Origin of the sequence: Hymenobacter terricola, from assembly GCF_017921975.2 — a bacterium.
In the GTDB taxonomy this organism is placed as follows: domain Bacteria; phylum Bacteroidota; class Bacteroidia; order Cytophagales; family Hymenobacteraceae; genus Hymenobacter; species Hymenobacter terricola.
The window spans coordinates 57,672-115,342 of sequence record NZ_JAGEMO020000023.1 but is presented as its reverse complement, the minus strand read 5'-3'; the positions used below and the strand labels follow the sequence as shown (position 1 = coordinate 115,342).

Here is a 57,671-nt window from a genome sequence, read left to right as displayed (position 1 = left end):
TTTCGCAGAGCCCGAATTCCTGGTCATGGCCGAGCACAACGCCCGCTTCATTGAAGCCAACTTGCGTGACGGCTCGCGGCTGTACCGCACCTGCAAAGACGGCCGCGCCAGCATCAGCGGCTTTTTGGAAGATTACGCGCTGGTCATTCAGGCGTACATCAGCCTCTACGAAGTGACTTTTACCGAAAAGTGGCTGCACGAAGCGGAAGTGCTGACGGCATACGTGCTCAGCAACTTCTTCGACCCCGCCGAAACGCTGTTCTTTTACACCGATAGCAGCGCCGAGCCGCTCATCGCCCGCAAAAAAGAACTATTTGACAACGTCATTCCCGGCTCCAACTCCGTGATGGCGCACAACCTGCGCCGCCTGGGCCGCCACCTCGAAAACAGCCGCTACACCGACTTGGCCGTGGCCATGCTGGCCCAGGTGCGCCACCTCGTGGTGAAAGAGCCGCAGCACCTCACCAACTGGGCTTCGCTGTACGCGGCGCTGTTGCGGCCGGGCGCGGAAGTGGCCATTATCGGCCCCAAGGCTGAAATTTTTCGCGCAGAAATCAGCCGCCAGTTTTTGTTTGATACGGTGCTGGCCGGCACCAGAACCACCGCCCAGCTTCCGCTGCTGCAACTGCTGAAAGCCGACGCGAACGGGCGCACCGCCGTGCACGTTTGCCGGAATCAGGCCTGCTTGGCCCCGTTTTATGCAGTGGCCGAGGTCCTGGCGGCACTGGTCGCTGTGTAGCGCTTGGCGGCATCTGGAGCCTGTTATCTTTACTATCCGCCCCTACGCCATACCTGTTTTGAGTCTCACGCTTGATTTTATTTCCCCCGCCGCCGCTCCGTCGGCCGACCGGGTAACCCTGTTTGCCGACGTTATTCTGCCGCTGCCGCTGCCCCGGCTCTACACTTACCGGGTGCCGTATGAGCTGAACGACAACGTGGTGATTGGCGGGCGCGTCATCGTGCAGTTTGGGGCCAAAAAGACGCTCAGCTGCATTGTGGCGGCCGTGCACGAGAACGCGCCCAAGGAATATCAGGCCAAGTACATCCTCGAATTTATCGACGATGCGCCCGTGGTGACGCAGCCGCAACTCAAGCTCTTCCGCTGGATGGCCGACTACTACATGTGCACCATCGGCGAGGTGATAAACGCGGCGCTGCCCTCGGCGCTGAAGCTCAGCTCGGAGTCGCGTATTCAATTGCACCCCGGCTTTTCGCGGGAGGAAAACGAGTACCCGCTCTCCACGCAGGAAGAGTTGATTGTGGACGCGCTGGGCGTGGTGGAAGACGGCAAAGCCCTGACTTTTACCGAAGTGGGCGACCTGCTGGGCATTACCTCCTTCCACAAGGTGATAAAGTCTTTGATGCACAAAGATGTCATCTTCCTCTTCGAGCACACGGCCGATAAATACTCGCCCAAAGTGGTGAAAAAAGTGCGGCTGGCGCACCATTTCGTAGCCGAAGCTTCGCTGGAGCAGCTCTTTGAAAATCTGGCTACCAAGCCCAAGCAGCTGGACGTGCTGCTGAAATATCTCCAGCGCGTGCCGGTGCATCAGAACGAGCACGCCAACCAGAACGGCATCGAGAAACCCTACCTAACCAGTAGCCCGCACCTCTCGGCTTCGGCCGTGAACACACTCATTAAAAACGGCGTGCTGGAGCAGTTCGACGTAATCGTGTCACGCTTTCCGCTCGAAAACGAGCCCACCGCGCAGCTGCATTTTAGCCTTACCGAGGCCCAGACCACGGCACGGAATGAAATCATGGCGCACTTCGGGGAGAAGGAAATTGTGCTTCTGCACGGCGTGACCGGCGCGGGCAAAACCGAAATTTATATCGACCTCATTCGCAAGGCCATGGAGGGCGGCGGGCAGGTACTGTACCTGCTGCCCGAAATTGCCCTTACGGCCCAGATTGTGACACGATTGCTGCGCGTATTCGGCTCGCGGCTGGGCGTGTACCACTCCAAATTCTCGGATAATGAGCGGGTGGAAGTGTGGAACGGCGTGCTCTCGGGCCGGTTTCAGGTGGTGGTGGGCGTGCGCTCGGCGGTGTTTCTGCCCTTCGACAACCTCGCGCTCATCATCGTGGACGAGGAACACGAGTCGAGCTACAAGCAGTACGAGCCCGCTCCGCGCTACAACGCCCGCGAAGTAGCCCTGATGATGGCCAACTTCCAGGGGGCCAAAACCCTGCTCGGCTCGGCCACGCCGGCCGTGGAAACCTACTACCAGGCCAAGCAGGGCCGCTACGGGCTGGTGAGCCTCACCAAGCGCTTCGGCGAAGCCGGGATGCCCGATATTGAGCTGGTGGACACCCGCAAGGCCCGCGAGAAGAAGACCATGCACAACCACTTTACGGCCGATTTGCTGGGTGAAGTGGAGCGCACGCTGGGCCGCCAGGAGCAGGTAATTCTGTTCCAGAACCGGCGCGGCTACGCGCCCGTGGTGGCCTGCCAGGACTGCGGCTGGATTCCCAAGTGCACCAACTGCGCCGTGAGCCTGAGCTACCACAAGCATAGCCACGAGCTGCGCTGCCACTACTGCGGCTACCACGACCCGATGGTGACCAAATGCCCCGCCTGCGGCTCCCGCGCCGTGAAAACCCAGGGCTTCGGCACCGAGAAGATTGAGGACGACCTCAAAATCATGCTCCCCCAGGCCAACATCCAGCGGATGGATTTGGACACGACCCGCGCCAAAAACAGCTACCAGCAAATCATCGGTGACTTCGAGAAGCAGGCCACCAACGTGCTGGTGGGCACCCAGATGGTAACCAAAGGCCTCGATTTCGCCAATGTGAGCCTCGTGGGCATCATCAACGCCGACAGCATTATTCACTACCCCGATTTCCGGGCCCACGAGCGCGCCTACCAGATGTTTGTGCAGGTGAGCGGCCGGGCCGGGCGCAAGGGCAAGAAGGGCAAGGTCATCATCCAGACGGCCGACCCGACGCAGGTGATTTTCGACAAGGTGATTCGCAACGATTACGTGGAGTTCTACAACTACGAAATCATGCAGCGGCACGAGCACGGCTACCCGCCCTTCATGCGCATCATCAAGATGACGGTGAAGCACGTGGAACAGGGCCTGGGCGAGCAGGCCGCTATTTTATTGACCGAAGAGCTGGTAAACCGGCTGGGCCGGGCGGCCGTGCTGGGGCCCGAAGCACCCTACATTTTCCGCATTCGCAATTTTTATCTGCAGGAAATCACCATCAAGCTCGACCGCGCCCACACCGTGCTCAAGCACGCCAAGCAGATGATTTGCGAGGCCATGGACGTGGTGAAGGACCAGAAGGAATTCAAACAGGCCCGTCTGGTGGCCGATGTCGACCCAATGTAAAATCAGATTTGTTGAGGCATAATAAAGCCCCGGCCGCACGAGCGGCCGGGGCTTTATTATGCCTCAACAAGGTTGAAATGCCGGGGCTACATCTGGTCCAGAAGGTACAGCAGCAACAGCACGAGGCCCACAATAATAAGAATGCCGCCAATGATGCCGAAAATGTTGCTGACGCCCGAAAAGGCCGCGATAATTACCCCAATCAGCAATACGAGCAGCGCCGTGCGCAGGCTGCCGTCGAGGCGGGAAGTAGAAGCGGTATTGGAATGCTGCTTGAGCTTGGGCGCCTGAGCCATCAGCTTGTCAACCTTCTTCATGGTTTTGTTGAGGAGCAGGCGCTGAGCAAAATTCGGCTTAGCGGCCGGCCGGGCAGAGCCCGAAGCGGCCAGGGCGGCAACCTGAGCAGCTGCGGGCTGCGGCGCAGTAGCTTTAACAGATGGGGCATCGGCTTTAACCTCGGCTGGGGCTACTTCGGGGGCGGCGGCTACCGTTTCGGGCGCGGTGGCCGCAACTGGTGCGGTGGCTGCCAATTGCGGAGCAGCGGCGGGAACTGGGGTAGCCACGCGCGTCACGCCGTGGTACGAGCTGCCTTTTGGCAGCATGGCGTATTCGGCCCGGCTGCAGCTACCCAGCGTGAGGGCGCAGGCGGCAACGGCAACAAGTTTAGCGAACGGAGGAAACAAGTTTTTCATAAGTCGGCAAGGTGTTAGGTGAGCGGAAATGCCAGTTCTACGGCCAAAATTACAAACGGGTGCTCGTTTAAAGGTATTTTTTATGGTCGCGCTTTTCCGGGTTCGGTTATTGGTCTGAACAATACGATTCCAGCGGCCGAGTTGAAGGCAGCGTACCGGCTGAACGTGCCGCCCCGGATTGCTGTTGACAAGACCAAATGTGCTTACTTGCGAATCGTATGAGGTACTGTTTTTCAACCTGGCAACAGGCACTAAGTGTATTGGGTGCAGGCAGTGGGGCTGGTTTGCTGATGCTGAGCTGCACCCAGCTACCCGCCGAAACGCGTCCTTCGGCCAGCACCGAGCGCCGGATGCAGGCCGTGGTGCTGGCCGACACCAGTGGCTACGAAATGGCTCCGCCGCGCGACCCTAACGGCATTGGCACCTATTACCTGGGCCGCCAGATTGCCCACGTCATGGGCCACGAAGGCGCCAACTGGCTGGAACGCAGCGGCCGGCGCCAGGAAGAAGGCACCGACCTCCTGCTGAAGGAGCTGAAGCTGAAACCCACCGACGTAGTGGCCGATATTGGAGCCGGCACAGGGTTCTTCTCGTTCCAGTTGGCCAAAAAAGTGCCGAAAGGCGAAGTACTGGCCGTCGATATCCAGCCCGAAATGATTGCTGCGCTTCAGGAAAACAAGCGCAAGCTGAAGATGCCCAACGTGCGGCCCGTGCTGGGCACCACCACCAACCCAGCCCTGCCCGCCGATAGCGTGGATGTGGTCCTCATCGTGGATGCTTACCACGAGTTTGACCATCCGCGCGAGATGGGCCGGGCCATTCGACGCGCTTTGCGCCCCAGCACTGGCCGCCTGGCCCTGGTCGAGTACCGGGCCGAAGACGCCTCCGTGCCCATCAAGCGCATTCATAAGATGAGTGTGGCGCAGGCCCGGAAGGAAATGGCGGCCGTCGGCCTCGTGCTCACGGACTCGATTGAGACGCTGCCGCAGCAACACCTGCTGTTGTTTAAACGGAAGTAGCGGACCTTTGCGGGCATGAACCCCGACCCGCGCCAGCTTTCCATCCACGACTTCACCTATCCCCTGCCTGCCGAGCGCATTGCGCCCGAACCCCTCCCCGACCGCGCCGCCAGCCGGCTGCTGGTTAGCCGCCACGGCCAGCTTTCGGATAAAACCTTCCGCGACCTGCCCGGCGAATTGCCGGCGGACTCGCTGCTTATTTTCAACGATACCCGCGTGGTGCGGGCGCGGCTGCTGGCCAAACGGCCCACGGGCGCGCAGGTCGAGCTGTTTTGCCTGGAGCCCGTGGCCCCGCACCGCAGCCTGGAGCTGGCCCTGCAGCAAACCGGCCACTGCACCTGGCGCTGCCTGGTGGGCAATGGCCGCCGCTGGAAAGAAGGCCCCGTAACGCTGGAGTTTGAAACCAGCGCCGGCCAGGCCGCCACCTTGTGGGCCGAGCGCCGCACGCAGGAAGCCGGCACCGCGCTCATTGATTTCCGCTGGGACCCAGCTGCCTTGCCTTTCGCTGAGGTACTGCGGGCGGCGGGCCACCTGCCTCTGCCGCCCTATCTCGGCCGGCCCGACACTGCTGCCGATGCCGTGCGCTACCAAACCGTGTACGCCGCCGCCGAAGGGGCCGTGGCCGCCCCTACCGCCGGTCTGCACTTTACCCCCGAGCTGCTGGCCGAACTGGCGCAGCAGGGCGTGGAAACCGGCCATGTGACGCTGCACGTCGGAGCCGGCACGTTTCAGCCGGTGAAGGCTGAGCGCATGGCCGACCATCCCATGCACACCGAGCCCATTCTGGTGACGGCCACGCTGCTGCGGCAACTGCTGACGCACCGGCCCCGTCCCGTGCTGGCCGTGGGCACCACCAGCCTGCGCACCCTCGAAACCCTATATTGGCTGGGAGTGGGACTGTTGCAACACTCCGGTACGCACACGCCAACCCAGGGCCGCGTTCAGGAGCTACTCGTGACGCAGTGGCAACCCTATGAAATGGCGGCGGCGGCCGCCCACATCCCCCCGGAAGCGGCCCTTACCGCCCTGCTCAACTACCTCGATGCCACGCAGACCGACACCCTGCAAGCCAGTACGCGGCTGCTCATCGCGCCGGGGTATCGGTTTCGGCTGGTTGATGGCCTCATCACCAATTTTCATCAGCCCGAGAGCACGCTGCTCCTGCTGGTAGCGGCTTTGCTGGGGCCAAGCTGGCGGGCTGTGTATGAGCATGCGCTAGCCCACGGGTACCGCTTTTTGAGTTATGGCGACAGTTCGCTGCTGCTCCCCAACCAGCCGGCTTCGGGCCAGGCCGGCGCCTAAGCAAAACTCCGGCACGCTACTTGTAAGAACCTTTGCTGATGGGCCGCGTACAACCCCACATAACCCTTTTTCTTTCCCTCAGACCATGAAAAAAGTAACCCTGTTGCTCGCCCTTTCTGCTTTCGCTACCGCCGCTTTCGCGCAAACTACTCCCTCGACGGACGTGAAAGTGCGCGACAATGGCACCACCAAAGTGGTAACTAAAACCGGCAAAACCAACGTTGGCCAAGCCCTCGAAAACACTAAAGATGCCGCTGACAACGTCGCCCACAAAACGGGTACTGCCATCAAGCACGGTGCCAAGAAAACCGGCCATGCCGTGAAGCACGGCGCCAATAAAGTAAGTGCCAAGACCAAAGAAGGCACCGAAAAAATGGAAGCCAAAACCGAATAAGCTCCTTTCCGAAGCTAGTTCCTTTCTGCATTTCCTGAAAAGCCCCGGCCTTGGTCGGGGCTTTTTTATTGCAATCCGGTTAGGCTGGCCAGACGGGCGAATACTTTCTACTGCTGAATGGGCTTCTCGCGCACCTCGTGCAGCACTTTTTCCACCACGCCGCGGCCGAAGAGGCTCAGGCCGGCGTTGAATACGACCAGAGCCGCCGTGCCGGCTGCCAGCCACTTGGTGGCGGGGGCTTTCTGGTCTTTGAGGCTGCCGGCCCAGTGCACCATGCTGGCGCCCGCGCCGATGGTGGCCAGGCCCAGTGGGGCAAACAGGAGCCATTTGGCTTTGTGTGTCATCGACAGAAGGAAATAAAGAAATGGGTGTAACGAATGAGCCGAAGCGGCGATTAACGACATGGCGTTGGTTCCACGCGTACCTTTCGGCTTTCCGCTTACGCACCAAACCCGGCCGTGTTTCGGGTGCCAGGCCGCCCCCCATTCCCTATGTCGCCTTACGAACAGCTCCTGCACCTTGCCTTCACCGCGCCCAACGACGTGAAGTATTACCTCACCCCCGCTACGCTGCAGGCCTACGACCAGCTACGGGCCGCCCCGCCCGCGCAGCTGCCCTTCCGCTTCGAGCAAGTACGGCTGGGCCTGGCCATGAGCCTGCTCAAGCTGGTGTCGGAGCTTGGCGACCACGACGAGAGCCGCCAGGTGCTCGACGTGCTGCACCGCGCCCTGAGCGAAGCCCGCACGCCGGAGGACATTGACCGCATTGTGGGCCGCGAAGCCCGCTTGTTTGACCGGCTCTACGAAAACCTGTATGTGAACGAGGAAGGCGAAGAGTTGCTCAACCTCTTCGGCCGCACCCTCGATGCCGACGCGCCCGCCCTGCTTGAAGCCGTGGCCCAGGAAGCCGTGGACCTGGCCCGCACCCTCGATTTCAGCGCCGACGAAAACGAAGATTAATGTGAGAATGTGCTGATATGATGGATGTGAAAATGGGAAAAACGGGTAATCCTGAATTTCACCTTTTCATATCAGCCCATCAACATCTTTTCCATTCCAGCACATCTACACATTTTCACATCATTAATTTTCTTCTCCATGGGCCTCGTCATTTTCGGTTTTATTATTCTGGTGGTTGGGCTGAACGCATCCCGGTTTTCGGAGCGGCTGGAGCGGCTGCGCGGCGGCCTTATTTTCCTGGGTGGCGCGTTGCTGCTGCTGGGCATCGCCCTGAGCACGGTGGTGCAGGTGGGTGTGGGCCAGGTAGGCGTCCAGACGCTGTTTGGGCAGGTGCAGAGCCGCGTGCTGCCGCCCGGCCTGAGCGTGGTGAACCCGCTGGTGGACGTGACCCGCTTCGATACCCGGACGCAGAACTACACCATGTCGGCGGTGCGCGGCGAGGGCCAGCAGGCCGGCGACGACGCCATCCGCGTGCTCTCGGCCGATGGACTGGAAGTGGTGATTGACCTCACCGTGCTCTACCACGTGGTGCCGGCCCAGGCACCGCACATTCTGGCCACCATTGGCGAGGACTACCAGGACAAAATCGTGCGCTCAATCTCCCGCACCCGCATTCGTGACAACGCTGTTTATTACGATGCTGTGGCGCTGTACTCCACGCGCCGCGAGGAGTTTCAGGCCCGTATTCTGGCCGCGATTGAGAAGGACTTTCGCACCAATGGCCTGCAGCTCGACCAGCTCCTTATCCGCAACATCCAGCTGCCGCAATCGGTGAAAGCCAGCATCGAAAGCAAGATTTCGGCCGAGCAGGACGCCCAGAAAATGCAGTTTGTGCTGCAAAAGGAAAAGCAGGAAGCCGAGCGCAAGCGCGTGGAGGCCCAGGGCATTGCCGACTACCAGCGCATCGTAAACACCGAGTTGAGCGACAAGCTGCTGCAATACGAAACCATCAAGGCCAACCAAGCCATTGCCACCTCGCCCAATGCCAAGGTCATCATCATGGGTGGCGGGCGCGGCGCCACGCCGCAGCTGCTGATTGGGGATAAGTAGGCTCTCCCATCTGGCGAACTACCTGTTCCGCAAAAAATAAGTATTCAAGCAAAAGCAACCGTCATGCAGAGCGCAGCGAAGCATCTCGCTCACATCGCTAAACGATTGATTTACTACCACAAGCGAGATGCTTCGCTGCGCTCTGCATGACGGTCTGTTATTCGTTTACTTTTGCACGAGTACTTAAAAAGGCCCCTCGTAGCTGCGAGGGGCCTTTTTATCATCAACCAAAGCGCTGATGCGCAGCGGCGAAGCTTAGTATCCCGCGTTCTGGGTCAGCTTGGGGTTGACGCTGATTTCGCGGAGCGGAATCGGGAATATCAGACGGGGCGAATTCCACGGCAGTACCACACCAGCGGGGTCGTGCACCGACTCACGGTTGCGCTTCACATCGCCCAGCCGGAAGCCTTCAAAAGCCAGCTCCAGCTTGCGCTCTTTCAGAATATCGGCCAGCGTGACGGCGGCCAACGGAGCCAGATTCACGCGGGTTCGGATGCGGTTCAGGTCGGCCAATGGGGTAGCGCCGACGGCGGTACCGGCGCGGAAATTGCCTTCGGCGCGCGTGAGGTACATCTCGGCCAGGCGAATTAGCTTGATGTTGCCGTACTGCGAGTCGTATTTGTCGCTGTACGACTGCTGGCCGCCCGTGCCGATAGTGAACAGGTTGAGCCGGTCGTCGGCCGGCTCGTACAAACTCAGGTGCTTGTCTTCGATGAAGATATCACCGCGCTGGTCGGGCGAGTAGAAGGTATTCAGCTGGTTGCTGCCGCTCTGGGCCGAATTCTGGATGGCGAAGATGTCTTCGTTGGAATTCGGCAGCAGGTCAGCCCCAGAAAAGAATTCGTCGACATAGCTGGCGTTGAGGCTGTAGCGGGGAGCCCCCGTAGACGTGACCGCCGTAATGACCCGGTTGGCGGCCGCAGCGGCATCAGCAAAACGGCCTTGTTGCAGGTATACGCGCGAAAGCATTGCGGCGGCAGCAGAGTTGTTGGCGAAGATGTTGCCCGCCGCCGAGGTGGCCAGCATCTTCGTTTCGGCCGTTGTGAGGTCGGAAATGACGGATGCGTATACTTCCGCAACCGAGTTCCGGGCCACTTGGGACGAGGCGTCAATCATCTTGGTGGGGGTGAGCACCAGCGGCACGCCGGGGTTCGAGCCGGGGGTGCCGTCGGCCCAGTCCCTGGCGTAGAGGCGCACCAGCTCGAAATACATGGCGGCGCGAATGAAGCGCGCTTCGCCTTCGACCCGGGCCTTCTTGGCGGGCGTATCGAGCTTGTCGAGATTGGCCAGCACGTTGTTGGTGCGGTTAATCGCGTTGTAGGCATTCGTCCAGATAACCGATACAAAGCCGTTGTCCTTGAGGATGGATTTGCGGTTGATTTGGTTCGGCGGAATGAACGTGCCGACGAAGGTCGCTTCGCCGTCGTCGCCGAGCAGGTCCGACATGAGCTGGATGTAGCCGCCGTAGGCCTCCGCGTTCTGGATGCCGGTGTAGCAGCCTACCAGGGCCGCTTCTACGTCCGACGACGTGAGCAGGGCTTGGTCGGCCGCCACGCTGTCAACGGGTTTAATGTCGAGCTTGCTGTCGCAGCTGGCAAGCGGGCCGCCCAACAGCAGAGCGGTGGCCAGTACATATACTATTTTTTTCATAAGAAAAGGAAATCAAAGGGAGGGAAAGACCGGGCGCGTACGCCCCGCGCTAGAAGCCGACGTTGACACCAAATGTGATGGTGCGCGGCTGGGGCGCCGAGTAGAAGTCGATGCCCTGATTGATGTTGCCCTGGGTAGCCGTCACGCTGCCCAAAGTGCCGCTGGAGGCAAGGTAGTCCGCATTCACCTCGGGGTCCCAGCCTTTGTAGTTGGTGAAGGTGAGCAGGTTCAGGGCCTGGGCGTACACGCGCACCGATTGCAGGTAGCCTTTTTTGACCAAACCAGCCGGCAGGTTGTAGCCCAGCGTGACGGTGCGCAGACGGCCGTAGGAACCGTCGCGTACGAAGCGCGAGGAGTTGGCCGTGCCGTTGCCGCTCAGGTAGTTGGCCTTGGGCACGTCGGTGATGTCGCCGGGCTTGCGCCAGCGGTTGAGTTGGTCGCGGGTCTGGTTGTCGGGGCCGTTGTTGAAGGCCACGGAATAGAACTGCGCGCCGCCATCGAAAATCTTGTTGCCAAACACCCCGGTGAGCGTGGCGCTCAGGTCAAACCCTTTGTAGGTAATGGTGTTGGTGAGGCCCAGCGTCCAGCGCGGGTTGGGGTCGCCCACGGGCACCAACTGCGCCGAGTCGACCACGGTGGTCGTGCCGGCACCGTGGTCGATGAAGCCGGTGTTGGTGCCATCGCCGCTGGCTTTGTTGCGGTAGTACAGCGCGTTGCCATTGGCGGGGTCCACGCCCGCGTATTCGGCCCCAAAGAACGTGCCCAGCGGGAAGCCTTCCTGCGCCCGGCTCAGGAAGCTGCCCAGCACGGGCTGCCCTTGCAGGAACGTTACTTTGTTGAGGTTGCGTGAGGCATTTACGGTGGTACTCCAAGTAAAATCGCCCACGAAGTTGCGCGTCGTCAGGGCAAACTCAACTCCTTTGTTTTCCAGGTTGCCGACGTTCTGAAACTGGGTAACGAAACCCGACGTGCCGGGCACCGGCGCATTCAGCGCCAGGTCGGTGGTGCGCTTCAGGTACACGTCCACTTCGCCGCTGATGCGGTTATTGAAAAGGCCGAATTCAATGCCCGCATCCGACTGAGTGGTCGATTCCCACTTCAGGTCGGGGTTGGGGAGCTGAAGTGGGCGCTGGCCCGGTACGCCCACGTAGCCCGAGGTGCCCGAAAACAGGCCCAGCGACGCGAAATCGGGAAAGCCCTGGTTGCCGGTGCGGCCAATGCTGACACGGGGCTTGAGGAAGCTCAGTATCTTCTGCTCTTTCAGGAAAGCCTCTTCCGTGACAATCCAGCCCAACGAAGCGGCCGGGAAAAAGCCGTAGCGCTGGTTGCTGCCAAAGCGCGAAGAGCCGTCGATGCGGGCGCTCAGGCCCAGCAGATACTTGTTGGCGTAACCGTAGTTAACCCGGGCGAAGTACGAAAGCAGCGCGTTGCTGGTGCTGTTTGAAGTGCCGGCCGTGAACGTGGCCGCGTTGACGATGGTACGGTACGCGTCGCTGGGGAACTGCGTGCCCGTTACGCTGGTTCCCGTGCTCCGCCGCTGCTCGTATGCTGTTCCCAGCGTGGCCTCGATGGTGTGCACGTCAGCCAGCGTTTTGCGGTAGGAGAAATAGTTGTTGGTGGTGAAGCGGCCGCTGGTGGTGTGCGCGCTGAACCCGTAGCCGTTGGTGGGGTTGGAGTTGCGCGAGGTCACGCGGGCCAGGTACTGGTCTTCGTCCTGGTTCAACAAATCTAGGCCTATTTCGCTGCGCAACGAAAGGCCGGGCAGAAACTCGTATTGGCCGTACACATTGCCCAGCGCCCGGTAGTTGTAGGTGACGTAGGTAGCCGCGTTGTTTTGAATGCCCAGCAGCGGGTTGTAGTAGAAGGGGAAATTGGTATTGGGGTTGCCGGTGGCGGGGTCGAAGGCACCGCTGGTCAGGCCCGTGCGCGGGTCAATCAGGGGCGTGATGGGTGCCAGGGCCACAATCTGCACCGGGTTGCTGAAGGCGTTGTCGTTGGGCAAACGGTTATTTTGGGTACGCGAGAGCGACACGTTGGCCCCCAGGGTCAGCTTGTCGGTGGCCTGGTGGTCCACGTTGAAGCGCGACGCAATGCGCTGCAGCTTATTGCCCACCAGAATGCCCTCCTGCGTGCTGTACTGCCCCGAGATGAAGAACTTGGTTTTCTCGTTGCCGCCGCTGGCATTCAAATCGTACTGGCTGAAGCTGCCCTTGTGAAACACCTGGTCCTGCCAGTTGGTATCCACGCTGTAGTTGGCATCCACGGTTACGCCCGCGGCATAACCCCGGAAGCGGGTGGCATTGCTGGCATCCGAGCGCCCGGAGTTTTTCAATGCTTCCGTGAACAGCTCCACGTATTCTTTGCCGTTGAGGAACTCGCGCAGGTGCGTGGCTTTGCTGGTACCCGTTTGGTAGCCAATGTTAAAGCGAGTGGCGCCGGCCTTGCCGCGCTTGGTGGTGATGAGGACTACGCCGTTGGTGCCGCGCGAGCCGTAGATGGCCGCCGCCGCCGCATCTTTCAGCACGGTCACGTTCTCGATGTCGTTCGGGTTGATATCGGCAATGGGATTGGTCGGGGCGCTGGTCGACGAAAAGTTGTCGGTCTGCACCGGAATGCCGTCAATCACGTACAGCGGCTGCGTGTCGCCACTCACCGATGAGGTGCCGCGCACCCGCACCTTGATGGCTTGCCCCAGCTTTCCGCTGGAGTTTTCAATCACCACACCCGCCGCTTTGCCCTGAATGGCCTGCTCGAAGGTTTGCACCGGTGCGTTGGTGATGTCTTTGTTGGTGAGCGTCACGATGGAACCCGTCACGTCGGCCTTGGTTTGCGTCCCATAGCCCACCACAATGGCCTCGTTCAGCTCGGTAGCCGCGGCGGCCAGGGTCACGTTGATAACACTTTGACTGCCCACGGCAACGGTCTGGGCAGTGTAGCCCACCGAACTGATAACCAGCGAAGCATCCGGCTGTACGTTCAGCGAAAATGCTCCATCAGCATTGGTGCTGACGCCGTTGGTGGTGCCGCGCTCCAACACGGTTGCACCCGGCAAGGCCCCGCCATCGAAACCAAGTACCCGGCCGCTGATGGCCCTGCTTTGGGCCCCCACCGATGCCGAATACAGGCACGCCGCCAGAAGCAGGAATAGCCGTAAATGAGTAAAAAGTTTGTGATGCATAAGAAGTGGGTTTGGTGAAAAATAAAAGTGTGATGCACTGAAAACCCAGAGCAATCCTCCGGTTACTGAAATCGCAATATTAACCCAGAAATGATTTGTTGGTTATACCTTCTTACCGCACGATGCCTAAGTAAATATAATTACACAAGCCATTTCTTGCGTTTTTAATAATTGTAACCGGGCGCCTGCTGTACGTGCCTACCTTTACCGCGCCAACAATGCCGCACTCAGAGCCCACCCGCTGATTCCCTTTTTGCCTCAATGCCAACGATTCATTACCTCACTACGGCCGACGCTATTGCCGCCGCCGCCGCGCATTTTTCCGCCTTGCCCCGCATTGGCATCGACCTGGAATTTGATGACATGCGCCACCGCTACGGCCGGCACCTGGCCCTGATTCAGGTTTTCGACGGGCAGGAAGTGTACCTGATTGACCCACTGCCCCTGCCCGATATGGCGGCCGACCTCGAGCCCTTGTTCGTGGTGCTGCGCGACCCCGCCGTGGCCAAGGTATTCCACTCCTGCAAATCGGACATCCTGCTGCTTGACGAGGTGTTCAGCGTGAATTGCCGCAATATTGTGGACACCAGCGTGCAGTTTACTCTGTTGGCGGCGGAGGACAACAATATTTCGCTGGGCCGGCTCATTCAGAGCGAGTTGGGACTGGAAGTTGATAAGGGCGAGCAAAAGTCCAACTGGCTGAAGCGCCCCCTGACCGAGGGGCAGAAAGAATACGCCGCCAACGACGTGCTGTACCTTTTCGAGCTCACCGACCGCCTCAGCATCCGCCTTGCCGAGCTGGGCCGCGGCGACTGGGCCGCTCAGGAGAACCTGGCTCTGGAAGCCGTTCGCTACGGCCGCGACGACCCGCGGCCGTGGTCGCGCAACGCCGCCAAATATAAAATCACGGCCCAGGAAATGCCCATTTTCCGCGAGCTGTACATGCTGCGCGACGCCGTGGCCCGGCAGCTCGACCGGCCGCCATACCACGTCCTCAGCAACGACCGGCTGGCTGAGCTGGCCCGCAACCCGCTCGAAACCGCCCTCCAATTGCGCGGCGCCAACGGCCTGCATCCCGAGCTGAAACGCTCGCCCTACGCCGAGCAGCTGCTGGCCATCGGCACCACCGACCTGGAACCCGATGCTCCATTGGCTCCCGACCAACGCAAGTTTCCGTTCCGCCGCCGCCTCAGCGGCCCCGCCGCCAGCCGTGCCGAAGCCCGCGAAACCCTGCTCAACGTCCTCAAAACGCACCTTATAGCCGACCACGGTGGCACCATGGCCAATATGGTGCTTAGCAACCGGCTCATCGCCGAAATCATTGAGCAAGGCGCGACTGCGGCCCTGCGGCCCTGGCAGCAGCAATTGCTGCGCGAGTCCGCCGAGAAGCACGGCGAGTCCTATGACCTGATTGCGGAGCCTTTCTAGACCACCGCTTTTCACAGATTTGACGGATAAGAACGGATTTGGCTGACACGTTATGGTAGCTAGCCATAACCATACGCTATAAATCACAAAGCAAAAAGGGCCGCTGCTTAACAAGCACCGGCCCTTTTCATTGAATTGAATGCGGCTATCTGAATCCGTTCTTATCCGTCAAATCTGCGAAAATCCGTGGTTTAGAACTGGGCTTCCTCGGTGCTGCCTACCAGGGCGGCGGTGCTGGTCTGGTTGCTGGTCACCACGTTCTGCACGGCGTCGAAATAGCCGGTGCCCACGAAGGACTGGTGCTTCACGGCCTGGTAGCCGTCTTTGGCCAGGGCAAACTCCCGCTCCTGCAATTCGGAGTAGCCGGCCATGCCGCGCTGGCGGTAGGCCTGCGCCAGCTCGAACATGCTGGTGTTAAGAGCGTGAAAGCCGGCCAGGGTGATGAACTGAAACTTGTAGCCCATGGCGGCCAGCTCTTCGCGAAAGGTTTCCATCTGCTCCATGCTCAGCTTGGCGGCCCAGTTGAACGACGGGGAGCAGTTGTAGGCCAGCAGCTTGCCGGGAAACTTGGCGTGAACGGCTTCGGCAAACTGCCGGGCCTGGCCCAGGTCGGGGTTGGAAGTTTCCATCCAGATAAGGTCGGCATACGGGGCGTAGGCCAGGCCGCGGGCAATGCCGGCCTCCACGCCGCAGCGGATGCGGTAGAAGCCTTCATTCGTGCGCTCGGCTTCCTGCAAAATGAAGGGCTGGTCGCGCGGGTCCACGTCGGCGGTGAGCAGGTCGGCGGCATCGGCATCGGTACGGGCCACAACAAGGGTGGGCACGCCCAGCACGTCGGCGGCCAGGCGGGCAGCTACCAACTTATTGATGGCTTCCTGGGTAGGCACCAGCACTTTGCCACCGAGGTGGCCGCATTTTTTGGCCGATGACAGCTGGTCTTCGAAGTGCACGCCGGCGGCCCCGGCCTCAATCATCATCTTCATCAGCTCAAACGCATTCAGGTTGCCGCCAAACCCGGCCTCCGCATCGGCCACAATGGGCGCGAGGTAATGAATGTCGCTCCGGCCGTCGAGGTGCTGAATCTGGTCGGCGCGCAGCAGGGCGTTGTTGATGCGGCGCACCACGGCCGGCACGCTGTCCACGGGGTACAGGCTTTGGTCGGGGTACATGTGGCCGGCGCCGTTGGCATCGGCCGCTACCTGCCAGCCGCTGAGGTAGATGGCCAGCAAGCCGGCCTGCACTTCCTGCACGGCCTGGTTGCCGGTGAGGGCGCCCAGCCCGGCCACGTATTCGCGGGTGTGCAGCAGTTCCCAGAGCCGCTCGGCGCCCTGCCGGGCCAGCGAGTACTCGATGTGAACCGAGCCCTGCAATTTCACCACATCCTCGGGCGAGTAAGGCCGCTCAATTCCAATCCAGCGGGGGTTGTGGGCCCAGTCCAGGGCTATTTCGGCGGCGCGTTGGGTTTGCGGTTTCATGGGATTGGGTTGGGGGTTGAAATGGTGGGATGAAATGAGTGTGGTGGGGGCAAAGCGAGGCCGGGCTGCTGGGTGGGCGGCGGTTGGCATTTCATATTTTGAAGATGTAGGAACGTGCCACGGCGCGTTCAATCGTTGAACGATGCGTGCGGCAGAACGTGCCGTGGCACGTTCCTACGCCAGCTGGTCGTAGGCCGGCACGGTCAGGAATTCGATGAACTGCTCGCTCATCACCAGCTTGTCGAAAAGCCGGGCGGCGGCGATGAAATGGCCTTTTTCGTAGGCTTGCTCCCCTACCAGGGCCTTGATTTTTTCCAGCTGGCCGGGCACCAGCGAGCGGTACAGCTCGGTGGTTACGGGGCGGCCGTCGGCCAGCGTAGTGCCGGGCGTGTGCAGCCACTGCCACACCTGAGCCCGGCTGATTTCGGCGGTGGCGGCATCCTCCATCAGGTTGTAGATGGGCACGCAGCCGTTGCCGCCCAGCCAGGAAGCCAGGTATTGAATGGCCACGTCGATGTTCAGCTTCAGGCCATCCTCGGTAATATTTCCCTGTGGAGCCCTCACCAAATCGGCGGCGGATACCTGCACATCGAGGCGCTTGTTCTCGATTTGGTTGGGGCCGGGCATGAGGCGGTTGAAGACTTCCAGTGCCACGGGCACCAGGCCGGGATGGGCCACCCAGGTACCGTCGTGGCCATTGGTGGCTTCGCGGATTTTGTCCTGGCGGACTTTGTCCAGGGCCGCTTCGTTGGCGGCGGGGTCGTTTTTGATGGGAATCTGGGCGGCCATGCCGCCGATGGCGTGCACGCCCCGGCGGTGGCAGGTCTGGATGACGAGCTGCGAATAAGCAGCCATGAAGGGCACGGTCATCGTCACCTCGGCGCGGTTGGGCAGGCGGAATTCGGGGTTCAGGCCGAGGCGCTTGATGTAGCTGAAAATGTAGTCCCAGCGGCCGCAGTTGAGGCCGGCGCTGTGCTCGCGCAGCTCATATAGAATCTCATTTAGCTCGAACGCAGCCGGCAGCGTCTCAATCAGCACCGTGGCTTTGATGACGCACCTGGGCTGCTTCAGCGACCATTGCGCGAAGCCGAACACGTCGTTCCACAGCCGCGCTTCGAGGTGGCTTTCCAGCTTGGGCAGGTAGAAGTACGGGGCCGTGCCCCGGGCGCACAGCTCATGGGCGTTGTGGAAATAATAGAGCCCGAAATCAAGCAGCGAGGCGCTGATAGGTTCGCCATCCACCAGAATGTGCTTCTCCACCAGATGCCAGCCGCGGGGGCGCACCATGAGCACGGCCGTTTTCTCGTTCAGCTTATACTCCTTGGTGGGCGTGCTGAGCGAGATGGTGCGGCGCACGGCATCGCGCAGGTTGATTTGGCCCTGGATGACGTTGTCCCAGGTCGGCGCGTTGGAGTCCTCCAAATCGGCCATGAACACGCTGGCCCCGGAATTCAACGCGTTGATAATCATCTTGCGCTCCACCGGGCCGGTGATTTCGACGCGGCGGTCAAGCAGGTCGGCGGGCAGCGGGGCCACGGTCCAGTCCTGCTCGCGCAGGCGGCGGGTATCGGGCAGAAAATCGGGCAGGATACCAGCTTCGAAATCGGTCTGGCGTTCGGCGCGGCGGCCCAGCAGCGCCTGGCGGGTGGAGTCGAAGCGCCGGTGCAGCTCGGCCACGAAAGCCAGGGCCGAGGGCGTGAGGATTTCGGCATAAGCCGGCGAATAGCGGCCGATGACCTTCACCCGCTCGGGGGTAAGGTAGGTAGGCGCTGGGGCGGGGGCAACGTCAGTGAAGGGCATGGACTGATGGGTTAATTAGTTGATATACTGATTAGTTGAGGCGCTGATTTGGTGATACACTGATTTGGCAAGGTACTGAGGTGCTTTGGCAAAGCAGAATCAAACAACCTGCACAAACATACGAAAGCGAATTTAAATTATCAGCGAATATTCGCTAAAATAATAAAATTTGCTAGCAGCCGCACCTTTGCACTCGCCCTCTGCACAATTCAAAAACTGCTTTCTTTATTATTTGGAAGCGTATTTTGGCCTTTCTGAAGGCAGCCCATCAGCACAATAAATAATCAGCAAATCAACATATGCTCAATCACGGCCAGGTCGTCCGCCTCATTTTTGGCTTGAAGCTGCGCGAGCTGCGGCAGGAGCGCGCCCTCAGCCCGGCCGAGTTGGCGCGGGTCTGCGACGTATCGGTGAGCTACCTGAACGAGATTGAGAAGGGCAAGAAGTACCCCAAGGCCGACAAGATTCTGAGCCTGAGCAAGGCCCTGGACGTACGCTACGACCAACTCACGTCGCTGGAGCTGCCGCGCCGGCTGGAACCCATCGGCGAGCTGCTCAACTCCAAGCTGCTGAAGGAATTTCCGCTGGAGATGTACGGCCTGGAGCCGGCCCGCATCATCGAGCTGATTGCCAACGCGCCGGCCCGGATGAATGCCTTCATCAGCACCATCTTCGAGATTGCGCGCAACTACGAGATGCGCCAGGAGCATCTGTTTCTGGCCGCGCTGCGCTCGTTTCAGGAGATGCACGACAACTATTTCGAGGACGTGGAGCAGGACGTGCGGGCTTTCGTGGGCAGCAACCAGCTGAGCACCGCCGCGCCGTTTGACCTCGGCCAATTGGAGCGCGTGCTGACCGAAGAATACGGCTATACGCTGGACCGTGAGACGCTGGGCCAGCACCCGGTGGCCCAGCAGGCCCGGTTACGGTCGGTTTTCCAGCCCAAGGCCAGGCGCCTGCTGATGCGGCCGGGCCTGAGCCGGGGCCAGCAGGCCTTTGTGCTGGGGCGCGAGGTGGCCTTCAACTACCTGAAGCTGACCGAGCGGCCCTACGTGAGCAGCAGCCCGCAGGTGAGCACCTTTGATGTGGTGCTGAACAACTTCAAGGCGTCCTACTTTGCCGGGGCGCTGCTGATGGAGGAAGAAAGCCTGCTGCGCGACGTGAAGAAGGTTTTTGGGGCCAAAAAGTGGAGCCCGGACCTGCTGCTGGACCTGATGACGCAGTACGACGTGAGCCCCGAGATGTTCATGCAGCGCCTCACCACGCTGCTGCCGCGCCATTTTGGCCTGCAAAGTTTGTTCTTCCTGCGCTTCGACCAAACTGACGCCAGCACGCCCTTCGAGCTAACCAAGGAGCTGCACCTGGCACGCCTGCACAACCCGCACGGCAACGAGCTGAACGAGCATTACTGCCGCCGCTGGGTGAGCCTGCGCCTGATGGACGAGGCCCGCGCCCTCCCCGTGCCCGATACCGCCGCCGCGCCCGTGACCGTGGCCGGGGCCCAACGCTCGCGCTATTTCGGCACCGAGGATGAGTACCTGTGCTTTACGCTGGCCCGCGCCGGCACGCCCACCCAGCCGGCCCTGAGCGTGACCGTGGGCCTGCGCTGCGACGGCAACCTGCGCGCCCACGTCCGCTTTCTGGCCGACCCGGCCCTGCCTTTCCGCATCGTGAACGAAACCTGCGAGCGCTGCCCCATTCCCGACTGCGAATCGCGCGCCGCCGCGCCCACGGAAATCGTGCGGCTGGCGGAAAAAGCAGCCTTTGAGGCGGCCGTGGAGGCCTTAGTCCAGGGGAATTCCTGATGCGGCGCGGCTTATTGATTGGGGGAATATGCTTGCTGCTGCTGGGCGCGGGCGGCTACGCGGTATGGCGGGTGGCCTACCGACCCAACGTGACGGCATTTGCCGAAGGCCCGGCCTACCTCTACATCCGCACCGGCACGGGCTACGCGGCGGTGCTCGACTCATTGCAAAAACAGCAGCTGCTGGTGGAGCCCGGCACTTTCCGCTGGGTGGCGGAGCACCACGACTACCCGGCGCATGTGAAGCCCGGCCGCTACCGGCTCGACCCGAATATGGGGAATGTGGACCTCGTGCGGATGCTGCTGTTTGGCCGGCAGGACACCGTGCGGTTTGAGCTGAAACCATTCCATTACATCGACCGGCTGCCGCGCCAGCTGAGCCGGCAGCTGGAAACCGACTCCTTCAAGCTGGAGCTGCTGCTGGGCGATAATGCCGGGCTGCAAAGCCGCTACCACCTCGATACCTGCACCATCCGGACCCTGTTTATTCCTGGCCCGTACCGACTGCTGTGGAACACCAGCGCGCCGGTTTTCCTGGATTCGGTGGCCGCCCGCTACCGGCGCTTCTGGCGGCCCGAGCGGCAGGCGCGGGCCGACTCGCTGAAGATGAGCCGCGTGCAGGTGAGCGTGCTGGCCAGCATCGTGCAGCGCGAAACGGCCCAGCCCACCGATAAGCCGCTCATCGCCGCCGTATACCTCAACCGCCTGCGCAACGGCCAGCCCCTGCAAGCCGACCCCACGCTGCTCTGGCCCCTGCACGGCCTGGGCTCCCGCAAGCGCGTGCTGAACGTGGACAAAAAAGTCGATTCGCCCTACAACACCTACCGCCACAAAGGCCTGCCGCCCGGCCCCATCACCACGCCCCTGCCCGGCTCGCTGCTGGCCGTGCTGAAGCCGGCGCATAACAAAAACCTGTTTTTCTGCGCCCGCCCCGACGGCAGCGGCTTCTCGGATTTTGCCGAAACCTATAAGCAGCACAAGCTCAATGCCCGCCGCTACCAGCACCGGCTCGATAGCCTGGGGGTGAAGCGGTAACGGCCTTAGGCAACGGCCACCGGCGGCGCGACCGGGACCACTGGCAAAGGCGTGGGGGCCAGGTTCAGCCCGCAGTTTTCCATGAATTCATTGGTGAACACGGCGCGGGTAGCCGCGTCGGGCAGCAGGCGGTAGCGGGCTTGCAGCCAGCTTTCTACGGCGGCGCTGCCGTACATCCGGCGCAGGCGCGGCGGGGTGAGGTTGAAGTTGATTTTGCCCCAGTGCAGGGTGTAGGGAATGCCGAGGGCTTCGAGCCGGTCCCAGGCTTTCTGGAAAAACTCGTGGGTGAGGTTCGATTCGATGCCGTCGAGCTCCAGCACGCACGTCACGGGCCAGCGCGTGAAGCCCAGCGTGGCGCGGGTGCCCTTCACGTAGCGCAGCGCCGCGATGCCGGGAAAGGGATGTTCGGCATTCAGGGCCACGATTTCGGCCAGCACGCGGGGGCTGTCGGTGGCGTTGAGGCCGATGGCGGCGCTGGCCGCCTTGCCCCGGATGTTGGTGTTGCCGAACGTCTCGCTCATGGTGCCGGCCGTGCCGTTGGTGTCTTCCAGCGCAATGGGGTACAGCTTGTTGACCAGGGCCGGCACCAGCGCGGGCACGGCGTTGCCGATGGTATTGAGCACCACTTTGATGATGCCCATCGTGTCGTCGCCGTAGGTATAGCCAGCGGGGTCCTTATGGTGCGGGTAGTTGGGCCGGTAAGGCGCGTGGTAGTAGATGCGCACGTAGGGCGCCCGCTTGGGGTCGGTGCCGCTGAGGTCGATTTGGTGCACGTTCACAATCAGCTGGAAGTGCCAGGGCCGGTGCGTGGGCGTGGCCGGCGGCAGGTGCAACGGCCCGGTCAGGCTGCTGAAATCCTGGTGCGCCATGGCCCGCTGCAGGCCGGCATCGTACGGCACGCGCTTGGCGCTGTAGTCTTCCAGCAGAAACTTGTCTTCCACTTCCAGCAGCATTCCGTGGATAAATCCAAAGCTGCCAAAACTCACCACGGCGGCGTTAAATAAGGCGTCGTCGCGCAGCACTTCGGTCACGCCCAGCCAGTCGGTGAGCGCGGCCGAGGCCACCGGGTTGGAGGCGCGTTCCAGCCAGACGTGGCGGTCGGGGCCGCACACCAGGTGCAGGCCCACCACGGTATCGTGCACGGCGCCCGTGCCAAAAGCCGCCCCGTGGGTGCCCGTGGAAGTAGCCCCCGCGATGGTCTGCCCGTTGCTGGCCCCCGAGGCGCGCAGGGACTTGCCGTGGCTTTCCAGCCGTTCTTCGAGCCCGATAATGGTGCTGCCGCACTGCGTAAACCACAGGTCTTCGGCGCGGTGCCCGGCCCGCTGGTAGGCCTCGGCCACCATGCTGGGCTGCAAGCCGAAGGACAGTTGCAAAGCCGTGGTGTCGATGATGCCGCCGTCGGAATACCCCACTTTCGTGAACGACCAATTGCTGCCCAGGGCCCGCAGCCGTACTTTTTGCGCAATACCGAAGGAAATCAGCCACTGGAAGTTGGCCGTCGTCTGGCGGTACATCGTGTAGGCGTCGGGTTGGCCGCCGGGCAAGGTGGGCACGTCGGGAATGGTGAGCCGAAAGCAGGCCGAAGAGACGAGCGGCTGCACGAAGTTTTCGTGGCGGTTTTCGAGCTGCGCCATGGGGTGCGCGGCCAGGCCATTGGGAAGCGGAGTCATCGTTTCAAATAGAAAAAGAGGAACAGAAACCGGAATCAGCGGGGGCCGATGGGGCCGACCTCGGGCCGGTAGGGCGTGCAGCACCACCACAGGTACTGCCGCTGCACGATGCCCAGCGTGACGCCCGCCAGCACGTACTGCCCAAACGAGGTGCGCACTTCCACGGCGTTCAGGTGGTTGGAGCGCGGGTCGCACTTGGGGTCGAAGTCCACCTGCTTTTGCAGGCCCCACCAGTACGACTTGCGCACCACGCGGAAGTTGGGGTCCTTGGCCATCGCCCCGCAGTCGTTGGCCAAGGTCACGATGCGCGTGCTCATGCAGCCCGTGAGCAGGCTGGCGGTGAGGAGCAGCGCCCCGGCGTGGCTCCCACGCCAGCAGCGGGCGGCAGGGAGGCTCATTTGCTTAAGTATCATAAAATCTAAATTACTGAATTCATTAGTTAAACCAACCGGCTGTGGGGCTGCTGTTGAGGTCGCCAGGAATGTTGCCGGCGTCGGTGCAGCTGGCCGGCGAGGCCTAATTGTTAATCTTCACAGAGTTCGGCCGCCGGGTGGCCCGCGCTACCGTCCGGCTGCGTACTTTTGTTTGCTAAATTTTCCGCAAAACCGTCCGTATGCGCCTACGTTTTCTTTCTTTGGTTCCTGTCTTCTTTGGATTGACGGCTTCGGCCGGGGGGTTCGATACCGGCCCGCAGGGGGCCCGCGTAATGGGGCTGGGCGGGGCCAGCACGGCGTACATCAACAGCATTGCCGGCCTGAGCACCAACCCCGGCCTGCTCGGGGCCTGGGGCGACTCCCTCATCCGTGTCAGCCTGGGCGGCATCGGCCAGATTCGGCGCGCCTCGTTCGTTGGCCAGGACACCTACCGGCGCACCGACCAGGAGCTGACCATCCAGCCCGGCGGCTACTTCTACGCCACCGGCGCCGTGAGCAAGCGCGTGAGCATCGGCCTGGCCCTCACCACGCCCTACGGCTACCACACCAAGTGGCCCAACGGCTGGGAAGGCCGCTCGGTGGTGCAGGAAAGCCAGCTCAACACCTACTTTGCGCAGCCCACGGTGGGCTTCCGGCTGAACGACAACTTCAGCGCCGGCGTGGGCTTCGTGTACGCCTACGGCAAGTATAGCCAGCGGCGGGCCCTGGGCCAGTACGACGACCCCGCGGCGCAGTCGCAGTTCAGCAGCAGCGGCTCGGGCTACGGCGTGAACGTGGGCCTCTACGGCCGCACTGGCGACAACCTGGCCTTCGGCATCAGCTACCGCAGCGGCGTGCAGCTGAAAATGAACAACGGCACGGCCACCAGCACCGGCGTGCCCGCCCGCGACGCGGCCCTGAACCCGGCCAGTTCCAGCTTCAAAACCCAGCTTAACCTGCCCAGCACGCTGTCGGTGGGCATTGCCGACCGCATCACCAAAAAACTACTGCTCACGTTTGATTTCGCCCTCAGCGGCTGGAGCACGCTCGATTCGCTGAAGCTGGACGTGGCCGCGAATGGCAGCACGCCGGCCCACCGCGTCAGCACCGCCCGCCGCTACGAGGACGCCCTGGCCTTCCGGGTGGGCGCCGAATACCAGGCCAGCCCCAAGCTCACCATCCTGGGCGGCTTCCATTACGACGAAACCCCCATCCGCGACGAATACATCAGCCCCGAATTCATCGACGCCAACCGCATCTGCGCTTCGGCGGGCCTGAGCTACCAGCTCAGCAGCCGCTTCGCCCTGGAAGCCGCTTATGCCTTCGACTACGGCCAGCTGCGCACCGCCCGCGCCAACCAGCAGATGGAGCAGGTAGCCAACGTGAGCGGCACCTACCGCACCGCCACCCACACCGCCTCGGTAGGGGTGGCGGTGGCTTTCTAAGCAGTCGTTCAAAAGTAAACAGGTTGTTAGTTGCTCGTTGTTAGTTGTTGGCCAAGATGTTGCCTGCCCACTAACAACTGCTAACTAATGACTAACACTTTAACTCAATCCTCGTGCTGTTTTCGTTTTTTGCGATGAAGAATTTTTGCCTGAACTCCCGGAGCCGTACCGGGCTTGTAGCCGCCACTGCCCTGCTGCTGAATGCCTGCGCGCCGGGCCAGGACACGCCCACTCCCACGGCCGGCATCAACGTGAGCCACTATCTAGCGGTGGGCGACAGCTACACGGCCGGGCTGAGCGAGGGCGGCTTCACCCTGGCCAGCCAGACCTATTCCTTCCCCAACCTGCTGGCCAAGCAGTTGCAAGGCGTCACCGCCAATGCCGCTTTCACCCAGCCGCTGCTGGACGCCGGCACCGGAACCGGCTATCTGGACCTGGTGGATTTTACGGCGGCGGGCTTTCCGCGCACGCGCCGCGTAGCGGGCCAGGCTGTGGTACGCACCCTCATCAACCCGGCCGCCTGCGGGGGCGCCGATACCGTGCGGGTGCTCACGCGAAGCACCACCTCCAGTGCCCTGCCCCAGAACCTGGGCGTCCCAGGCATCACGCTCAGCCAGCTTGAAACCGTGAACCTGGGCAACGCCAGCACCGCGACGCCTACTTCCGTCTTCAACCCGTACTTCGAGCGCCTGCTGCCGGCCGCTGACTCGCGCACTTACCTGCAAGCCGTGACCACGGCCGCCAGCACGGCCACGTTCTTCACTTATTTTCAGGGCCTCGACGACGTAATGCCTTACGTGCGCAGCGGTGGCCAATGCGGGGCCTTGCCCAACACCACCCTGATGAAGAACAACGCCAAGAAGATTCTCGACGTGCTGACGGCGGGTGGCCGGCCCGGCATCATCGCCAAGCTGCCCGCCATCATTACCCTGCCCCTGCTCCGGCAAGGCCAGGGCCTGGTCCTGGAGGCCCGCCTGCAAAAAAGCTTTGGCGACACGGCCCGGATTTACATTGAGGACCCGTTTGGCTCCGGCGAGGGCCAGCACATTACCAACAGCGACTACGTGCTGGCTACCGCGCTGCTCCGGCTAGGGCAGCTGACCCGCGTGGTAGTGGGCACTACTTCCCTGATGCTGCCGTATGGCCGCGACATTCGTAACCCCGTGCGCAACTCCGACGTGCTCGACGGCGTGCTCGAATTGGCCCGCATTAACAACGTATTCACTATCTACAACAACGAGCTGGACCGCCTGGCTGGCGTGTACCTCATGCCCGTCATTACTGAGGCTGGCACGAAGCGCACCCTCGATTTGGATGTGTCGCTGTTCAACCAGGTAGCCGATGCCATTTCTATTGGCGGGGTGGTCTATTCGGCAGAGCCGGTACGCGGCAACGTTTTCTCGCTGGACTACTACTCGCTGACGCCCCGCGGCAATGGCTTGGTGGCTAACGCTTTTATCACCGCAATCAACAAAGCCTACCATGCCAACATACCGGCGGTAGACGTCAACAGCCTGCCCACCACGGCCCGCTAACCGCACCAGCTACCGCAACCGGTAGAGCCGGAGCGGCAGTGTATCGGTGGCAGCCACCTGGCTGGCCGCCAGGGTTTCGGCGTAGCTCAGGCCCGTGAATTCGGAATGTTCCAGAAACAGCAGCGGCTGCTGCAGCTGGGGTGCCGGCCACGCCGCCACGAAGGGCTGGCGGCGCAACGAATCGAAGCGCGCCACGCCCGCCACGCGCCAGTAGCCATCGAGCAGCACGTATTGATAGCCCTGGCGGCGCAGGCCCGCCAGCTGGTGCTCATCGGTGATGACGGCCAGCCGCTGATTGCTTCGCAAGTATGGCGCCAGGCCCAGGCCCACGGTGCTGGCTACTTTGGTGGCGCCATGCTGCCGCAGCCACGCCGCCACCTGCGGGTACCGGGTGGGCAGCGGCGCATATAAAGTCTGCTGAATGTGGAATATATTGGGGACCACCGCAATTAGCAACACCAGCAGCAAGCCCCACTTGGGCAGCACGCGCCGGCCACTCAGCACGGCCAATGCCGCCAGCGGCAGGAAGGCAAATAGCAGCCCCCGGGGGGCTTTTATCAGCAACGACATGCCCGCCAGCAGGCAGCCGGCCCACACCAGCAGGTACACCAGCAGCGGCAATGGCCGCCGCCAGGCCCACAGCCCGGCGCGCCAGTCGCGCCAGGCCAGCCAGCCGGCCAGCGCCAGCCCCGCCAGCAGCAGTGGCGACTCGTAGCCCAGCAGGTAGCGGAAATAATACAGCACATCGAGGTGCAGCGTGGCTTGCCGGCCGGCCACGTTGGCAGCCGGGGGCACCACCGTGCGGATGTAGAACCCCAGCCAGCGATACCAGGGCAGCCCCGCCAACACGCCCATGGCCCCAAACAGAACGTACGGCTCGGCCAGCACCAGCAGCACCCGGGCCACGCTGCGCCGACGCCACACGCCATCGGCCCGGCTCACTTCCAGCACGGCCAGGATGGGCAGCGCAAACAGAAACTTATAATTGATGCACAGCCCCACCGCCACCCAGCGCGCCACGCGCACCAAGGCCATGGGGCTGGGCCGGTGCAGCCGCAGGTAATGGCTGCGCAGCACCCCCGTAAACACCACGAGGCTGGCCGAGCTCATGGTGAAATCGCGCCCCGAAAAGGTGAGCAGCAGCGACGTACCGGCCAGCAGGGTAAGTCCCGCAGATTCCGGGCCGTTCAGGTCGGCTTTGGAGGCTACCCAACCGGCAAACAGGCCCAGCCCCACCACGCCGAGCAGCGCATTGAGGTATTGAAAAACCAGAAAATTTTTCGTCAGAACTGCTACCGGCACATACAGGAGCAGAAACCCGGGACTGCCGTGATGAAACAGGTTCGCCAAATTGCCATGCGCCAATTCCTGAATAACCTGCCAGTTGCGTACCGAATCATAATCCGGCGGGCCCGCTTCGGACAGTCGCCACAGGCGGAGCAGGGTCACGGCCAACAGCGCGGCCAGCAGCAAAGGTGCGCGGCTTGAAGCGAGGGGAGCGTTATTTGCGGCGGAAGGCAGAGACATGGACGGGTTTGGAACTGGCGGTGTGAAGGTCGGAAGCCCAAGCTCAACTATTTCCTGTCATTTTACTTAAATCTCACAAATTTTCAATGCGTCTCGTTATTCAGCGCGTCCGCGAAGCGCAGGTAGCCGTCGAAGGCCTGGTGACGGGCCAGATTGGGCCGGGGCTGCTGGTGCTGGCCGGGTTTGCGCCCACCGATAACCTGGCTTCCCTCGGCTGGATGTGCCGCAAGCTGGTGCAGCTGCGCATTTTTGGCGACGATAATGGCCAGATGAATCGCAGCGTGCTCGATACCGGCGGCCAAATCCTGGTGGTGAGTCAGTTCACGCTGCTGGCGGATGCCCGCAAGGGCAACCGGCCCAGCTACAGCGGCGCGGCCCCGCCCCTGGTGGCCGAGCCGCTGTACCAGCAATTTGTAGCCCTGGTGGCCGCCGAGCTGGGCCAGCCCGTGCCCACCGGCGTCTTCGGCGCCGACATGCAGGTGAGCTTGCTCAACGATGGGCCGGTAACCATTGTCCTCGATTCGCCGGCTTAATGCCGCTTCCCAATACTCTTATTTCCCCAAGCCGCATGACCATCTCAGAAGCCCAGCAAACCGTCGATACCTGGATTACAACCACGGGCGTCCGCTATTTCAACGAGCTGACCAACATGGCCATTCTCACCGAGGAGGTGGGCGAAGTGGCGCGGCTCATCTCCCGCCAGTACGGCGAGCAGTCGTTCAAGGAATCGGACAAAGGCCGGGAATTGAGCGACGAGTTGGCCGATGTGCTGTTCGTCGTCATCTGCCTGGCCAACCAAACCGGCGTCGATTTGACCGAAGCCCTGACCCGCAACCTCGCCAAAAAGACCCAGCGCGACAGCCAGCGGCACCAGGATAATGAAAAATTAAGAATTAAGAATAAGGAATGAGGAATGAGGAATTGCAGTCCCAGTCGGCCAATTTCCAATTCTTCATTCCTCATTAAGGCAAAAGCGTAATCAGTCGGTCATCGCGCCAGATGGGTAAGATGTCGGCGTAAGCATCAATGCGCAGGCAAAACTCAAAATCCTCACTGGCTTCCAGGGAGTTGAGCCGCCGAACGTGCGCCGATTGCAGCAGGTACGCCGATAAATCGGTCTTGCCCTGCTGCCAAAGGTGCAGCGCGGCCAGCGTCGCATCGGAGCTGCGCACGTCGAAATCCGGCGCCAGTCGCTCGGCCAGCGCGCCCCCAAACACGGTATCTTCCAGGCAGAACTGGCCTTTCCAACCGGCGCAAACCACCACCACGTCGCGCCCCTGTTGGCGCGCAAAGTCAGCCACCGCTTCCAGGTTCAAAAACGCGCCCACCACTACTGCCTTCGCCGTTAATGAGCGGCGCAGGGCCGTCGTGCCATTGGTGGTGCTGATGGTGAGCGACCGGCCGCGCACCGGGCGGGCGGCATCCAAAAAGCCAAAAGGCGAATTGCCAAGGTCAACTCCATCGGCCTGGATGCCGTCGCGCTCGGCGGCAGTCAGGCAGCCGTGCCGCTGGCCATATTCGGCGCACTCTTCCAGCGTTGCCACCGGGAAAACGTGGGTAACGCCCTCCCCCAGCGCCGTTACAATGGTACTGGAAGCCCGCAGAATATCGACGATAACGGCAACCTGGCCGCGCAGGTCATACAAGGGAAGCAGTTCGGGAGAAAAACAGATGTCTAGCTTAGGCACTTTTTCAGTTAAAAGGTAAAAGTTGAGAGTTAAAAAAGGGAGCGGCTAAAAGTTGAGCCGTCAGTTTTTTAACTCTCAACTTTTACCTTTTAACTCTACTCTTCCGTGCCCTTTGTGAGCGGCAATTTGCTGACCGTGGCCGGCAGGTTCTTGCCACGAATCTGCACAAAAATCCGGGTGCCGGGGGCGGCAAACGCCGTTTTTACGTAGCCCAGGCCGATGCCTTTGCTGAGCGAAGGCGACTGCGTGCCGCTGGTTACATCGCCGATTTTCTGGCCGTCGGCGTCCACCAGCTCGTAGTGGCCGCGTGGGATACCCATGCCGTCCATTACGAAGCCCACGAGCTTTTTGGTAACGCCGGCCTCCTTCTGTTTTTTGAGGTTTTCGGAGTTGGTGAACTCCTTGGTGAACTTGGTAATCCAACCCAGGCCGGCTTCCAGCGGCGAAGTCGTGTCGTCAATGTCATTGCCGTAGAGGCAGTAGCCCATTTCGAGGCGCAGCGTATCGCGGGCGCCCAGGCCAATGGGCTTGATGCCGTAGGGCTGCCCGGCCAGCATCACCTTTTCCCACACCATGGCAGCGCTTTCGTTCGGAATGTACAGCTCGAACCCGCCCGCGCCAGTGTAGCCGGTGGCCGAAATGATGACATCGGGCGCGCCGGCGAACGTGCCCTGCACGAAAGAATAGTACGGAATGCTGCTCAAATCCACGTCCGTGAGGGTTTGCAGGGCAGCCGTTGCCTTGGGCCCTTGCACGGCAAACAGACTGGTGCGGTCCGAAATATCTTCCATTTCCACACCCTTCGTGTTGTGGTGCTGAATCCAGTTCCAGTCCTTTTCAATGTTTGAGGCATTAACTACCAGCAGGTAATCTTCATCGGCCAGCTTGTACACCAGCAGGTCATCCACAATGCCGCCGTCGTGGTTGGGCAGGCACGAATACTGGGCTTTGCCATCGGCGAGCTTGCTGGCGTCGTTGCTGGTTACGCGCTGAATGAGGTCGAGCGCCTGCGGGCCGCGCACCCGAAACTCGCCCATGTGCGACACGTCGAAGATGCCCACCGCGCGGCGCACGGTGTGGTGCTCATCCAGGTCGGAGGAGTAGCGCACCGGCATGTCGTAGCCGGCGAAAGGCACCATTTTGGCACCCAGTTGGCGGTGCGTGTCGTTGAGGGTAACAGTTTTCAGGGAAACGGTCATTGGTCGAAAATTAAACTAGCGGATGGGTGGGCTGGTGGATTGACGGTGCAAAGGTGCGGCAAAAAAGAAAAGCCGCCTCAGTTACGAAGCGGCTTTTCTTTTAAAAACGTGTTGGTGATAGACTGTCATGCTGAGCGGAGCCGAAGCATGACGTTCCTCTGCCTGATGTTCTAACTACACGCGCACCATCCAGCCGTGCGAATCGGCGGCCTGGCCGTTGCGGATGGCTTCCAAAGCCGCCGCTACCCGCTTCGAGAAGGCGTTGGGGCCGGGCACGGGTAGGTCGTAATCCTGGCCTTCGTAGCCGATGGTGGCGATGGGCGCGATGGTGGCGGCTGTGCCGGCTCCAAAGGCTTCTTCGAGCCGGCCGGCGGCCAGGGCATCCATCACTTCAACGCTGCTCACCTTGCGCTCTTCCACCACCATGCCCATATCGCGGGCCAGTTGCAGCACGCTGCGGCGCGTCACCCCATCGAGGATAGAAGTGCTCAGGGCGGGCGTTACCACGCGGCCATCAATCACGAAAATGGCGTTCATCGTGCCCGATTCTTCCACAAAGCGATGCTCCGAAGCGTCGGTCCAGATGAGCTGGTTGTAGCCTTCCAGCTGGGCCAGCTTGGTGGGGTACATGGCAGCGCCGTAGTTGCCGGCGTTTTTGGCGTAGCCCGCGCCGCCTTCGGCCGAGCGCACGTACTTCTGCTCGAAGCGCACGCGCAGAGGCTTGTTGAAATACAGGCCCACCGGGCAGGTGAAGATGATGAAGCGGTACGAATCCGAAGGCCGCACGCCAATGAAGCCATCGGTGGCAAACATGAACGGCCGGATGTAGAGCGCGCAGCCGGGCGCATCGGGCACCCATGCCGCATCCAGGCGAATCAATTCGCTCAGGCCCTGCATGAACAGCTCTTCAGGAATGGTGGGCATGCACATGCGCTCAGCCGAAGAGTTGAGGCGGGCCCAGTTGTCGAGGGGCCGGAACAGGGCCACGCCGCCATCGGTCTGGTGGTAGGCCTTCATGCCCTCAAAAATGGCCTGGCCGTAGTGCAGCGCCGAATTGGCGGGGCTCACCGTCATGTCGCCGTAAGGCACAATTTGGGCATCCTGCCACTCGCCGTCGCGGTAATCCACGACGAACATGTGGTCCGAAAACAGCTTGCCGAATTCGAGATGGTCGGCATCGAGCGTGGCCAGACGCGAGGCCGTGGTGCGCTGCGTGTGAATAGGAAGAATGTCAATCATAAGGCGTCGGTTTCGGGATTAAGAATGGGTGGGTGGGATTTTCCGAATACGGAGAGAGAGGAGAGTATGGTTGAATTAGCAGGAATATTCGGCAGTTCTCAGGCTGTCAACCCCGGTTGGCTCAAAGTCGTGCCTGCCACGTCACTTCATCCACCCCCAGGTCCTGGGCCATGGCCCGGCTCAGCACAAACAGGAAGTCGGACAGGCGGTTCAGATACACGACCACCAATTCGGCCACGAAGGATTCTTCGCCCAGGTGAATGACCAGGCGTTCGGCGCGGCGGCACACGCAGCGGGCTACGTGGGTGTGGCTCACGGCGGGGTGCCCGCCGGGCAGAATGAAGGCGCGCAGCTCGGGCAGGTCGGCGTTGAGGCGGTCCATTTCGTCTTCCAGCAGGGTCACATCGGCCTCGTGCAGGTCGGGCAGCTTCATGCGCGACTTCTCCGGGTCGGCGGCCAGGGCCGAGCCGATGGTGAAGAGCCGGTCCTGAATTTCCTTCAGCAAAGGCCGACGGGCGGCGTTCACGTCCTGGTCGCTCACCAGGCCAATGTGCGAGTTCAACTCATCCACCGTGCCGTAGCATTCGATGCGCAGGCTGCTTTTGGGTACGCGGGTACCGCCAATGAGGGAAGTGAGGCCTTTGTCGCCGGTTTTGGTGTAGATTTTCATGGCTTAGTGCCCGACCACGGCATGGGTTGTGATGTCTTTGTTCACCTCATCAGATTCCACCAGGCCGTCGCGCAGGCGCACGATGCGGTGGGCATAGCGGGCAATGTCCTCTTCGTGCGTCACCATAATAATGGTGTTGCCCTTGGAATACAGGGCCTCAAAAAGGTCCATGATTTCGTGGCTGGTTTTCGAGTCGAGCGCACCGGTGGGTTCGTCGGCCAGCAGCACGCTGGGGTTATTCACCAGAGCGCGGGCAATGGCTACGCGCTGGCGCTGGCCGCCGCTCAGCTCGTTGGGGCGGTGCGAGGCGCGGTCGGCCAGGCCCACCGAGCGCAACGATTCGAGAGCCCGCTCGTTACGGTCGCGCTTGTTCAGGCCGGCGTAAATAAGTGGCAGGGCCACGTTATCGAGGGCGCTGGCGCGGGGCAACAGATTAAAGCTCTGGAAAACGAAGCCGATTTCCTTGTTGCGCACTTCGGCCAGCTCGTTGTCGCTCATCCGGCTCACGTCCTGGCCGTTGAGGATATATTGACCTTTGGTGGGCGTATCGAGGCAGCCCACGATGTTCATCAGCGTGGACTTGCCCGAGCCCGAAGGTCCCATAAACGCCACGTACTCGCCCCGCGCAATCTGGATGGTCACCGACCGCAGCGCATGAATCACCTCCGTGCCCATAACGTAGTTTTTGGCAATGTCCGTGGTTTCAATAACGTTCGAATTCATAGCGCGAAGGGCTTTATTGCAGAGGTGGAGTGGCCGGCGCAACGGAGAAGGATGCGGCCGCGGCCGCGCGGGCTGCTTGGTGCGCCGCATATTCGGCTGCTAAAGTAGCATATGCGGCCGATGGCAACTGCTGGCGCAGCTGGGCCAGCGCTTCGGTGGCGTATTCGGTCAGGCCCGCGTCGGCGGCAGCCAGCACGTAGGCCTTCAACAGCGGCAGCGAGTGAGGGTTTTCATCGAGACCGGCCCGCAAGGCTTCGTAAGCCGCCGTAGGGTCCCGGCGGCGCGTATAAAAGCCGGCCGCAGCAAGAATAGCCGGCTCATTGAAAGGCGCTTCGTGCACAATGCGCTGGTAGCCTTTGCTGGCGGCAGCCGCATTATGCTGCTGTTCAGCCTGCCGCGCCTGGTTCAGCCAGGCATTGCCCACCCGAGCGGGGTTTTCCTTAGTGGGCACCATCTTTCCAGTAGCTAATTGCAATTGGGCCTGCTGCCCCAGCCGCTGCTGCGCCGAATCGGGCGAGGCCAGCAGCCGCGCCGTCGCCGCCCGCGCCGAATTGGGGCGGCCACTCAAGGCCAGTGCATAAGCGCGGGTTTGCAGGGCCGATGGGGTGCCGTGCGTCGCAGCAAAAGCCAGCTGGTCGGCGGCCGTGGCGTACTGGCCTTGCTGCAGCTGCCACAGCCCCAGCAGCTGCTGGTAGTAGCCAGCCGTGGCCGTGGTGCCGGCCGCCAGCGGAGCCAGCAGCTGCCGCGCCAGCTGCTCCTGCCCCAGCGCGTGGCGCGCCCAGGCCTGCAAAAACAGCAGCTGCTCGTAGTAATTCGCGTTGGCGGGCCGGTCGGCTAACCGGGCCAGCCGAGGCAGCAATGCTTGAATATCGGCCGCCTTGCGCAGCTGCACGACCGTGAAAACATGGTGGTAAACCTGCGCGAACGTGGCATCATCTAAATCAGCCGCCGACGCGGGAGCTGCGGCCGTTTGCACCGGCCTGGTGAGCAGACCGAGCAGCAGCTGGTCAGCCCCGAAGGCTGGTTCTTTTTCCGCATTGAAAGCGCCGGCAGCCAGCTTTTGCGCGGCGGGGTACACTTCCTTTTCAATCAAAAAAGCCAGCTGATTGGTGCGGCTGGCGTAGCTGCCGGGCGCCAGCTGCTCGGCCCTGGTCAGGTAAAAGCCAACGGAATCAGTGAGGGAAGTTTTGTTGAACAGCTGCGCCAAATCCCCGGCCAGGGCGGCACTACGGGGCTGCGCTTTCAGCCCGCGCCGCAGCACCTCCAGGCCTTCAAACAAGTCGCTGGGCTCGTTGTAGAGCGAGGCCAGGCGCAGGGAAGCTTTCTCGTTCGGGCCCCGCACCAGGGCGCGGCGCAGGGCGTTGATTTCATTGTGGCGCTGCTGACGAAAGCGGTAGAGCGCCGCCCGGCCAAACTCCGCGTGCAGGTTGGCGCGGTAGAGCACGTCGCCGCTTTCGGCGTAGTAGCGCTCGGCCAGGGCCGCCAAGGCGAGGTCGTCGGGCTGGGCTTCGCTCTGCTGGCGGCTCAGGTCGCCGAGGTGGTTATACTGCCCGGCCCGCACCTGGTCGGGCAACGGAAAATCCAGCCGCGCCTGAATGATGAGAATGCCGCCCAGCGCGAGGATGTAGACCGGGTAAAACGGCAACCGGCGCGGCTCAAACACCACGCGGTACACCCGCAGCCGCTGCCGGATAAGCGGCGAGAAATTGATGAGCACATACAGCCAAAATGCCCCGCCCACCAGCGCCAGCGCCAGCCCCGTAAAGCTGCGGGCCGCCACCAGCAGGGGCGTGTTGGCCGTGGCGAAGGCATAGCCCAGGGCGCCGGCCGCGCCCATCACCAGCAGCGGATACAGGGGAGCCGCGCCGCGGGCGTACGGCACCCACGCGCCGTAGCTGGGCGCCCGCAGGCGCAGGCCCAGCCCACCCGCCAGCACGGCCGGCAGCAGCAGCACCAGCGGGTCGAGGCTCACGCCCGGCAACAACTCCAGCACCCCGTTATTCCACACGTACAGCAGCAGCACGCCCACATACAGCCCGCTGGCCGCCAGGTAAGGCCCCAGCCCAAACCGGCTGCCCGGCTGCTCGGCCTGGGTATTGAACCACAGCAGGGCCCGGACATTCTCCACCCCTACCCACAGCACCAGCAGCGCCACCAGCGCCGCGCCGGCGGGCGTGGCATAGGCGGCCAGCTGCAGGGCCGTTTCGGAAGCCGGCAGCAGGCTTTGGGCAAACAGCAGCCCGCTCAATCCCGCCACAATGGCTCCCATCACCACGGCGCGCCAGCCCAGCGAAAGTCCTTCGGCAAAAGCATGCAGCCCAAAGCCCCCGCCGCCTATCAGGCCCAGCAGCAGGTACAGAAAATAGCGCTCGTTGGTGTTGAAAATACCGAGCGACTCGGTATTGAGCGACATCAGCAGGAAGATAACCGGCACCATGCCCACCACGAAAGCGGCGCGGGCCAGCGTGCTCACCACGGCCACCCAGCCCGCCAGCACCACGGCCAGCAACCCCAGAAAGATGCCCGCCGCCACTGGCTGCGTAAAGGGCCCGGCCACGTCGTGGGTCAGGCTCACGATGAAGCCGCTGGCCTGCACCGGTAGGTGCATTGCCCCAACGGCCACACTGTCCAGCGTGAGCGGAATGGCCTGCAGGTGCGGCACCGTCCGCAGGGGCAGGGCGCGGTTTTCGCCCGTGTAATAGTAAAACACGGCCAGGCCCACGGCCAGCGTGGCCAGCACGGCCAACCAACTGGGCCGCCAGGCCGCGGGATTCGGGGAAATTTTTGCCACCTATTAATCCAGCACTTTGGGCACCCGGAAGTAGTCCGAATCCTTGCGCGGGGCGTTGCGCAGGCCATCCTGATGGCTCACGGTGTTGCGGGCTTCGTCGTCGCGCAGCACGTTGATTTCCTGCGACAGGTGCACCAATGGCTCCACGCCGGTCGTGTCAAGCCCTTCGAGCTGGGCCACGAAATCGAGGATATTGTTCAGGTCACCCAGCATTTGCTGCTCGCGGGTTTCGTCAAATTCGAGGCGGGCCAGATGGGCTAGGCCGCGCAGGGTGCTAAGGTCAGTGCTCACGGGGAGTTATGAGTTAAAAGTTATGAATTAGGAGTTGACGGGCTGCGGCTGCTCCTGCTCGGCTGTGGGCGCGCGCCAGGTGCTGGGACCGGGCTTGATGGCACCCTCCGGCAGAAAGTCACCGGCCAGCAAAGCGGCCACCCGCTCTTTGAGGGCCGGCACGTCGGCCAGCGTGAGCCCGGTGGTGGGAATAGGCTGGTGAAACACGATTTTGAGGCGGTGGAAGCGCACCCGCAGGCTTTTTTCAACGTCGGGCATGAACATGTGGTTCAGGGGCATGCCCACCGGCACCACCGGTACGCCGGCCTCAATGGCCAGTTGAAAAGCGCCGTCCAGCAGCGGCAGCAAGTCCTTGCCCGGCGTGGGCGAAATGCGGCCTTCGGCGAAAATGGCAATGCTTTTGCCTGCCGCGAGGCCGCGCCGGGCAGCCACCGCGGCCCGGCCCCGGCTCACGGCGCTGTTGCGGTCCACGGTGATGTACACGTTCCCAAACAGCGGGCCCCACACCGGCACCCGGGCCAGCGAAACCTTGCCCATCATGTTCAGAAATCCCGGGATGTATTTGAATAACATCATGATGTCGACGTAGGAGCCGTGGTTGGCCACGTACACGCACGGCTGGGGGGTGGGCCCTTTGCTCTCGCGTACCACTTCCACGGGCATGCCCCACATTATAATGGATGACGTCGACCAAAACCGGTTCAGCGCGTGCACCACTCCCCCACCGGTCGGCCGCCGGCTGAAAAACCACTGAAACGGGTAGATAAGCACAAACGGGACGATGAACCAGAACACCGCCCAAGTAGTGTAGAGGCGCTGGCCGAGGTAACGGAGCATGTGGCGCATATTGGCAAAGTTAGGGCATTACGGGCATGAGGAAACGAAAAGCCCTGCTCAGCCGGCAACCGCTTGCCACAGCAGTAAGGCTATACTGATTTTCTGCCCGCCAATACTCTCTCCGCCTTCAGCAACCCAGCCACGCTGATGCCATCGGTTATCCGGTCGTCCATCACCATGCGGATGGCCTCGGCCAGGGGCAATTTCCACAGGCGCAGGTCTTCAGTTTCTTCGGGTTCCAGTTCGCCCTGGGTCAGGTCTTCGGCTAAGAAGACGAAGCCTTCCTCGTCGGTCACGGAATTGGAGGTGTGCAGGCGGGCAATGCGCGTCCAGCGCGCCGCCAACAGGCCGGTTTCTTCCTTCAGCTCCCGCTGGGCCGATTCCAGGATGTCCAGCTCCACCAGGCCGCCGCCCATCGGGATTTCCCAGCTGTACTCGTTGAGCGGGTAGCGGTACTGGCCCACCAGCCAGGTATTGCCCTCCGCGTCGATGGGAATAATGCCCAGGGCCTTGTTTTTCATGCTCACCACGCCGTAAATGCCCTGGCCGCCGCCAGGGTTCAGCACCTGGTCTTCGCGCACCGAAATCCACGGGTTGTGGTATTTCAGTTCCGTACTGAGGGTTTGCCAGGGGTTGTGGGTTTTGTCGACAATGGGCGCGGAAGAAATCGGCATAATAAAGGCGGGGAAGCTTAGAAGAAGTCCCAAAATTACGCCCGGCGCCCTTACGGCTAGCTGCAAATCGGCGACTACTTTCCGCCGTCCGCCGTGCCAATGCCTGCTTTGGACGACTAATCTCACTATTTTAACCAAAAACAATTGCGTTTGCCTGTATCCTTTCTGTATCTTTGAGTCATAAGTACCCCCGCACGGGCTGGAAATGTGGAAAGGAAGGACCTCTCGTGCGGCGGCGCTCTGGCTGAAAAGGTGGGGTAGACACCTCTAAGCCGGACCCGCCACTTTAAGGCCGTCGCATTCGTGCGGCGGCCTTTTTTGTGCCTGGCCCGGCCGCTACGCCTATGTTTTGGTCCTTTGGGTAATGAAGGAGCCTGCCGCAGTGGCGCTTTCAACCCTGCCGGGCCCTGAGCCGTACCATTCTACTCCGGCCGCTAACATTCCGGCCAGTCCCCGTTTCATGGCTACTTCCAAGTCCAAGCAAAATCCCTCCCCCGACGAACACGACCCCCTGTTTAACCTCAAGCACGCCCAAGCCGAGGCCGACCTCGCTCAGCACAACCAAGGCCTGGGCCCCGTCACGAACGAGTACGTGACCACCGATGAAGAGGCCGAAATCGACGAAGGCCCCCGCGATAGCCAGGGCCAGCGCCGCGGCGAAACTGACCCCACCGACGAAGGCAGCACCGCCGGCCGCCACTAATTTCCAAGGAGCAGTTATCAGTCAGTCGTTAGTAATTTTGATACGACACACCCACTGGTAACTGCTCCTTTCAAATTGTTAACTGCCAATTATACCGGTCAAGCCCTCGAAGCCGGCCTCGACGAAGCGGGCCGTGGCTGTCTGGCGGGGCCCGTATTTGCAGCCGCCGTTATTCTGCCGCCCGGTTTCAATCCTCGTTTTCTGAACGATTCCAAGCAGCTCAGTGCCAAACGGCGCGAGGCGTTGCGGCCCGAAATATGCGCCGAAGCTATTGCCTGGGCCGTTGGCCAGGCCTCGGTAGCGGAAATCGGCAGCCTCAATATTGCACAAGCCAGCTACCTGGCCATGCACCGGGCAGTTGCCGCGCTGGCCGTCACGCCCGCGCACCTATTAGTCGATGGCAATCGGTTCCGGCCGTTGCCGGGTTATGAGCACACCTGCGTTATTGGCGGCGACGGGCTGTACCGCAACATCGCGGCCGCCTCCATTCTGGCCAAAACCTTCCGCGACGAGCACATGGAACAACTAGCGGCCGAGTTTCCCGCCTACGGTTGGAGCCAGAATGCCGGCTACCCTACTCAGAGCCACCGGGCCGCCATCCGGGCGCACGGTCCTAGTCCGCACCACCGCATGGGGTTCCGGTTACTATAAGGCTATGAAAATGGCCTGTTGATGCTCAGCTCTTCAGCTTGAGCAGGTCCAGAAACAAGCTAAACCCATCGACGCTCGTACCACCCTCGCCGAAGCTGTCAAAGCTTAGCGGCTTGATAATGTAACCGCTCACTGCAAGGTCCTTGGCTTTCAATCGGTCCGATTCCAGGTCCGAAGTAGTCATGATAAAGACGTTCAGGCTCGCGAATTCGGGGTCAGCACGGAGAACCTCCAGCAGTTCCAAGCCATTCATGCGGGGCATGTTAATGTCGAGCATTACCAAGCTGGGGGTGGCAATTTTGGGCTCACCGCCCTCGCCGCGCAGCATTTTAAGGGCATCGCGGCCGTTGCGGGCGTGCACGAGCGGGACATCGATATTTTGGCGGCGCAACTCGCGCTGCACATTCATGACGTCCATCTGGTCGTCTTCCACGAGCAAAATACTTGGCGTGGGGTGGTCGGCGGACATAGGCAAAAGCAATGGTCAACAGCGGGAATATACCCGCAACAGCAGCAAAAAGCAGCTATCAGATTGGTGATGATACGACAGAAGGGGCCGCCAGGGCTATGGCCGAAGCCAGATTGTTGTCTTTGGCCGGATGCTTGGGCCAGGTAAAAATAAACTTAGCACCCTGGCCTTCCGCCGACTTAACCCCAATGCGTCCCCCCTGCCGCTCCACAATTTTTTTAACAATGGCCAGCCCCACCCCGGTGCTTTCCAGGGTATCGCGCTCGGTCAGGGTCTGGAAAATAATAAAAATTCGGTCGTGATACTCCGGGTCGATGCCGGGTCCGTCGTCAGCTACCGAGAACAAATAAAACTCACCCGCGTCGTCGCAGCCGATTTGCACGGTGCCCGTTTCGGGGTGGTCATGGTACTTCAGCGCATTGCTGATAAGGTTGGTAAACACCTGCTGCAGCTGCACGGCGTTGGTGGTGAGCGTAGGCAGAAAAAAAGGCAGCTCGACTTTAAATCCCACCGGTGGGTTCAGGGTATCCACTACTTCGCGTACCAGCGTCCGCACAAACACTGTTTCATTGGCCTGTGCTACGCGGCCAATGCGCGCCAGGTCCAAAATGCCCGTGATGAGCTTTTCCATGCGGTGCACCCGCTGGCGCATCAGCCCCAAAAACTCGCGAATGTGGGCCGGCAGCTGGTCCTTGCCCATGTCTTCCTCAATCCAGCGCGAGGCACTCTCGATGCCGCGCAGCGGGGCCTTCAAGTCGTGCGATACCACATAAGCAAACTGGTCAAGCTCTTGGTTGCGGCTTTCAAGCTGGCTAATATTGGCTCCTACGGTGCGCGCCATCACGTTCAGGGCGGCAGTCAGCTCGCTCACCTCGTCCTGCTCGGTGTCTACTATTTGGCTGGAGTAATCGCCCTCCGCCATTTGGCGGGCCAGGTCCACCATGCTGTGCAGCCGCCGGGCGAAGATTCGCACGATGTACACCGCCCACAGCAGCCCCAGAACCAGCGCTGCCACTGCCAGCCCGGCCGATAACCACTCCGCGCGCAGGATACTCGTGTCCAGTTCGTGGCGCAGCTGGGCGCGGGCGCTCGCCTCGCTGCTCTCGAAAGCCGCCAGTCGCTCCCGGATGTTGTCCATCACCTGCTTGCCGGTCAGGCCCTCGGTCAGGCGGCGGTGGGCCATGCCGTCGAGGCCACTTTGCCGCGGGTCGCGGCGGCGGGCTTCCCGCTTTTCGGCCACCAGCAAGTGGGTATACCTCGTCCATTGCTGAAACAGCCGCTGGGTTTGTTCCACCAACTGCACTTGGGGCGGAGTGTCCGTGACCAATGACCGTAACTCGGCAAACCGGCCAATGAGCTGCCGCTCACCGTCATAGTAGGGACCCAAGGTTTGCTCGTTGCCAATAAGCAGGTAACCCCGAAAGCCGGTTTCCATATCGATGATGTTGCGTAGCAGGTTGGCGGCGTTATTCGACACCATTTGCGACGCCTCGACCTTTTGCGCGTTGCGCAACACCTGCCCCGCCAGCTGGTAGTAAAACAGCACCACTGCCGCAAACAAGGCGAGCAGCAACACAAACCCGGCAAATAACTTTGTAGTGAGCGTGATTTTCATGCAGTTAATTGCACAGCAAGGAATTATTCAGGCCTGCGTACGCAGCCGGGCCTCCATAGTTTGCAGCAGGGCCACCATTTCATCGGCAATGGCTTGCAAAGGCGCGTAGCCGGCACTCACCGCCTCCGTTCGGCCGGCCAGATGCAGGTCCATCAGCCGATTGGCTTCCTGGTGAATCAGCACATGCTGCCGGTCAAACAATCGGGCTTCGGGCAGGTGCGCGTAGGCCCCGCGGCCGCGCAGGCGGGCGGCAATCCAAATTCCTAGTCCGCACTGCTCGGGGTCGCGCAAAGGACCTTCGGCACCGCCATTGCCAAAAAGAAATGAACGCAGCTTGCTCTTGAAATGCACGTGCTTGATGCGAGCAGACTCAAAATCCTGCTTTAGCTCTTCAACCGTCATAAATAAAAAATTGATTTTCAAGCAACTGCTGCGTAGAGCTTCGAACCTCATTCCACCCCCAGCAATGTACGGACAGCGCCCGGTTTTGGCCGGAATTCAATCGCCAAAGAAAGGCATAACCCGAAGGTTTGGCAGCGCCTCACGCCAAAATGCGGTACTTTCGCGCTTTGCTACGCCCAACGGGCGCGGGCTTGTTGCCCACCAGCGGCATTCGAGCCGCCCCTTCACCCATTCCCCCACCATGACCCAAGACCAGATTAAGGACTTGAAGGGCCGCGCCGAGGCCCTGAGGAGGTATCTTTGACTACGATACCCGCAAAGAACAAATAGCCACCGCCGAAGCCCAAACCACGGCCCCCGGCTTTTGGGACGATTCCAGGACTGCCGAGGCAACCCTGCGCGAAATCAAAGCCATCAAAACCTGGACCGACGACTACGAAGCCGTGCAACAGGCCCTGGCCGACACCGAAGTGCTGTTCGACTTCCACCGCGAAGGCGACGTGCCCGAAGCCGAAATGCAGGCCGATTACGACGCCACGCTCAAGAAAGTGGAGCAGTTGGAGTTCAAACGCATGCTTTCCGACGAGGAGGACCAGCTCTCGGCCATCATCGACATCAACCCCGGCGCCGGGGGTACTGAAAGCCAGGACTGGGCCGAAATGCTCATGCGCATGTACATCATGTGGGCCGAAAGCCACGGCTTTGGGGTGAAGCAAATCAGCTACCAGCCCGGTGAAGGGGCGGGCATCAAGTCGGCCTCGCTGGAAATCGACGGGGATTTTGCCTATGGCTACCTCAAGAGCGAAATCGGCGTGCACCGCCTCGTGCGCATGTCGCCGTTCGACAGTAGCGGCCGGCGGCACACCTCGTTCGCGTCCGTGTTTGCCTACCCGGTGATTGACGATACCATCGTTATCGACATCAACCCCGCCGACATTTCCTGGGACACGTTCCGGGCCGGTGGCGCGGGCGGCCAGAACGTGAACAAGGTGGAAACTGCCGTGCGGCTCACCCACGCGCCGTCCGGTATCATCATCGCCGTCCAGATTGAGCGCAGCCAGCTCATGAACAAGGAGCACGCCCTGCGCATGCTCAAATCGCGCCTCTACCAGATTGAGATGGACAAGCGCCACGCCGAGCGCGACAAAGTGGAAGCCACCAAGAAGCGTATCGACTTCGGCTCCCAGATTCGCAACTACGTGCTGCATCCCTACAAGCTCATCAAAGACCTCCGCACCGGCATCGAGCGCACCGATGTGCAGAACGTGCTGGACGGGGACCTGGACGAGTTTATCAAGGGCTTTTTGATGCAGAGTTAGGGCCACTATCCGCCCAGACAAGCAATCCAAGACAACAAGACAAATAAAAAGGGCTGCCCGATTGGGCAGCCCTTTTTGGTATTCAGTGGGTGTAAGACTAGTTAACCCAGAATATTTTCGTAGCCGAAGTAACGCCAGCCGGAATGTTGGCTGCGTTCGTGCTAACCTCTGTCTGTGGATAAAACAGGCGCTTAGGAATCGGATTCGAAGTTATTGCAGGCTTGAATTTGGGCTGGCCCGTACGACGGAAATCATCCCATGCTTCAGTGCTGGCAATTGTGTTCTCGGCCAAATACTTCTGATAAAGAATTTTGTCCGTCTTGCTTACCGTGCGAGGAGTAGCAAGCGGAACAGCCGGAAGGGGCGTAAGAGGCTGCGGATTGGGGTCATTCCCTTGCGCGACAGCAGTGGTAGTCGCGTCGTAATCCACCAAGCCATTGCCTGTGTTGGCGCTGATGTAGGCAGCATACTGCACAATGCCTGGAACGTTGGCCGAGGTGGAAGAAGCCAGCGTGGCTGGAACCGTGACAGCGTCGCGGAAGGTGGTAACAAAAGAGGCTTTGATACCGTCCAGGAAATCCTGCTTGTCGTCGCCCACAATGCCCAGGTTGCGAACCTCTGCTTCTGATTTGTTGAACAACTGTTCCGACAGCAGCATCAGCACCGTGGGCGCCGTTGCGCCGCGCAAAAAGGTACCGCCCTGCAGCAAGCGCGAACCAACGGTACTAACACCATCACCGGGGTCGAACTGCGGGGGCACTGCTTCGCCCAGGTCCGTGCCTACGATGCCAGCAACGGCAGTAGTATCATTTATTTGTCTTTGGCCATTGGCGTTGCCAGCGCCACCTTGACGGTAGAGTTGGGTAATACGGAGGTCACTGTTGCTCGTATACTGACGGATGATGTAGTTCGTCGGCAGGATGTAACTATACTCCGACTGAGCCCGCGTTGCACCAGCAGCAAAGCCGTAACGGTCGTAGAAGGGGTTCTGCTGGTTCGTATTAGCCGTATACGAAGGCTGTACTACCACATCTGACGTGATAAAACCGTCTGGAGCAGCCTGAAGAGCAGCCATTTCTGTTGCTATATAGGCATTCATGGTTGCATCACCAGTCGACGACTCTCGCAACAGTATGCGTAGACGCAGACTGTTTGCAAAACGCTTCCACCGCGTCATGCCAGCGGCACCACCATTGAAGACAACATCTTCATTACCCACCACCACAGCACCAGCTGGTACGGCATTGATGTCCGCTATAGCACCCTTCAACTGGACTATCAAATCCTTATAGATGTCGGCTGCCTTGTCGTAAGAAGGGGTTGTGTTACCAAGACCCTTCAGGGCGTTCGTGTAGGGAATGTCACCATACTCGTCTACCAGCAACAGAAAGTTATACACTTTCATAATGCGGGCAATGGCCGCATGGTTGGGGTACGTAGTAGCACCCTGCGTCTGAATCTGCTGGTAGTCTTCCAGGTTGTCATACGTGTTGTTCCACAGCGCCTGGTAGTACGTAGTAGAATAGACGTACGTGCGCTCCTGCGAGAAGCCGCTTACTGTACCCGACTTGCCCCAGAACCCCGCTGCGAAGCTGGAGTAGCTATTGTAGTTGCTGCCCGCTGCTACACCGCCCGTATAGTTAGCCGCAGTAGTCACCAATGCATTAGCCAACAGGGCATCAGGAGTTACTGAAGTAGCAACGTTGGGATTGGCATTGTTGTCGAGAAAATCTTTGCATCCGGTTGCCGCAGTCGTAAGCGCTGCGGCAAACAGTAGTTTTAAAATTGGTTTCATGGATAGGTCAGATTAAAGAGTTACGTTGAGAGTAGCCCCGTAAAACTTGGTAGGGGGAGTTTGCAAAACGGTGTTGATACCAATTGCATTGCTGCCAATAGCCGTGCCGCTAAATTCCGGGTCGGTGTAAATGTTCTCTTTGGGCACCCAGGTAAAAATATTCCGACCGAAAAGATTCAACGAAGCACCTTTTACCAGACCAATTTTCGATACCAAGGCAGTCGGCAGCGCGTAGCTCAGCGACACTTCCCGAATCTTAAAGAACATACCCGAAGTAACGTAGTTCTCAGCTACGCCCGTGTTCCAGGTTGGGGTGTTAGCCCAAAACTCCGAGCCACCAGGCGTCAATACACCAGGGTTGGCCACGTAAGTCACGCCACCATCGTTGGAGATTGCCGAGTTGGGGTACACGAAATCCTGACGGCCGTATTGCGTGCTGCGAGTTCCACCGCCGGTGAAGTCGAGGTTTTCACCAATGGTGTTGTACACAACGTAGCCCGTGCGGAGTTCGCCCTGGCCAGCCAGAGTCAGGCCCTTGTACGTGATGTTGGCATTGAAGCCGTACTTGTACTTAGGCTGGGTGTTGCCAAAGTTCTTGGTATCCGTAGCAATCAGGGGAACGTAACGAACCAAGGCGGAGTTGTTCGGGTCACTAACCTTGCCCATTTTAACCTGGCCATCGGCCGTGCGCTGGTAGTAAGTGCCTACCAGGGAAGGGAAAGGCTGGCCGGCGATGGCGTACAGGTCTGCGTTGGTAGTCTGGCCTGAAGCACCGCTGCCTGCCAATACCAGCTGCGGCAGGCCACCCGGCAGCGAAACCACTTTGTTATTGTTGTAGTTGAAGTTACCACCGATGGTAACGCTCAAGCCGTTATCGAGACGAATCGGCGTGAGATTCAAGTCAAGCTCAATGCCTTGGTTCTGCACTTCACCGGCATTAAGCAGATAAGTCTGGTAACCGGAAGCACCCGAAACGGACGTATTAACCGTTTGGCTGGTGCTCTTCTGGCTATAGTAAGTAGCAGCGGCCGAAACGCGGCGCTTGAGGAAGCTAAGTTCGATACCGGCTTCAATCGAGCGCGTATCCTCAGGCTTGAGCGCGGGCTGAACCAACTGACCGCCCGTTGTGAACGAAGAACGCAAGGGAAATGGGAAACCCAAAGCCAAGGGATAAGTAGAAGCAAGTTGGTAAGCACCGCCCGTATTGTACACACCATTGACCGTGGCACCCGACAAGTTCACTTGGCTCACTTTCGAGATACCGCCGCGAATCTTACCATAATCCAGGAAAGAAACATCTTTCAACGCCGGGATGGCATTGGTAAAGACGAACGATGCATCTACGGCAGGATAGAAATAGCTGCGGTTGCCGGACTCCAGGATGGAGATGTTGTCATTGCGGCCCGAGCCGTGCAGGTAGAAGAAGTCCTTATAGCCCAAAGTCAGGTCGGCGTAGAAAGCATACAAGCGGGTTTGGGCGCGGGCGGCACGACCGTCCAGGTTACCAATACGGTTTTGCAGGTTGAATACCCCGGCCGTCCCCGTAACGGGTACTGCCAAAGCGGTTGAAGCCACGAAGTCGTAACGGCTGTCCAGCTGCTGCACGTTATTACCCAGGATAGCTTGTACGCTAATGTCCCCGAAGGTTTTATCCATGCTGACGAATAAGTCCGAGTTAATGCGGGTCAGGCTGCTGCTCAGGTCCTGCACGAAACCAGTGTAGCTGGTAATCTGCTTGGGCGAGCCGGGGGCCAGCGAGAACTTGTTCTGCGTGTTCTCGTTCGCCTGGCTGGTGGTAGTGGTGCCCAAGCGGTAGTGCGCCTGCAACCAATCGGTCAGCTTGTAGGCCAAGTCGATGTTGCCCTGAATCGTATTCCGGCGGTCAATCGTGCGGTTGGCGTCGATGATGAAATACGGGTTGAAGTAATAAGCGTTGTAGTAGCCAAAGCTCGGGTCAGAGTACTTATCGTTCTGATAGTCTTTGTATGAAGTCAAAGGAGCCAGTACCGAAGTGTTGAAAACGTTCCAATACACGGAGGTGTTACGGTCGAGGTTCGAGGTAACGTTGGCCTTCTGCTGCGAGTACGAGAGGTTGAAACCAACCGTCAGGCGGCCAATCTCGTGCGAAGCATTGATGCGGAAAGAGTTGCGGTCGAATACATCTTTCGGGACGATGCCATTGTTGTGCACGTTCTGATAGGAAGTGAAGAACTTCGTCTTATCGTTTCCACCCGAGAATGTCACGCCATTCTGCATCTGGTAACCCGTGTTGAAAAACTTCCGCTTTTCATCCGGACGGGCTTCGTACGACAGCTGCTGCACGCTGCCATCGGCCAAAGGCTGGCCAAAAGGACGGATTGTGCCGTCGAAACGAGGACCGTACTGCTGGTTTTCAAAGCCCTGGTACTGATAACCGTAGCCCGAGTCAACCGTATTATCCGGCTTGAAAAAGACGCCCGCTTTGGCGTTGTCCGAGTTGTTGTACCAGTCGGGCGAACCTGGGCCGAATTCCGACTGGAATTTGGGTAGGAACGAAATCGATTCGGCCTGCGAGGTGTGCGAGAAAGTAACTTGCGACGAGTTGTTGCTGCCTTTCTTGGTGGTGATAATCAAGGCGCCGTTGGAGGCCTGCGAACCGTACAAGGCCGCAGCGTTGGCACCTTTCAGCACATCGATAGAAGCAACGTCATCCGGGTTAAGAGCACCCAGAACATCGTTGGTCGAGATAACACCATCAATTACGATGAGGGCTTCGTTGTTACCGGTTAGCGAGCGGCTGCCGCGCAGCGTCACACGCGGCGAAGAGTTAACGCCACTGTTCAGGGTCTGAATTTGGAGACCTGATACTTTGCCGGCCAAGCCGTTGGCTACGTTGGTAACGCGAGCCTGCGTGAGCTCCTTGGTGTTGAGCGAAGCCGTGGCATAGCCAACTGACTGCTGCTGGCGCTGGATGCCCAGCGCGCCGGTTACCACTACCTCGCCCAGCTGCTTCACATCGGAAGCAAGCGCAACGTTGTAAGTAGCATCAGCGCCAATGGGCTGGTCTACCGAAGTAAAACCAATGGAGCTGAAAGACAAGACCGTAGCCGTGGCGGGAACGCTCAACGAAAAGCTGCCATCGGCGTTAGTTGACGCCCCTACCGTCGTGCCCTTTACCAGAACCGTTGCCCCTGGCAGGCCCTGACCGGTGGACCGGTCAGTTACTCGCCCCGAGAGCGAGCGGTCTTGGGCATAGACCTGCTGCAACAGGCCGGTCATTAGAAGCATGACCATACATAAGAGTTTTTTCATTTGATTGAGTGGTTGGTGAGTGAAAGTGGAAAAAAACAAAAGGTAGGCTAAAAGGAAAAACTACTAGTGGGAAGGAGCGATTTCGGGCTAAAAATATCCAGGTTCAACTGGAGCAACGGTCTGTCGAGCCAATTTGCAGCCTTGGCAAATTGCAAACAATTATGCCTTTGAAGCTACGGCTGGAAACAGAATGTATTGAAATAGATGGGCCACGCACCTCTGGCTGGCTCCTGCTGCCTGACTTCCTGAATCGAGGCCCCATGCACACTGAGCCCACAGCCAGCATTGCTTCTCGGGGATAGCAACACCTGCGCTGGGCTGGTAAAAGAGTAGGATTGTAGAGGAAAAGGAATATGCAAAAATGTAAAGATGATTACCAAGCTTCCGGGTAAATCGTCTACTTACTCGGCCCAATTCTTCGGCAAGGTATTACAAGTTTTTGTTACGGAAGTGTTGCCAAGATGAAAATTAAGTGTTTTCCCGCCAGATGTGGGCAAAAAAACAGCTGTGGCTTAATGAGACTGGCGGTTGCTACCACACAGATTAACAAGCCGTAATTTACTCAAAATTTGGAATTATTCAGTTTCGCCCTTCCGCAAAATCCTGACGGTATTGCGCTCATCTAGCCTTAGAATCAACTTACAGCGTTCCCGCACGCTGGCCGGGGGCAGTGAAGTTGGCACCTGAGAACCCCGCACGACTGGCGGCCTGGTGCCAGATACCATTCCGCTGGCTCAAACATACAAAATATTGTTTTTCAGCTATCTATCCGGCATCGGTGTGCAATATCGTTTGCGACGGCATCAAGCCACTGTCGCACCCGCGAAATCAAAGCACCTCGACTATACTGGTGCCGGTGTTCTGAATGTCACCGGGGTAAAATGGGACTGTATGCTAGAAATTTTCGTCAAAAGCCGTACTTTCAACTTTTAAAATGCTACCACCCTGTTTACACTTTCCCTTTTCTCACACCCCCACTTTTTTAATTCAATGAAGAAAACCTTACTGTTGAGCCTGCTCTTGCTCTTAACCCTCGTGGGGCGGAGCTGGGCCCAAAGCCGCCCTGTTTCGGGGCGCGTCATCGATAAAAGCACAAACGAAGGCTTGCCGGGCGTTAGTGTTATTGTGAAAGGCACCACGACGGGCACCGCCACCGATGCCGACGGACGCTATGCACTGAACGTAGCCGGAGCAAGTGCCACGCTGCAGTTCAAGTTTCTGGGCTACATCACGTCCGAACAGGTTGTCGGAACGACCGAAGTCGTAAACATCTCGCTGGCTGTTGATAATAAGCAACTAGACGAAGTAACGGTAACGGCCCTGGGCATCTCGCGCGAGAAGCGCGCCCTGGGTTTTGCCGTTTCGGAAGTGAAGGCCGAGCAAGTGGTGCAAAAGTCGGAGCCGGACCTGTTGCGCACCCTGTCGGGCAAGGTTCCTGGGGTGAACATCATCAGTTCGAGCGGAGTACCGGGGGCAGCGTCACGCATCACCATCCGGGGCAATACGTCGTTTTTCGGCAACAACCAGCCGCTGTTCGTGGTGGATGGCGTGCCCTACGACAACTCCCAAACGGAATCGGATAATCCATTGTCTCACGGCGCCTCTTACTCCAGCCGGACGTCGGACGTGGACCCCAACAACATTGCCTCCATCAACGTGCTGAAGGGTGCGGCGGCGGCGGCTCTTTACGGCTCACGGGCGGCAGGTGGTGTTATTGTGATTACCACCAAAACCGGCGGTGGCGGGCAACGGGGCCCCAAAGGCATTCAGGTGGGCTACACCACGGCGTACTCTATTGAGAAGGTAGCGGGCCTGCCCGACTACCAGAACAAGTACGGTGCCGGCTCCAACTATTTGAATTCTAGCGCAAACGGTTCGTGGGGACCCGAATTTGGCAACCACGCGCAAGGCGCACCCGATTCCATTGCCCATCCGCAGGCGGGCAACGCAGATTTTGGCCTGTCAGCCAAGGCAAAAATTCCTTACAAAGCGTATCCGAACAACGTCAAGGACTTTTTCAACACCGGCCATTTGTTTGAAAACTCGGTGTCGCTGAGTAGCACCAGCGACAACTCCAGCTTTACGGCCATCATTTCGCGGGCCGACCAAACGGGTGCCATTCCAAACTCCACCTTTGTGCGGAACAACATCAGCGCCGGCGGCTCGGGCAAGTTCAACAAGCTCACGGTGAGCGGCAACGTGGCCTATACCAACACTGAGCAGAAGGGCCCGGTACTAGGCGCCAACAACCTGGCCGGTGGCAGCTCGTCGGCTTTTGCACGCACCCTGTTTCTAACCCGCAGCCTTGACCTTCAGGGCCTGCCCTACATTGACCCGGTCACCAACGCCTCGACTTTTGCCTGGCTGACGACGCAAGCCGATAACCCGCTGTGGTCGGTAGAAAACAGCATTTATACCTCGCGGGTCGACCGTGTGGTGGGCAGCGTGGGCTTGGCTTATGCCATTAAAGACTGGTTAACGGTGACGTACACCGGCGGCGTGAACACCTACACCGACTTCCGCCGCACCACTACCCGCCCCGGCTCGAATGCCTACTCCGGCGTCAGCCAGGTGCTGGAAGACAATTTCCAGAACACTGAGCTGGAGCAAACGCTCTTGGTGAACTTCAACAAGAACCTGACGGAAGACCTCAGCCTGACCGCCAGCGTGGGTCAGAATGTCAACGCGCGCAAGTTTGAGGGGGAGTCATACATCGGCCGCAACATTATTACCTTCGGCATCGACAACATCGAGAATACCACCGAGAAAAATACCAACGGCTACGCGTATTCGCAACGCCGCCTGATGGGCCTGCTGGGCAACGCGACCCTGGGCTACAAGAATTTTGCTTTTGTGACTCTGACCGGCCGCAATGACTTCTCATCGACGCTGAACAAAAACGGTGTCATCGGCAATACGGGCCGCTCGTTCTTTTATTCAAGCGCCTCGGGCTCGCTGGTACTGAACGAAGCCCTGAAGTGGGATTTGCGCTGGCTGGACCTGGCCAAGATTCGGGCAGCTTACGGCCGCGTGGGCCGCGATGCCGACCCCTACGCCTCGGGTGCCCCGGGCTACTATACCAACCCAGGCAGCGAATATCCTTTCCGCGGCATTGCAGGCATTGCCCTCAGCAACGTGGTCAACAACCCCAATCTGACCCCGGAATTCACGACGGAACTGGAGTTGGGCACTGAACTGACGATGTTCCGTGGTCGCATCTCGTTCAACGGCACGTACTACAACAAGCATTCGACCAACCAGATTGCCCCCCAGAACCTGGCGGCGGCTACGGGCTTCGGGGCCCGCATCACCAACTACGGGGAGCTCACGAACAAGGGCTTCGAAGTGGCCTTTACTGGAGTGCCCATCGAAACTTCCAACTTCCGCTGGAGCAGCACCGTCAACTACACGCGCAACCGCAACATCGTGCAAAGCCTGACGGCAGGGGTCGATACCCTCACCTTCGGCACCTATTTCGTCGGTGGCGTTCGGTCGCTGCTGGTGCCCGGCCAGCCCTACGGCGTGCTCTACGGCACCTCGGCTAAACGCGATGCTAACGGTGAATTATACGTCGACCCCTCGAACGGGCGCCTAGTGCCCGGCGGCCTGAAAATCATTGGCAATCCGAACCCCGATTACCAAATGAGCTTCATCAACCAGTTCACATACAAAGGTATTACGCTGAATACCCTGATTGACTACCGCAAGGGCGGCTCCCTGTACTCGACTACTATTCAGGAAGAGTTGGGCCGGGGCGTAACGCTCGACACCGAAGACCGTAACCGCCTGGTACTTATCAACGGGGTGCGCTATAACCGCGCCACCGGAGGGGCTCAATTGGATGCCAACGGCGTGGTGATGCGCAACAGCACCGCCATCACCGTCAACGACCTGTACTTCTCGGCGGCGGGCGTGGGCGGCGGCGCGGCTTCGAATGACTACAACGAGCAGTCCATCTACGACGCGACCACCGTGCGCCTGCGCGAAGTCACCCTCGGCTACGACCTACCCAAGACACTGCTGGGCAAAACCCCATTTAGCGTCATCAACATCTCGGTATCGGGCCGCAACCTCTATTGGTATTCGCCCAACCTGCCCAAGCACACTAACTTCGACCCCGAAACCAGCACGTACGGGGCCAGCAACCAGCAGGGCTATGAGTTTACCAATGCGCCGTCCACGAAGCGCTACGGTGTGAACCTGCGGGTGAGCTTTTAATTCTTGAATTTGGCAATTTTAGCCTCTAGCATCTATATGAAATTCCGCAAGATTTCCGCCGCGCTGGCATTGGCTACTACGCTGGTCACCGCGCCGGGCTGTAAAGACTTTTACGATGTCAACGTCAATCCTTTGTCACCGAAATCGGTGGGCCTGTATTCCCTCCTGCCCGTAACGCAGGTGAGCATGGCCTCCGACTTGGGAGATAACATCAACGGCCTGAGCCAGTACACGCAGGCGCTGATGCAGCAGTTGTACAACCCGCGCAGCATTGGCAACTTTACACAGACCGGCGACTCCTTCATCAATCCCTGGTCGGACCTGTATACCACCATGCTCGTCAATAATGAGCAGATTATTACGCAGGGCACCAAAGAGCAGCATTGGGACTACGTAGGAATTGCGCAGCTGCAAAAGGCGTATGTGTACAGCCAAATGGTAGACCTGTGGGGCGACATCCCCTACTCGGAGGCGCTGCAGGGTGCCGTGAATACCTCGCCCCGCTTCGACAAAGATTCCGAGATTTACAATGGCTCCGCCGATGGGTCCATCCAAGGCCTATTTTCGCTGATTGACGCCGGACTGGCCAATTTGGCCAAGCCATCAATCAGTACCAAACCTGCGCTGGCAACGGTTGACCTGATTTACCAGGGCTCGTTGGACAACTGGGGCCGCTTCGGCCGTACCCTCAAGCTGAAGCTGTACAACCAGCTGCGCAAAACCAACACCAACGCGGTTGTTCGCGCTCAGATAGCTCCGCTGCTGAGTGGCAACCTGATGCAAGAGGGAAGCGACTTTCAGCTGGCCTACCAAAACACCCTAAGCCCGGACAACCGCAACCCTGGCTACGTGAACGACTACGCGCCCAGCCCCGAAAACCGCATTGGCCGCTATTTCTATGAGGGGATGCTAACCCTGAACGACCCGCGCCTGCCCTACTATTTCTTCAACCAGGTGGCTCAAAACGCCGCGCCCGTGACAATGCAGGACTACGTGAGTCCGCTCGACCCGCGCTTTGTAACCGTGCGGCCCGGCTCGACGGGACAATACGTTAGCGTGGGCACCACGGCCTCAGTCCAAACCGTGCAAGGCCTGTATCCCATCGGGGGCCACTTTGATAATGGTGCGGGTGGGAAAACCAGTCCTACCCTGGGCCAGGGAGTCGCGCCCCAGCGCCTGCTTACGTACTACAGCCGCAAATACACCGAAGCCGAATTACAATTGGTGGTTCTCAATGACCCAACTGCTGCAGGCGTCGCTCTGGAAGAAGCCATAAAAGCCTCGTTCAGAAAAGTCAATGTCATTGCTGCTGCCGATGGTAGCCCCACTATCCAGGACACACTCTCTACCAGAACCCCGAGAGTACCAAGCATTGCGGCCTACGCGACGAGCGCCATGGCGCGCTACAATGCCGCCCCCAATACCGAAGAAAAGCTGGAGGTTATTATGTACGAGAAGTACGTGGCCAGCTTTGGCTACGGCGTAGACACGTACACCGACTTCCGGCGCACGGGCCACCCCCGCATCCATGTATCGCAGCAAGCGGCCGACCCCGCCCGGGGCCTGTTACCTGATGACGGCGGCACCTTATCCACTGGGGTATTTCCGCGCCGCTTGTACTACCCGGCTACCGACCTCATTCTGAATCCCAATTCCCCCAGGACGCAGAAGGACCCCAGCACCCCCATTTTCTGGGACCGCTAAGCCGTTCCGTTCTTCAATTTATTGTTTGACCTCATTTTTAAGGTTCCATGAAAAATTATCTTGCCAGCTTGCTCCTGCTTTTGGCGGTGACTGGTTCACTCTCTTCGTGCCGCGACCATAGCGTCATCCCCGAGCCCGTCAATGAGAGCATTCCGCTGATTATCCCGGAAATCAATCCCAACAAGGCGACCTTCAGTTTCAATGATGCCCGCCTGTCGGTGAGCGCCGCCGCCGCCGGCAACGTAGCCCGCCCGGTCTTCGAATTCGTAGTCAATCCATCGCAGGGGTACACGGATTTGCAAACCGTGGAAGTATACAAATGCATTCGCCGCAGCGGCGTTCTGGGCCCTCGGGTGAAGGTAACTGACCTGAACTCCTTTCCGGCCACAGTATCCATCAACAGCCAGGATGCCCTTCGTGACCTGTACGTAACTAGCCCCACTGCTTCTCTGCCGGCGCCCGTCCCCGTTCTCGCCCTTGCTTCTAGCCCAACGCAGGCCAACCGAATACTGAACAGCGATGCCGTCGTTTTCACCTTTGAATACGTGATGAAAGACGGCCGTCGCATCGTTCTCACGCCACTTTCGACTGCGGATGGCTCGGTTGGCGCACCTACGGGCGCGCAGACCAATGCTCCGCTGGCCGCAGTTGCAACATTTAAAATCTAGATAACGGGTAGTTGGCCAAGCCACAGCACGGGCATCCCAACTTTATCAGTCGGCCACTTGAACGGCTTTTCTTTGCCCCGCTCGGGGGCCGAATTGTAAAATCGGGTCACCACAGCAGCTTTATAGCAGCTACGCTCTTTACAGCGCGTATGTGATAAGGGCAAAGTGAAGCAGAGGTTGGGGGCAAGCACCCGCCTTTTGCCAAAACCCAAAAAATAAATGGCGGGCCGTTTGGATGTGACAATCCGAACGGCCCGCCATTTATTTTTTGGGCTTTATATTGTTTCAACGCATGTTGTTTGGGTTTACTTCCTTGCTGCTCTGGCTTTAAGCTTAGTTGCTGCTCGGTATGAGCCGTGCCCTTGCAAAAGCTAAATAGCATGCCGCCTGGCTTTTACTCTTCATTAAAACGATACATTGTTTACCAAATTCGAAATTACAGCCTACAAAAGCTGTCATTTATGTTCTAATGCGACATTACTCCCTTATTTTTGACAATGCTTAAAACCTATACCCCCACTTTTTCCATCTAAAGCTCTCTTACATGAAAAAAATATTACTCATGAGTCTGGTACTCATGTTCACCCTTTTCCACGGAGCAATGGCGCAGACGCGCACAATCTCCGGGCGGGTGACAGACCAGCGAACCAGCGAAGGGCTGCCCGGCGTAACGGTGCTGGTGAAAGGCACCACCAACGGTGCTTCGACGAATTCCGACGGGGCTTTCACGCTTGGCGTGCCAGAAACTGGCGGTACGCTGGTATTCAGCTCGGTTGGTTACATCAGCCAGGAGCGTGCTATTGGCAGTGAGTCTACTTTCACCATGGCGCTGGCCGTTGATGTGAAGCAGCTTAACGAGGTAGTGGTAACGGGCTACGGCACGCAGGAGCGGCGCGACCTGACCGGCTCCATAGCCACGGTGCAGGGCGAAGCCATTGCGGATTTGGCAACACCGAGCTTTGCGCAGCAGCTGGCTGGGCGGGCCGCTGGCGTGAATGTTCAGACGCCAACCGGCTTGCTCGGGCAGCAGCCCCGTATCCAGATTCGGGGTACCAACTCCATCTCCTCGGGCACTTACCCGCTGGTGGTGGTAGATGGTCAGCCCATTTTCACGGGCAATACCAGTGCGTTTGCCAATGGCTCAAACGCGTTGGCGGACATTAACCCCAATGACATCGAGTCGTACGAAGTGCTGAAAGACGGTTCGGCCACTGCTATTTACGGTTCGCGGGCGGCCAACGGCGTTATCCTTATCACCACCAAGCGTGGTCGTAAAGGCAAAGCCAATGTTACGTATGACACCTACCTCGGCGTAGCCAAAACCCTGAAGCGCTACGATGTGCTTGGAGCGGCTGACTTTATCAACATCAGCAACGAGAAGGAACGCAACGCAGGCGGACCGGGCACCATCGCGGCGGCTTTTAATGACAGCAACGGCAATCCGGTGAGCACCAACTGGCAGGATGAAATCTTCCGCACGGGCTTTCAGCAAAACCATGTGGTGTCGGTATCGGGCGCAACCGACAAAACCAATTATTACTTCTCGGGCGGTTTCACCGACCAGACCGGCGTTATCAAAGCCAACTCGCTGCAACGCTTCAGCTTCCGCTCAAACCTTGATTCGGAAGTAAAGAGCTGGCTGAAGGTTGGGATGACGCTCGGCCTGAGCCGCACGCAAACCCTGGGCCTGAACACGGCGGTGAATACTCTGTCTGGCAACGTTGCCAACGCACTGGTGCTGCTGCCCAACGTGCCAGCCCGCAACCCCGACGGTACTCCCTACTCCAATGCCGCTGGTGCCCTGGGCCAGGGTAGCAACAAAGCAGGTATTTCCTTTGCTTACCCCAACATCATTTTCCCGCTCGAGAATAATATCTACCGCTCCCTAAGCTACCGCATTCTGGGCAGTGGCTACCTCGAAGTAGAGCCCGTGAAGCATCTGCGCCTGCGCTCGCAAATGGGCACCGACACCCAGTTGCAAGATGACTTCCAGTACCTTGACCCCCGCCAAGGCGATGGCAAGGGTCCGAACGGGTCGGTATTTCAGTCGTTCAGCCCCAGCATTCGCTGGAACTTCATCAACACCGCCACCTACAACAACGTCATTGGTGAAGACCACAAAATCAACGTAGTAGTGGGTGCCGAATACCAGAAAACCACTACGTCCTACTACCAGGCGCAGGGTACCGGCCTTTCTGACCGGACCTTGGGCCAGAATGGTATCATCAGCTCCACAATTTCCACCCCCACGGTTTACGGTGACTTTCTGGAAAATGGCCTGCAATCGTACTTTGGCCGCTTAAACTACTCGTTTAAAGACCGTTACCTGCTTAGCTTCACACTGCGTTCGGATGAGCTTTCGTCGCTGCCCACGGCAACCCGCCGCCATGCTTACCCCGGTGGGTCGCTGGGCTGGCGCATATCGGAAGAAGGCTTTTTCAAGAACTCGTCGCTGGTCAACGTCTGGAATGATTTCAAACTCCGCGGTTCGTACGCTTCGGTTGGCAACACCAACATTGGCTATTTTCCCTACGTGGGCTACTACCAGCCGGCCCAGTACGCTTCGCAGCCCGGCATCAGCTACGGGCAGTTCGGCAACGACCAGCTGAAGTGGGAAACCTCGAAGAAACAGGATTACGGCGTTGACCTCGGCTTCTTCAAGGGCCGCCTCAATGTATCGGCCGACTACTACCGCAACGATATTGACGGGCTGATTCTGGCAGTGCGTACGCCCCTTTCGGTCGGTATTCCCAACAACTCGTCCTACAATGCTAACGTGGGGGCCATGTACAACCAGGGCTTCGAGCTGACAGTGGGCACGCAAAACATTCACAACGAGAATTTTACCTGGTCGTCAAACTTTAACTTTTCGACGAACAAGAACCGTGTTACCGCGCTTAGCAACAACGAAGACCTTCTCTTCACCTACAACGTCACACGTGTGGGCGAGTCGGTTGGTTCGCTCTATGGCTACGACTACCGCGGGGTAAACCAAGCCAACGGCAGC

44 protein-coding genes (2 of these 44 cut by a window edge) are annotated in these 57,671 nt (G+C 59.8%); 21 read left to right on the top strand and 23 right to left on the bottom strand.

The window, feature by feature from the left end; all coding sequences use genetic code 11:
• Both J4G38_RS16695 and priA read left to right on the top strand, forming a co-directional pair.
• Window positions 1-739, top strand: partial view of a thioredoxin domain-containing protein gene (locus tag J4G38_RS16695; protein ID WP_210519659.1) — the 3' end only. Its footprint begins 1,367 nt before the window's first position; only the last 739 of its 2,106 coding nucleotides appear in the window; its start codon lies beyond the left edge, outside the window; its stop codon occupies window positions 737-739.
• Between the two features lie 58 nt (window positions 740-797).
• Window positions 798-3,341, top strand: coding sequence for a replication restart helicase PriA (gene priA / locus J4G38_RS16690; RefSeq protein WP_226163487.1), 2,544 nt, complete (start codon window positions 798-800; stop codon window positions 3,339-3,341).
• Between the two features lie 86 nt (window positions 3,342-3,427).
• Here the strand turns inward: priA and J4G38_RS16685 are convergent, their stop codons facing one another.
• Window positions 3,428-4,033 carry a hypothetical protein gene (locus J4G38_RS16685; RefSeq protein ID WP_210519656.1) on the bottom strand — a complete coding sequence of 202 codons (606 nt, stop codon included), beginning with the start codon at window positions 4,031-4,033 and terminating at the stop codon, window positions 3,428-3,430.
• A gap of 290 nt (window positions 4,034-4,323) precedes the next feature.
• Here J4G38_RS16685 and J4G38_RS16680 point away from each other — a divergent pair, with 290 nt between their 5' ends.
• The 3 genes from J4G38_RS16680 (at window position 4,324) to J4G38_RS16670 (ending at window position 6,748) form a co-directional block, all read left to right on the top strand.
• Window positions 4,324-5,052: a class I SAM-dependent methyltransferase gene (locus tag J4G38_RS16680; RefSeq protein ID WP_210519654.1), complete on the top strand. Its 729-nt coding sequence runs from the start codon at window positions 4,324-4,326 to the stop codon at window positions 5,050-5,052.
• A 15-nt stretch (window positions 5,053-5,067) separates the two neighbouring features.
• On the top strand, window positions 5,068-6,354 hold the full coding sequence (locus J4G38_RS16675; protein WP_210519652.1) for an S-adenosylmethionine:tRNA ribosyltransferase-isomerase: 1,287 nt from the start codon (window positions 5,068-5,070) through the stop codon (window positions 6,352-6,354).
• Between the two features lie 85 nt (window positions 6,355-6,439).
• Complete coding sequence (locus J4G38_RS16670) at window positions 6,440-6,748, top strand: hypothetical protein (RefSeq protein WP_210519649.1); 309 nt, start codon at window positions 6,440-6,442, stop codon at window positions 6,746-6,748.
• A gap of 107 nt (window positions 6,749-6,855) precedes the next feature.
• Here J4G38_RS16670 and J4G38_RS16665 read toward each other — a convergent pair whose 3' ends face one another.
• Window positions 6,856-7,092, bottom strand: a complete 237-nt coding sequence (locus J4G38_RS16665; protein WP_210519647.1) for a hypothetical protein — start codon at window positions 7,090-7,092, stop codon at window positions 6,856-6,858.
• Between the two features lie 147 nt (window positions 7,093-7,239).
• On the opposite strand from J4G38_RS16665, the gene J4G38_RS16660 reads away from it, so the two are divergent.
• Together J4G38_RS16660 and J4G38_RS16655 are read left to right on the top strand one after the other, a co-directional pair.
• Window positions 7,240-7,707 carry a hypothetical protein gene (locus J4G38_RS16660; protein ID WP_210519645.1) on the top strand — a complete coding sequence of 156 codons (468 nt, stop codon included), beginning with the start codon at window positions 7,240-7,242 and terminating at the stop codon, window positions 7,705-7,707.
• A gap of 138 nt (window positions 7,708-7,845) precedes the next feature.
• A complete protein-coding gene (locus J4G38_RS16655; RefSeq protein WP_210519643.1) occupies window positions 7,846-8,757 on the top strand; it encodes a prohibitin family protein in 912 nt (303 codons plus the stop codon).
• A gap of 255 nt (window positions 8,758-9,012) precedes the next feature.
• Here the strand turns inward: J4G38_RS16655 and J4G38_RS16650 are convergent, their stop codons facing one another.
• Complete coding sequence (locus J4G38_RS16650) at window positions 9,013-10,407, bottom strand: RagB/SusD family nutrient uptake outer membrane protein (RefSeq protein WP_210519641.1); 1,395 nt, start codon at window positions 10,405-10,407, stop codon at window positions 9,013-9,015.
• Between the two features lie 49 nt (window positions 10,408-10,456).
• The gene (locus tag J4G38_RS16645) at window positions 10,457-13,585 is read right to left on the bottom strand and encodes a SusC/RagA family TonB-linked outer membrane protein (protein WP_210519639.1); all 3,129 of its coding nucleotides are present in this window, start codon (window positions 13,583-13,585) and stop codon (window positions 10,457-10,459) included.
• A gap of 261 nt (window positions 13,586-13,846) precedes the next feature.
• On the opposite strand from J4G38_RS16645, the gene J4G38_RS16640 reads away from it, so the two are divergent.
• The gene (locus J4G38_RS16640) at window positions 13,847-15,013 is read left to right on the top strand and encodes a ribonuclease D (protein WP_210519637.1); all 1,167 of its coding nucleotides are present in this window, start codon (window positions 13,847-13,849) and stop codon (window positions 15,011-15,013) included.
• Window positions 15,014-15,204: 191 nt separating this feature from the next.
• Here J4G38_RS16640 and aceA read toward each other — a convergent pair whose 3' ends face one another.
• Window positions 15,205-16,488: an isocitrate lyase gene (aceA, locus tag J4G38_RS16635; RefSeq protein ID WP_210519635.1), complete on the bottom strand. Its 1,284-nt coding sequence runs from the start codon at window positions 16,486-16,488 to the stop codon at window positions 15,205-15,207.
• 174 nt (window positions 16,489-16,662) lie between these two features.
• A complete protein-coding gene (gene aceB, locus J4G38_RS16630; protein WP_210519633.1) occupies window positions 16,663-18,288 on the bottom strand; it encodes a malate synthase A in 1,626 nt (541 codons plus the stop codon).
• 299 nt (window positions 18,289-18,587) lie between these two features.
• Between aceB and J4G38_RS16625 the strand changes: the two genes are divergently transcribed.
• Both J4G38_RS16625 and mltG read left to right on the top strand, forming a co-directional pair.
• Window positions 18,588-20,093 (top strand): helix-turn-helix domain-containing protein, encoded by a 1,506-nt coding sequence (locus J4G38_RS16625; protein ID WP_210519631.1) that lies wholly within the window; start codon window positions 18,588-18,590, stop codon window positions 20,091-20,093.
• Window positions 20,093-21,127: an endolytic transglycosylase MltG gene (gene mltG / locus J4G38_RS16620; RefSeq protein WP_210519629.1), complete on the top strand. Its 1,035-nt coding sequence runs from the start codon at window positions 20,093-20,095 to the stop codon at window positions 21,125-21,127. The genes J4G38_RS16625 and mltG overlap by 1 nt, the downstream gene beginning before the upstream one ends.
• A 5-nt stretch (window positions 21,128-21,132) precedes the next feature.
• Here the strand turns inward: mltG and J4G38_RS16615 are convergent, their stop codons facing one another.
• Both J4G38_RS16615 and J4G38_RS16610 read right to left on the bottom strand, forming a co-directional pair.
• A complete protein-coding gene (locus J4G38_RS16615; RefSeq protein ID WP_210519627.1) occupies window positions 21,133-22,797 on the bottom strand; it encodes an FAD-binding protein in 1,665 nt (554 codons plus the stop codon).
• A 35-nt stretch (window positions 22,798-22,832) separates the two neighbouring features.
• A complete protein-coding gene (locus tag J4G38_RS16610) occupies window positions 22,833-23,195 on the bottom strand; it encodes a hypothetical protein (RefSeq protein WP_210519625.1) in 363 nt (120 codons plus the stop codon).
• Window positions 23,196-23,431: 236 nt separating this feature from the next.
• Here J4G38_RS16610 and J4G38_RS16605 point away from each other — a divergent pair, with 236 nt between their 5' ends.
• Window positions 23,432-24,655: an OmpP1/FadL family transporter gene (locus J4G38_RS16605; protein WP_210519622.1), complete on the top strand. Its 1,224-nt coding sequence runs from the start codon at window positions 23,432-23,434 to the stop codon at window positions 24,653-24,655.
• A 113-nt stretch (window positions 24,656-24,768) separates the two neighbouring features.
• Complete coding sequence (locus J4G38_RS16600) at window positions 24,769-26,190, top strand: hypothetical protein (RefSeq protein ID WP_210519620.1); 1,422 nt, start codon at window positions 24,769-24,771, stop codon at window positions 26,188-26,190.
• A gap of 9 nt (window positions 26,191-26,199) precedes the next feature.
• Here J4G38_RS16600 and J4G38_RS16595 read toward each other — a convergent pair whose 3' ends face one another.
• Window positions 26,200-27,717: a hypothetical protein gene (locus tag J4G38_RS16595; RefSeq protein WP_210519618.1), complete on the bottom strand. Its 1,518-nt coding sequence runs from the start codon at window positions 27,715-27,717 to the stop codon at window positions 26,200-26,202.
• A gap of 86 nt (window positions 27,718-27,803) precedes the next feature.
• Here J4G38_RS16595 and dtd point away from each other — a divergent pair, with 86 nt between their 5' ends.
• Window positions 27,804-28,250, top strand: a complete 447-nt coding sequence (gene dtd, locus J4G38_RS16590) for a D-aminoacyl-tRNA deacylase (RefSeq protein WP_210519616.1) — start codon at window positions 27,804-27,806, stop codon at window positions 28,248-28,250.
• A gap of 35 nt (window positions 28,251-28,285) precedes the next feature.
• The gene (locus tag J4G38_RS16585; RefSeq protein WP_210519615.1) at window positions 28,286-28,627 is read left to right on the top strand and encodes a nucleotide pyrophosphohydrolase; all 342 of its coding nucleotides are present in this window, start codon (window positions 28,286-28,288) and stop codon (window positions 28,625-28,627) included.
• 52 nt (window positions 28,628-28,679) lie between these two features.
• Here the strand turns inward: J4G38_RS16585 and J4G38_RS16580 are convergent, their stop codons facing one another.
• From J4G38_RS16580 to J4G38_RS16540, 9 genes are all read right to left on the bottom strand, one after another.
• Window positions 28,680-29,405, bottom strand: coding sequence for a 2-phosphosulfolactate phosphatase (locus J4G38_RS16580; RefSeq protein WP_210519614.1), 726 nt, complete (start codon window positions 29,403-29,405; stop codon window positions 28,680-28,682).
• A gap of 95 nt (window positions 29,406-29,500) precedes the next feature.
• Window positions 29,501-30,604, bottom strand: a complete 1,104-nt coding sequence (gene gcvT, locus J4G38_RS16575; RefSeq protein WP_210519613.1) for a glycine cleavage system aminomethyltransferase GcvT — start codon at window positions 30,602-30,604, stop codon at window positions 29,501-29,503.
• 174 nt (window positions 30,605-30,778) lie between these two features.
• Entirely contained in the window at window positions 30,779-31,843 is a 1,065-nt protein-coding gene (locus tag J4G38_RS16570; protein ID WP_210519612.1) for a branched-chain amino acid aminotransferase, read from the bottom strand.
• Between the two features lie 121 nt (window positions 31,844-31,964).
• A complete protein-coding gene (locus J4G38_RS16565; RefSeq protein WP_210519611.1) occupies window positions 31,965-32,513 on the bottom strand; it encodes a cob(I)yrinic acid a,c-diamide adenosyltransferase in 549 nt (182 codons plus the stop codon).
• Between the two features lie 3 nt (window positions 32,514-32,516).
• Entirely contained in the window at window positions 32,517-33,236 is a 720-nt protein-coding gene (locus tag J4G38_RS16560; RefSeq protein ID WP_210519610.1) for an ABC transporter ATP-binding protein, read from the bottom strand.
• Between the two features lie 13 nt (window positions 33,237-33,249).
• A complete protein-coding gene (locus J4G38_RS16555; protein WP_210519609.1) occupies window positions 33,250-36,027 on the bottom strand; it encodes a tetratricopeptide repeat protein in 2,778 nt (925 codons plus the stop codon).
• Window positions 36,028-36,030: 3 nt separating this feature from the next.
• Window positions 36,031-36,318: an Asp-tRNA(Asn)/Glu-tRNA(Gln) amidotransferase subunit GatC gene (gatC, locus tag J4G38_RS16550; protein ID WP_210519608.1), complete on the bottom strand. Its 288-nt coding sequence runs from the start codon at window positions 36,316-36,318 to the stop codon at window positions 36,031-36,033.
• Between the two features lie 27 nt (window positions 36,319-36,345).
• Window positions 36,346-37,155, bottom strand: a complete 810-nt coding sequence (locus J4G38_RS16545) for a lysophospholipid acyltransferase family protein (protein ID WP_210519606.1) — start codon at window positions 37,153-37,155, stop codon at window positions 36,346-36,348.
• Between the two features lie 89 nt (window positions 37,156-37,244).
• Window positions 37,245-37,829, bottom strand: a complete 585-nt coding sequence (locus J4G38_RS16540) for an NUDIX domain-containing protein (protein WP_210519604.1) — start codon at window positions 37,827-37,829, stop codon at window positions 37,245-37,247.
• A gap of 460 nt (window positions 37,830-38,289) precedes the next feature.
• Between J4G38_RS16540 and J4G38_RS16535 the strand changes: the two genes are divergently transcribed.
• Both J4G38_RS16535 and J4G38_RS16530 read left to right on the top strand, forming a co-directional pair.
• The gene (locus tag J4G38_RS16535) at window positions 38,290-38,532 is read left to right on the top strand and encodes a hypothetical protein (RefSeq protein ID WP_210519602.1); all 243 of its coding nucleotides are present in this window, start codon (window positions 38,290-38,292) and stop codon (window positions 38,530-38,532) included.
• A 75-nt stretch (window positions 38,533-38,607) separates the two neighbouring features.
• Window positions 38,608-39,183: a ribonuclease HII gene (locus tag J4G38_RS16530; RefSeq protein WP_210519600.1), complete on the top strand. Its 576-nt coding sequence runs from the start codon at window positions 38,608-38,610 to the stop codon at window positions 39,181-39,183.
• A 25-nt stretch (window positions 39,184-39,208) separates the two neighbouring features.
• Here J4G38_RS16530 and J4G38_RS16525 read toward each other — a convergent pair whose 3' ends face one another.
• From J4G38_RS16525 to J4G38_RS16515, 3 genes are read right to left on the bottom strand one after another with little or no spacing between them, the layout of a single operon-like run.
• The gene (locus J4G38_RS16525; protein WP_210519598.1) at window positions 39,209-39,652 is read right to left on the bottom strand and encodes a response regulator; all 444 of its coding nucleotides are present in this window, start codon (window positions 39,650-39,652) and stop codon (window positions 39,209-39,211) included.
• A gap of 58 nt (window positions 39,653-39,710) precedes the next feature.
• Window positions 39,711-41,267 carry a sensor histidine kinase gene (locus J4G38_RS16520; protein WP_226163486.1) on the bottom strand — a complete coding sequence of 519 codons (1,557 nt, stop codon included), beginning with the start codon at window positions 41,265-41,267 and terminating at the stop codon, window positions 39,711-39,713.
• 27 nt (window positions 41,268-41,294) lie between these two features.
• Window positions 41,295-41,669, bottom strand: coding sequence for a CZB domain-containing protein (locus tag J4G38_RS16515; protein WP_210519597.1), 375 nt, complete (start codon window positions 41,667-41,669; stop codon window positions 41,295-41,297).
• A gap of 241 nt (window positions 41,670-41,910) precedes the next feature.
• On the opposite strand from J4G38_RS16515, the gene prfB reads away from it, so the two are divergent.
• Window positions 41,911-42,988 (top strand): peptide chain release factor 2 gene (gene prfB, locus J4G38_RS16510; protein ID WP_210519595.1). Its coding sequence is split into 2 segments (ribosomal slippage): window positions 41,911-41,970 and window positions 41,972-42,988, totalling 1,077 coding nucleotides; the frame shifts between segments, so codons are not numbered across the junction.
• Window positions 42,989-43,085: 97 nt separating this feature from the next.
• Here prfB and J4G38_RS16505 read toward each other — a convergent pair.
• Both J4G38_RS16505 and J4G38_RS16500 read right to left on the bottom strand, forming a co-directional pair.
• Window positions 43,086-44,783 carry a SusD/RagB family nutrient-binding outer membrane lipoprotein gene (locus tag J4G38_RS16505; RefSeq protein WP_210519593.1) on the bottom strand — a complete coding sequence of 566 codons (1,698 nt, stop codon included), beginning with the start codon at window positions 44,781-44,783 and terminating at the stop codon, window positions 43,086-43,088.
• A gap of 12 nt (window positions 44,784-44,795) precedes the next feature.
• Window positions 44,796-48,074 carry a SusC/RagA family TonB-linked outer membrane protein gene (locus tag J4G38_RS16500; protein ID WP_210519591.1) on the bottom strand — a complete coding sequence of 1,093 codons (3,279 nt, stop codon included), beginning with the start codon at window positions 48,072-48,074 and terminating at the stop codon, window positions 44,796-44,798.
• A 990-nt stretch (window positions 48,075-49,064) separates the two neighbouring features.
• On the opposite strand from J4G38_RS16500, the gene J4G38_RS16495 reads away from it, so the two are divergent.
• The 4 genes from J4G38_RS16495 to J4G38_RS16480 form a co-directional block, all read left to right on the top strand.
• On the top strand, window positions 49,065-52,292 hold the full coding sequence (locus J4G38_RS16495) for a SusC/RagA family TonB-linked outer membrane protein (protein WP_210519590.1): 3,228 nt from the start codon (window positions 49,065-49,067) through the stop codon (window positions 52,290-52,292).
• 36 nt (window positions 52,293-52,328) lie between these two features.
• Window positions 52,329-53,996 (top strand): SusD/RagB family nutrient-binding outer membrane lipoprotein, encoded by a 1,668-nt coding sequence (locus tag J4G38_RS16490; RefSeq protein WP_210519588.1) that lies wholly within the window; start codon window positions 52,329-52,331, stop codon window positions 53,994-53,996.
• Window positions 53,997-54,043: 47 nt separating this feature from the next.
• Window positions 54,044-54,664, top strand: a complete 621-nt coding sequence (locus J4G38_RS16485; protein ID WP_210519587.1) for a hypothetical protein — start codon at window positions 54,044-54,046, stop codon at window positions 54,662-54,664.
• Window positions 54,665-55,208: 544 nt separating this feature from the next.
• On the top strand, window positions 55,209-57,671 hold the 5' portion of the coding sequence (locus tag J4G38_RS16480; protein WP_226163485.1) for a SusC/RagA family TonB-linked outer membrane protein. 699 nt of this gene lie beyond the right edge of the window; only the first 2,463 of its 3,162 coding nucleotides appear in the window; it begins with the start codon at window positions 55,209-55,211; the stop codon falls past the right edge of the window.

Bases quoted from the DNA above. Each gene is read 5' to 3' on its own strand.
- J4G38_RS16685 (WP_210519656.1), bottom strand. From the start codon at position 4,033: ATGAAAAACTTGTTTCCTCCGTTCGCTAAACTTGTTGCCGTTGCCGCC.
- J4G38_RS16680 (WP_210519654.1), top strand. From the start codon at position 4,324: ATGCTGAGCTGCACCCAGCTACCCGCCGAAACGCGTCCTTCGGCCAGC.
- J4G38_RS16675 (WP_210519652.1), top strand. From the start codon at position 5,068: ATGAACCCCGACCCGCGCCAGCTTTCCATCCACGACTTCACCTATCCC.
- J4G38_RS16670 (WP_210519649.1), top strand. From the start codon at position 6,440: ATGAAAAAAGTAACCCTGTTGCTCGCCCTTTCTGCTTTCGCTACCGCC.
- J4G38_RS16665 (WP_210519647.1), bottom strand. From the start codon at position 7,092: ATGACACACAAAGCCAAATGGCTCCTGTTTGCCCCACTGGGCCTGGCC.
- J4G38_RS16660 (WP_210519645.1), top strand. From the start codon at position 7,240: ATGTCGCCTTACGAACAGCTCCTGCACCTTGCCTTCACCGCGCCCAAC.
- J4G38_RS16655 (WP_210519643.1), top strand. From the start codon at position 7,846: ATGGGCCTCGTCATTTTCGGTTTTATTATTCTGGTGGTTGGGCTGAAC.
- J4G38_RS16650 (WP_210519641.1), bottom strand. From the start codon at position 10,407: ATGAAAAAAATAGTATATGTACTGGCCACCGCTCTGCTGTTGGGCGGC.
- J4G38_RS16645 (WP_210519639.1), bottom strand. From the start codon at position 13,585: ATGCATCACAAACTTTTTACTCATTTACGGCTATTCCTGCTTCTGGCG.
- J4G38_RS16640 (WP_210519637.1), top strand. From the start codon at position 13,847: ATGCCAACGATTCATTACCTCACTACGGCCGACGCTATTGCCGCCGCC.
- aceA (WP_210519635.1), bottom strand. From the start codon at position 16,488: ATGAAACCGCAAACCCAACGCGCCGCCGAAATAGCCCTGGACTGGGCC.
- aceB (WP_210519633.1), bottom strand. From the start codon at position 18,288: ATGCCCTTCACTGACGTTGCCCCCGCCCCAGCGCCTACCTACCTTACC.
- J4G38_RS16625 (WP_210519631.1), top strand. From the start codon at position 18,588: ATGCTCAATCACGGCCAGGTCGTCCGCCTCATTTTTGGCTTGAAGCTG.
- mltG (WP_210519629.1), top strand. From the start codon at position 20,093: ATGCGGCGCGGCTTATTGATTGGGGGAATATGCTTGCTGCTGCTGGGC.
- J4G38_RS16615 (WP_210519627.1), bottom strand. From the start codon at position 22,797: ATGACTCCGCTTCCCAATGGCCTGGCCGCGCACCCCATGGCGCAGCTC.
- J4G38_RS16610 (WP_210519625.1), bottom strand. From the start codon at position 23,195: ATGAGCCTCCCTGCCGCCCGCTGCTGGCGTGGGAGCCACGCCGGGGCG.
- J4G38_RS16595 (WP_210519618.1), bottom strand. From the start codon at position 27,717: ATGTCTCTGCCTTCCGCCGCAAATAACGCTCCCCTCGCTTCAAGCCGC.
- dtd (WP_210519616.1), top strand. From the start codon at position 27,804: ATGCGTCTCGTTATTCAGCGCGTCCGCGAAGCGCAGGTAGCCGTCGAA.
- J4G38_RS16585 (WP_210519615.1), top strand. From the start codon at position 28,286: ATGACCATCTCAGAAGCCCAGCAAACCGTCGATACCTGGATTACAACC.
- gcvT (WP_210519613.1), bottom strand. From the start codon at position 30,604: ATGACCGTTTCCCTGAAAACTGTTACCCTCAACGACACGCACCGCCAA.
- J4G38_RS16570 (WP_210519612.1), bottom strand. From the start codon at position 31,843: ATGATTGACATTCTTCCTATTCACACGCAGCGCACCACGGCCTCGCGT.
- J4G38_RS16565 (WP_210519611.1), bottom strand. From the start codon at position 32,513: ATGAAAATCTACACCAAAACCGGCGACAAAGGCCTCACTTCCCTCATT.
- J4G38_RS16560 (WP_210519610.1), bottom strand. From the start codon at position 33,236: ATGAATTCGAACGTTATTGAAACCACGGACATTGCCAAAAACTACGTT.
- J4G38_RS16545 (WP_210519606.1), bottom strand. From the start codon at position 37,155: ATGCTCCGTTACCTCGGCCAGCGCCTCTACACTACTTGGGCGGTGTTC.
- J4G38_RS16540 (WP_210519604.1), bottom strand. From the start codon at position 37,829: ATGCCGATTTCTTCCGCGCCCATTGTCGACAAAACCCACAACCCCTGG.
- J4G38_RS16535 (WP_210519602.1), top strand. From the start codon at position 38,290: ATGGCTACTTCCAAGTCCAAGCAAAATCCCTCCCCCGACGAACACGAC.
- J4G38_RS16525 (WP_210519598.1), bottom strand. From the start codon at position 39,652: ATGTCCGCCGACCACCCCACGCCAAGTATTTTGCTCGTGGAAGACGAC.
- J4G38_RS16520 (WP_226163486.1), bottom strand. From the start codon at position 41,267: ATGAAAATCACGCTCACTACAAAGTTATTTGCCGGGTTTGTGTTGCTG.
- J4G38_RS16515 (WP_210519597.1), bottom strand. From the start codon at position 41,669: ATGACGGTTGAAGAGCTAAAGCAGGATTTTGAGTCTGCTCGCATCAAG.
- J4G38_RS16505 (WP_210519593.1), bottom strand. From the start codon at position 44,783: ATGAAACCAATTTTAAAACTACTGTTTGCCGCAGCGCTTACGACTGCG.
- J4G38_RS16500 (WP_210519591.1), bottom strand. From the start codon at position 48,074: ATGAAAAAACTCTTATGTATGGTCATGCTTCTAATGACCGGCCTGTTG.
- J4G38_RS16495 (WP_210519590.1), top strand. From the start codon at position 49,065: ATGAAGAAAACCTTACTGTTGAGCCTGCTCTTGCTCTTAACCCTCGTG.
- J4G38_RS16490 (WP_210519588.1), top strand. From the start codon at position 52,329: ATGAAATTCCGCAAGATTTCCGCCGCGCTGGCATTGGCTACTACGCTG.
- J4G38_RS16485 (WP_210519587.1), top strand. From the start codon at position 54,044: ATGAAAAATTATCTTGCCAGCTTGCTCCTGCTTTTGGCGGTGACTGGT.